This is a genomic window from Ruegeria sp. K7 (assembly GCF_056531785.1).
Window position 1 is genome coordinate 1 of record NZ_JBQFMJ010000016.1, and the last position, 56,357, is coordinate 56,357.

Genomic DNA, 56,357 nt, shown 5'->3' on the forward strand with positions numbered 1-56,357 from the left:
AACGCATCTTCATCCGAATACCGCTTCCGAGCCATCCATCATCCCTTCCGTGACACCAAAATAGTGGCACAGTTTTACGGGGCTAAGACACGCGTGCCTGTTCGCGGGTTCCGATGTGTGGCGAGGATTACCTGGGGCGCATTTCCGGTCCTTTGATGGATCGTTTTGACCTGCGAATCGAAGTTCCTCCGGTCGGGTTTACCGATCTGGATCTGCCGCCGTCAGGTGACAGTTCGGCTGTGGTTGCAGCGCGCGTGGAACGGGCGCGTGGCATTCAGGCAGCGCGATTTCAGGGAAACCCGTCGGTGCGTCAAAACGCTGATATCGAGGGGGCGCTGCTGGAGGAAGTTGCCGCGCCGGACGCCGAAGGCAGGGAGTTGCTGTTGAAAGCGGCCGAACGGTTTGGACTGTCAGCCGGCGCGTTCCACCGTATCCTGCGCGTTGCGCGCACGATTGCGGATCTCGACGGCGCGCCTGACATCCGCAAACCCCATGTGGCCGAAGCGCTGAGCTTTCGCATCAGCGCCCGGACGATGGCCTAGAGCTTTGCCTCAATTGCGTCCCAGATTTTGCCTGCGACGTTGACCCCGTCGAACCGTTCCAGTTCCTGAATACCGGTGGGCGAGGTGACGTTGATCTCAGTCAGGTAGTCGCCGATCACGTCGATGCCGACAAACACCTGGCCTTTTTCCTTCAGCAGCGGACCGATCTTGGCGCAGATTTCAAGATCCCGGTCGGACAAGCCGATCTTTTCTGGCCGGCCGCCAACATGCATGTTGGACCGTGTCTCGCCCTTTGCTGGAACGCGGTTGATGGCACCAACCGGTTCCCCGTCCACCAGAATCACGCGCTTGTCGCCGTTTTGGACATCGGGCAGGAATTTCTGCACGATCAGAGGTTCACGCGAAAAGCCCGTGAAAAGTTCATGCAGCGAGGTCAGGTTGCGGTCATTGGTATCCAGGCGGAACACACCGGCGCCGCCGTTGCCGTAGAGCGGCTTCAGGATGATGTCGCCATGTTTTTCCTTGAAGGTTTTGATTGTCTCCAGATCCCGCGCGATTGTGGTTGGCGGGGTTAGGTCAGGAAAATCCAGAACCAGCAGTTTTTCCGGGTAGTTGCGCACCCAGAAGGGATCATTCACTACAAGGGCGTGCCCGTTCAGGCGGTCCAGCAGGTGCGTGGACGTGATATAGTGCATGTCGAACGGAGGGTCCTGACGCAGCCAGATCACGTCGAAATCGGCCAGATCCACTTCGCGTTCTGGCCCCAGAACCGCGGGATCGCCGGGAACGCGCTGTACCGTCATGTCCCGGCCAAGCGCTGTAATGCGACCTTCCTGATAAGCAAGCTGATCGGGTCCGTAGAAAAACAACTGATGTCCGCGGGCCTGTGCCTCTTCCGCCAGCCTGAACGAACTGTCTGCATTGATGTCCACGGTCCCGATTGGGTCCATCTGAAAGGCGATTTTCATGGCGTATCCCTCGTTTTCTCGCCTGATACATGGCGCAGAGGGGCAGGGGGTTCAATGGCGATCAAACCTGACCGAAGGCGTTTTCGATGATTTGAACCGCTCCGCTCGCGTCGACCAGAGCCGCGTCAAATCGGACATTCGTCAGCTGCCCATTGGGTTCATGCTCCAGAAACTGGGCTGCGGAGGCGTAGATTCGGCTGATCTGGCGGGGGCTGATCCGCGCTGCGGCCTTTTCAAAACTGCTGCTTTTCTTGACTTCTATGAAGACGATACCGTCCGCATCGCGTGCAATCAGGTCGATCTCACCACCGGCCCCGCGCCAGCGACGGTGAGCGATGGTGAAACCACGCCGTTCATAATCAGCCGCGACGCACAGTTCCGCAGACTGACCCGCGTGGTAGGAAACTGACCCCCTGACCGAACGACTGGCCATTTCACTCCTTCCCGAGTTTCAGAGCCTTCTGATAGAGGGGGCGGCGCGGCAGTTTGAACATCTGCGAGACAAGATCAGCCGCGTCCCGAACCGAATGGGTTTCCAAGGCTCTTTTCAGAGCCTCTTCTACGTCAGAGTCCTTAATGTTTTGCGAATGGCCGCGATCAACCAGCAAGACAACTTCGCCCTTTACGGTTTCGCCGCGATAGGCTTCGGCCAGATCCCCAAGCGTGCCGCGCTGGACCTCTTCAAATTTCTTGGTCAGTTCGCGGCACAGCGCGGCCTGACGGTCGGGTCCAAGACCCTCTGCGAGATCGGACAGGCTGGCGGCGACGCGCTTTGGTGATTCGTAGAACACCAGCGTACCGGGAATGTCGCGCAGCGCCTCGATCCGGCTGCGGCGCGCGCCCGAGGCATTGGGAAGAAAGCCTGCAAAAAAGAACGCATCCGTGGGCAAACCGGCAAGCGTCAAGGCCATCAGGGCCGCAGAAGGTCCCGGGGCACAGGTCACGGAATGCCCGGCCTCGGCCGCCTGTCGTCCAAGATCGTAGCCGGGGTCAGCAATCAGCGGCATCCCGGCTTCGGATGCGTAGGCCACCGACAATCCCTGCGCAAGGGCGTCCAGGATTTTCTGGCGCGCGCCTGCACTGCTGTGGTCGTGGTAGGCCTGGATACGCCGCCCTTCCAAGGGGATTCCATGAATCTCCATCAGGCGCCGCAGGCTGCGGGTGTCTTCGGCGGCGATCATGTCAGCCGAGGCCAGTACATCCAGCGCCCTGAGCGTGATGTCGCGCGCCGTTCCGATCGGAGTGGCAACAAAATACAATCCCGCGCCTAATCTGGCCTTCTGGAAATTCAAAGCTGGACCCTCACTGCATGACGTTTATTATCGCGGCTCAATAGAATAGCAGCGTTCCAAGCCGCCGGATCAGGGAGTTTTCATTTAGATGTTTACCGTTTGCAAGCCCGTTCGCAAGTTGGCGAAATCCGCCGTAGTCCTCGCCACCGCCGCGCTTCTCGCCGCTTGTGAGCCCGGCGGTCTGGGCGGGGGTCCTTCGATCAACGCATCCAAACCGGTGCCTGTCGCCCTGCTGGTTCCACGCGGATCGGCGCAATCGGGGGATGCAGCATTGGCCCAAAGCCTTGAAAACGCCGCCCGTCTGGCCATGGCTGATCTTCAGAATGTGCAGATTGATCTTCGGGTTTATGACACTGCAGGAAACGCGGGTATCGCCGGCACGGTGGCCAAACAGGCCGTGGATGATGGTGCGAAGATCATCATCGGCCCGGTTTACGCGCAGGCAGCCAATGCCGCCGGTTTGGCCGTTCTGGACAAAAGCATCAATGTTCTGTCCTTTTCCAACAACACCAGCGTCGCCGGTGGAAACGTGTTTGTGCTGGGACCGACCTTTGAAAACACGGCTGGTCGGCTGGTGAATTACGCGGCCCAGCAGGGCAAAACCGGAATGGTCGTCGTTCACAGTAACGATGGGGCAGGTCAGCAGGGCCAAACCGCAATTATTTCAGCCCTCAGCACAAGCCGGGTCAACAATGCGGGTTCGGTTGGATTTGACCGCTCGCAGCAGGGCGTCATCGGCTCGGTTCCGACGATTAAGGCGACGGTCGATGCAACTGGGGCCGATTCGATCTTTCTGACGGCGACCACCGCCGGTGCCTTGCCGCTGTTCAGCCAGTTGCTGCCCGAGGCTGGCATTTCCCCGGCCACGACGCAATTCATCGGGCTGACACGCTGGGATATTCCACCGCAAACACTGGAATTGCCGGGTGTGCAGGGCGGCTGGTTTGCTTTGCCGGATCCGGCAAAGGCACAAGCCTATCGCCAACGGTACAATGCGACCTATGGCGAGGCACCGCACCCGATCAGCGGTTTGGCCTATGATGGCATCGCGGCCATCGGCGCATTGGTCGGGCAGGGAAAATCGGACGCGCTGACAGGTGCCGCCCTGACTCAGAATGCTGGGTTTCAGGGCGTTGGCGGCATCTTCCGTCTGCGATCGAATGGAACAAATGAACGTGGTCTGGCGGTTGCCACGATCCAGAACAAACAGGTGGTTGTGATTGACCCTGCTCCACAAAGCTTTGCAGGCGCCGGTCTCTGAGCCCGAAGGCAGCCTGATCTGCCCGGCAAACGAGATTTTTGACAGTGAGGGCGTCAGTGCCCGTTTGTCTGAAGCCTTCGATAACTGCAATGACAATGCTGAAATGCGCGCGGAAACCGTGCGCGTTTTGCGTGATGCGCAGAAGGCCGGACGCATGGCCATCGCCAATGCGTTTGCGGAGCAACCCTTTGCGGCGCGACCATTGACGCGATCGTACACCTACCTGACGGACCAGTTGGTCGGAACCGCGATGCTGGTCTCCGGCCGATATCTTCACCCGTTGGCCAATCCGACCCAGGGTGAAAAGATCGCGGTTCTGGCGGTCGGAGGGTATGGCCGAGGCGAGATGGCCCCTTCATCCGATGTCGATCTGCTGTTTCTGACCCCCTACAAGATCACCGCGTGGGCCGAGAGCGTGATCGAATCCATGCTCTACATCCTTTGGGATCTGCGATTGAAGGTCGGGCATTCATCGCGCACGATCCGGGATTGCCTGCGTTTGGGCGCGGATGATTTCACGATCCGCACTTCGATGCTCGAGCAGCGGTACCTTGCCGGGGACAGGGAATTGGCGACGGGTCTGGAAGAGCGCCTGAAAGCGGATCTGTTCAAGGGCAGCGAGCGTGAATTCATCGAAGCCAAGTTGCAGGAGCGGGACGCACGACACCTCAAGCAAGGCCAGCGATATATGGTCGAGCCCAATGTGAAAGAGGGTAAAGGGGGTCTGCGCGATTTGCAGTCATTGTACTGGATCGCCAAGTACATATATGGCGTTCACGACGTGGCCGAGCTTGTTCCGCTTGGCTTGTTTACACCTGATGAATTCAAGGGCTTTGTCGAGGCCGAGGAGTTCCTGTGGGCTGTCCGGTCGCATCTGCATCTGATCACGGGGCGCGCGACCGAGCAGCTGGCCTTTGATCTGCAGGTCGAGGTTGCCGACCGCATGGGCTATCAGGACCGCGCCGGTCGGCGAGCGGTCGAGGTGTTCATGCAGCGATATTTCCGCGAAGCAACACGTGTCGGAGAACTGACGCGGATCTTTCTGACCAAGCTGGAGGCCGCGCATGTAAAAGGTGCGCCGCTGCTGGAACGCATCTTTCGCCGCCGCCGCCGTGTCAAATCAGGCTACACAGTGGTGCATGGCCGTCTGGATGTTGGTGACCCGGACAAGTTTCTGTCCGACAAACTGAACCTGCTGCGTCTGTTTGAGGAAGGGTTGCGGACCGGGATGCTGATCCACCCGGATGCAATGCGCCTGGTCACGGCCAACCTGCATCTGATCGACGATGAAATGCGCAATGACAAAGAGGCGCAGCGCATCTTCCTCGACCTGATGCTGAAACACGGCAACCCGGAACGCGCCCTGCGCCGGATGAACGAACTTGGCGTGTTGTCGGCCTTCCTGCCCGAGTTCGAGCCCATCGTGGCGATGATGCAGTTCAATATGTATCACAGCTATACGGTGGACGAGCACACCATACAGTGCATCGTCAACCTGGCGCAGATCGAACGCGGAGAGTTGGTTGAATCGCTGCCGCTCGCCTCGTCGATCCTGAAAGGGGGCGTCAATCGCAAGGTTCTGTATGTGGCGCTGCTGTTGCATGACATTGCCAAGGGGCGGCCTGAAGATCACTCGATTCTCGGCGCCCAGATGGCCCGCAAGATCGCGCCGCGTCTCGGGTTGAACAAGTCAGACACCGAAACGGTCGAATGGCTTGTGCGTTATCACCTGCTGATGTCGGACATGGCACAAAAACGCGATATCTCCGACCCGCGCACGGTGCGTGATTTTGCCAAGGCAGTGCAGACAGTCAAACGGCTGGACCTTTTGACGGTGCTGACGGTTTGTGACATTCGCGGCGTCGGCCCAGATACATGGAACAACTGGAAGGCTACCCTGTTGCGCGCGCTGCATGCCGAAACAAAACGCGCGCTGGAAACAGGGATGGAGGATCTGAACCGGGCCAACCGCGGGGCCGAGGCCAAGAAGGCGCTGCGTGTTGCGCTGGACGACTGGTCCAAGGCCGACCTGAAAACCGAAACCGGACGGCACTACGATCCTTACTGGCAGGGTCTCAATCTTTCCACCCACATCGAATTTGCCGAGATGCTGCAGGCTTTGGAAACCAGCGGCGACCCCGGAGCGATGGAAATCCGCCTGCACCCGGACGAAGACCGCGATGCCACCCGCGCCTGTTTCGCCATGGGCGATCACCCCGGAATTTTCGCGCGGATCGCCGGCGCGCTGGCGCTGGTCGGGGCCAACGTCGTGGATGCACGCAGTTATACGACCAAGGACGGCTATGTGACCGATGCGTTCTGGATACAGGATGCCGAAGGCCACCCATTCGAAGCCAGCCGCCTGCCACGCCTGACCCAGATGATCCACAAAACCCTCAAGGGTGAGGTGGTGGCGCGCGATGCGCTGAAATCTCGGGACAAGATCAAAAAACGCGAACGCGCCTTCAACGTTCCGACCCACATCATGTTCGACAATGACGGGTCTGAAATTTACACGATCATCGAGGTCGATACCCGCGACCGTCCCGGTTTGCTGTTTGACCTGACCCGAACCCTGGCGGCATCCAACGTGTATATCGCCAATGCTGTGATCGCGACCTACGGCGAACAGGTGGTCGACACCTTCTATGTCAAGGATATGTTCGGGTTGAAATACTATTTGGAAAGCAAGCAGCGCGGGCTGGAAGCCAAGCTGCGTAAAGCGATCACCGAAGGCGCCGAGCGCGCGGCCTCATGAAGCAGATCCGCCTGTTTTCGGGCCTGTTCACGGTCGGCTTCTGGACGCTTGCCAGCCGCATCCTGGGATTTCTGCGCGAAATCCTTCTGGCCGCCTATATTGGTCCGGGGCCGGTCATGGATGCATTTGTCGCGGCCTTCCGCCTGCCCAACATGTTCCGCCGCTTCTTCGCCGAAGGCGCGTTCAACGCAGCGTTTGTTCCGATGTTCTCAAAGCGCCTTGAGGGCGGCGAGAACGCACAAGAGTTTGCGCAGGACGCCTTCAACCTGCTGGCGTTGGCTGTGTTGGCGCTGGTCGGCCTCGCCATGGTCTTCATGCCCGCGCTGGTCTGGGTCACGGCCGAGGGCTTCTATGGCGACGAACGTTTCGATCTGGCGGTGGACTATGGGTATATCGTCTTTCCCTACATCCTGTTCATGTCGCTGGCGGCCTTGTTTTCTGGCGTCCTGAACGCGACGGGCCGGTTTGCCGCCGCTGCGGCCGCGCCGGTGTTGCTGAACATCTTTGCCTGTTCGGCCCTTATTCTTGGTGCTGTATCCGGTGGCGAAGTCATCCGCTGGCTGCTGGCGGTCATTCCGGCGGCCGGTGTCGCACAGTTGGCACTGGTCTGGGTCGCAACCGAGCGCGCAGGTATCCGTATTCGTCCCGGGCTTCCCAAGCTCAGCCCTGAGATGCGCAATCTGGTTCGTGTCGCGGTTCCTGCAGCTTTGGCGATGGGCGTGACGCAGGTCAACCTGGTGGTGGGCCAGTTGGTGGCGTCGAAAACCGAAAAAGCCGTCAGCTGGCTGTTTGCGGCAGACCGGCTTTACCAGTTGCCATTGGGTGTGGTGGGCATCGCTGTGGGCATCGTGCTGCTGCCCGATCTTTCGCGCCGCTTGCGTGCGGACGACAAGGACGGTGCGCGCAACGCCTTTTCCCGTGCGGGCGAATTCACGCTGCTTCTGACCATTCCATCGACCGTGGCGTTTGTGATCATTCCCACACCGCTGGTTTCGGTGCTGTTCGAGCGGGGCCAGTTCGGCCCCGAAGACACAGCCGCCACGGCGCTGGCCGTCGCGATTTACGGGGTCGGCCTGCCAGCCTTCATGCTGCAAAAGCTGCTGCAACCGCTATTCTTCGCCCGGGAAAACACCCGCACGCCGTTTCACTACGCGGTGGTGGCCATGATCGTGAATGCTGCCCTGGCCTTTGGCCTGTATCCGGTGGTGGGTTGGATCGCGCCCGCCATTGCGGCTTCGGCTGCCGGGTGGGCGATGGTGGCGCTACTGGCCATCGGCGCACGCCGGATGGGGGAAGAGGCCCGCTTTGACGCCCGCTTCAAGCGCCGTGCATGGCGGATCGTCGCGGCCTCGGTTGGAATGGGCGTTGTGTTGTTTGTAGCGCTGCACCTGTTCGGCTGGGTCTTTGCCCTGCCCGGATGGCGTTATCCGGCCCTGTTCCTGCTGATTGCGATTGCCGCGATCACCTATTTCGCTCTGGGCCACCTGTTGCGGGCATTTGAAGTATCGGAATTCAGGCGCGCCTTGCGCCGGTCCTGATCCGTCAGTCGCGCCGGATGCGCCCGACAATCCGGGCCCATCCGCCCGGGGCCAAAAAGAATGACAGGCCAAAGCCGGTGGCAAACCCGCCCAGATCGGCGACCCAGTCGGACGTGCCGCCAAACAGCAGGCCGAACAGCAGTTGGATGCCCATCAGCACGGCAATCAGGCTGAAAGCGCGTGACTGGTTTTCGCCGACCAGCGACAGTTTGCGCCACAACAGCCAGGTGAACGCGCCGATCAGACCGTAGACCGGTGGGAACCCGCCGACCAGCGGGTAGCGGGGATCCAGGATCAGCGCATAGGCCAGTGCACCGCCGACACCTGACAGCACAAAGATCAACAGCATGGGAAAGCCGCCAAACACCTCGGCCACCATTTTGCCCATGGCCAGCACGAACACGCAGACAAAAATGGCCTGCGTGAAATTGGCCGAGACAAAGGGATAGGTCACGAACCGGATCAAATGTTCGAAGGGCCACCGCCCGTTTTGAACCATCCAGTCGAAGATGTCCGGCGAGAAGGCATAGCTTTGCAGCGCGTCCAGCCGCCATCCGACAGCCGAAGGTCCGCCGACGATCCCGCGCGTACCAAGGGAAAACGCCAGTTCGATACCCATGATGAACAACACCAGCGCCACAACGACAGGCGGCAGAGGGTTCACGGCAGGTGTATATTGTTCGCTGCTCATTGGGCGGGCCTTTCGCGGCTGTTGACGTCCCTTGACCTCATGGGTAAGCGACGGGGGCTGATTTTTCCAGACGGGAGTTCCCTTCGATGACCGAAACTCAATTCACGCCGCGCGTGTTTTCCGGCATCCAGCCTTCGGGAAACCTGCACCTTGGCAACTACCTGGGTGCGCTCAAGCGTTTTGTGGATATGCAGGGCCCTGAATTCGAGACCATCTATTGCATGGTCGACCTGCACGCGATCACCGTCTGGCAAGACCCGGAGCGTCTGCGCGAAAAGACCCGCGAAGTCTGCGCTGGTTTTATCGCCGCCGGTCTTGATCCGGAAAAGTCGATCCTTTTCAACCAGAGCCAGGTGGCCGAACACACGCAGCTTGCGTGGATCTTCAACTGTATCGCCCGGATGGGCTGGATGCAGCGGATGACGCAGTTCAAGGACAAGGCGGGCAAGAATGCGCAAAACGCCTCGTTGGGTCTTTTTGCCTATCCTGCGCTGATGGCGGCGGACATTCTGACCTATCACGCAACCCATGTGCCTGTGGGAGAGGATCAGAAACAGCATCTGGAACTGACCCGTGACATCGCGATCAAGTTCAATCACGACTATGGGGTAGATTTCTTCCCTGTGACCGAACCGGTCATCGGTGGTGCTGCGCCGCGCGTGATGAACCTGCGCGACGGAACGCGCAAGATGTCGTCTTCGGATCCGTCCGACATGACCCGGATCAACATGACCGATGACGCCGACGCGATCGCCAAGAAGATTCGCAAGGCCAAGACAGACCCGGATGCGCTGCCGTCCGAGATCGACGGGCTGGCAGAACGCCCGGAGGCGCGCAATCTGGTAAACATCTATGCCGCCCTCAGCGACCAGACTGCCGAGCAGGTTCTGGCCGAAGCAGGCGGCAAGCAGTTTGGCGAGTTCAAACCGATGCTGGCCGAACTGGCGGTGTCGAAGCTGGCGCCGATCTCGTCCGAGATGGCCCGACTGATGGGCGAAGAGGCCGAGATCGACCAGATTTTGGCACGGGGCGCCGAGAAGGCCCGCGCGATTGCATCTCCGATCCTGCAGCAGACCTACGAAATCGTGGGCATGGTCGGCGCCAAACAGGGCTGATTACGCTGGACGTTGCCTCAACGCCTTCCTAGGTTTGCCAAAAGCTAGGGAGGGCGCCATGGCAGTCGGCAAGAATATCCGTACCTATTTCGAGGGTCAGTGGCATGACGGGGATGCCCCGATCATGCGCGCGGCCGATCACGGTGCATGGCTGGGATCGTCCGTCTTTGATGGGGCGCGGTATTTTGATGGCATGGCCCCGGATCTTGAGGCGCATTGTGCCCGCGTGAATCGCTCGGCCGAGGCGCTTATGCTGACGCCATTCGTAACCACTGATCAAATGATCGGGATCGTCCTCGAGGGGTTGGAAGGCTATAGCCCCGATGCCGCTGTCTATATCCGTCCGATGTACTGGGGTATCGATGGCGACGCGACCGCGATCGTACCGCAGGAAAACAGCACAGGTTTTGCGGTCTGTCTGGAAGAAATTCCGATGGCGCCCGAGACCGCCTCGGCAACGCTGGGCACCACGCGATTCCGTCGCCCGGTATTGGAATCCGCAGTCGTGAATGCCAAGGCCGGCTGTCTTTACCCCAACAACGCCCGGATGTTGCAGGAGGTGCGCGGAAAAGGGTTTTCAAATGCGCTTGTCACCGACGCCCTTGGACATGTGGCGGAAACCGCAACGGCCAACATTTTCATGGTTCGCGACGGCGAGGTGTTCACACCCACCCCGAACGGAACCTTTTTGGCCGGGATCACGCGCGCCCGTCATATCAAGAACCTGAGGGCGGACGGCGTCACTGTGCACGAAGCCATCCTGAGCTTTGATGACTTCCACAACGCTGACGAAGTGTTCATGACCGGGAACATGAACAAGGTCACACCGGTAACGGCACTGGAAGATACCCGGTATCAGGTCGGCCCGATTTCCCGCCGCGCCCGTGAGTTGTATTGGGACTGGGCCGCCAGCAACCGCTAACACGTCAATGCGGCGCGCTTCCGAGTTGCCAGTATCCCCACTGTCGGGCATGATCCCGGAAACAAAAGAGGATACAAATGCGTAAGTTCCTGGTCATACTTGACGACAGCCGCGAATGCCTGAATGCCATGCGTTTCGCGGCAATGCGTGCGGCGCATACCGGCGGAGGGGTAACGGTTCTGTCGGTCATCCCTCCGGATGAGTTCAACCACTGGATCGGTGTGGCGGAAGTAATGCGGGAAGAAGCGCGCGAGCGCATTCACGCACATTTCGAGGTGTTTGCGAAATGGATGCGCGACAAGCAGGGTATCGAACCCGAACTGGCCATCCGCGAAGGCGATCCGGTGCCGCAGATCATTGAACATGTCCAGTCGGACCCTGAAATCGGGGTACTTGTTCTGGGTGCGGGCGTCGAAAAGAAAGGGCCCGGTCCGCTGGTGACGCAACTGACACGCAATTCCGGCAGTCTTCCGATCCCGATCACCATCGTGCCCGGGGATCTGAGCAAGGAAAAGCTGGAAGCTATTACCTGAGGCCCCAACATGACCCGCCGTATCCAATTCTGGTTCGAATTTGCTTCGACCTATTCCTATCTCAGTGCGATGCGGGTTGAACAGGTGGCGGCGCAAAAAGGGGTTGCCGTGGATTGGCAGCCCTTTCTTCTGGGCCCGATTTTCGCCGCGCAGGGATGGGACAATTCTCCGTTCAATATCTATCCCGCCAAAGGGCGCTATATGTGGCGTGACATGGAGCGTCTGTGCAAAAAGCGCGGGTTGGCTTTCGTGCATCCGAACCCTTTTCCCCAAAACGGAGTTCTGGCCGCCCGGCTGGTTCTGGCCATCGAGGATCAGGACCAAAAAGCGGCATTTGTGCGCGCTGTGTACCAAGCAGAATTTGCCGACGGGCGCACAATCTCGGACGAAAGCGTGCTGGCTGATTGTCTTGTCGTTGCCGGGTTGCGCAGCGATATGATTGCGCGATCAAAGGATCCGGCTATCAAGGAAGCTTTGTTCGAGCAGTCCAAGCGCGCTCAGGCCCTGGACCTGTTCGGGGCGCCCAGTTTTGTAGCAGGCGACGAGCTGTTCTGGGGGGATGACCGGCTGGAGGATGCGGTCGATTTTGCCAGTACGATTTAGAATCGTTCCAAATCTTGACTTCCACGGCGCCTGCCCGCATATCAGGTACAACCCAACCGGAGCCGCGCCATGTTCATTCAAACCGAATCGACGCCCAACCCTGCAACATTGAAATTCCTGCCCGGCCAAACCGTTCTGGAAGCGGGTACGGCAGACTTCCCGACGGCCGAAGCTGCCGAGAAGTCACCCTTGGCCAAGCGGATCTTTGAGGTGAACGGCGTTACCGGAGTTTTCTTCGGCAATGATTTTGTAACAGTCACGAAGTCTGACGACGTGCAGTGGGATCACATCAAGCCCGCAATTCTGGGCGCGGTGATGGAGCATTACCAGTCCGGTCAGCCGGTTATGGGCGCGGACGCCGCAACCGCCTCGGGGCACGCCGAACATACCGGCGAGGACGCGGAAATCGTCAATCAGATCAAAGACCTGCTGGACAGCCGCGTGCGTCCGGCCGTGGCGCAGGATGGTGGGGACATCACCTTTCACGGCTTTGACCGTGGGGTCGTATATCTGCATATGCAAGGCGCCTGTGCGGGCTGCCCATCGTCGACACTTACCCTGAAAATGGGGATCGAGAACCTGCTGCGTCACTACATCCCCGAAGTGACCGAGGTGCGCCCGGTTGCCGTCTGATCCGACCATACTGGCATTCGACACATCGGCCGCGCATTGCGCGGCCGCTTTGTTGCGGGACGGCGAAATCGTGACCTCCTGCGCTGAACCCATGACGCGCGGCCAGGCGGAACGCCTGATGCCGCTGCTGCACGAGGTTCTGGCCCTGGGCGGGTGTACTTGGGCGGATTTGGATGCGATCGGCGTTGGCATAGGTCCGGGCAATTTCACCGGAATCCGAATCTCGGTTTCTGCCGCGCGCGGTTTGGCGCTGGGCCTGGGAATTCCGGCTGTCGGCGTGACGGGATTCGATGCTCTGGCCGAATTTGCGCCTCAGGGCAGCATCCCTGCGATTCGCGCGCCGCGAGAGCAGGTTTATGTTTCCTTGCATGATTCTGACCCGGAACTGATTGGCCAAGAGACGGCAGAGACGTTTGGAGCCCTGGTTCTGAACGACAACGCGGATTTGCAAGCCCGCGCGATTGCCCGGATTACGTCACGTCGCTGGCAGTCTGTATCAGAGGCACCAGCGCCGCTCTATATCCGTGCGGCCGATGCGGCCCCGTCGAAAGATCTGCCTCCGGTGTTGCTGGACGAATGAAACCGCAGGATCTTGCAAAGACGCATGCCGCGGCCTTTACCCGGGCCCGCCCGTGGAGCGCCCAGGAGTTTTGCGATCTTCTGGAAAACAGATTCACGCATGTTGTTGGAAATGAACGATCATTTGCCGTCATTCAGGTTATTGCTGATCAGGCGGAGCTTTTGACGATTGCAACTCACCCGGCCTGTCAAAGGCAGGGGCTTGCAAGGCAATGCATGAAAGACTGGCACAACAAGGCAAAAAAACTGGGTGCCACTCATACTTTTCTGGACGTAGCGGCCGACAATTTGCCGGCAATTTCCCTTTATCAGAGCTGTGGTTACAAGGTCTGCGGCCTGCGTAAGGGGTATTACCTTCATGAAAACAATCAGAAGCTCGATGCAATCCAAATGGAATGCAGTCTGATCTGAAGGCAGGCAAGTTTTTTACCGATTGGTCAAAATAGTGGTTGACCATGGCTGTTGCAAACGGCCTTAATTCCCGCCATCACAACAGTTATGCTCGCTCTGAGTGGGTAAAGGGGGCTATCTTGGCTCCAGCCGACAAAAAAACAAAACGGGAGTAACCAATGACCCTGATGAAATCCTTGATGGGTGCCGCAGCCGCAGTCGCGATGACAGCGGGTGCCGCAATTGCAGAACCGGCCCTGATCTTTGACCTGGGTGGCAAGTTCGACAAATCGTTCAACGAAGCGGCCCATAACGGCGCGTCACGTTGGGCCAATCAGACCGGCGGTACCTACCGCGAGATCGAGCTTCAGTCCGAAGCCCAGCGCGAGCAGGCCCTGCGCCGCTTTGCGGAAGCCGGCGCCAACCCGATCATCACCATGGGTTTTGCAATGGCCGATCCGCTGTCTGCTGTTGCAGGCGACTATCCGGACACCAAGTTCGTCGCGGTTGACGTAACCTGGCTGGACGCGCCGAACATCCGTCAGATCGGCTTTGCCGAGCATGAAGGCTCGTATCTGGTCGGCATGATGGCCGCGATGGCGTCCAAGTCCGGCACCGTCGGCTTTATCGGCGGCATGGACATTCCGCTGATCCGCCACTTCGGTTGCGGCTATGCACAGGGCGCCAAGGCTGTGAACCCGGACATCAACGTGGTAGCCAACATGACCGGCACCACCCCGGCCGCCTGGAACGACCCTGTAAAGGGTTCGGAACTGACCAAAGCCCAGATCAGCCAGGGCGCTGATGTGATCTATGCGGCTGCCGGCGGCACCGGTGTTGGCGTTCTGCAAACTGCGGCAGACGAAGGTATCCTGTCGATCGGTGTGGACAGCAATCAGAACCACCTGCACCCGGGCAAGGTCCTGACATCGATGCTGAAACGTGTGGACGTTGCTGTTTATGAAGCGATGAAAGCGGGTGAAGACCTTGAAACCGGCGTATTCGCCATGGGTCTGGCCGAAGACGGAGTTGGTGTCGCAATCGACGATAACAACCGCGAACTGGTACACCCCCAGATGGCTGATGCCGTAGAAGCTGCACGTCGTGGCATCATCGACGGGGACATCTCTGTTGTCAGCTACTACGAGAACGACAGCTGCCCGGCACTGCAGTTCTGATATCGCATGGGACGGGGGATTTTATCTCCCGTCCCAACTCACTCTGCCGCTGTTTGACTACGCGGCCCTTCGGCAATTGAGGGCAAGACATGACCGTCCCCGCCATTGAGCTCAAAGGGATTTCCAAAGCCTTTGGGCCGGTTCAGGCCAACAAAGACATTTCCATCAGCGTCGCCCCCGGCACGATCCACGGGATAATCGGTGAAAACGGTGCGGGCAAATCCACGCTGATGAGCATACTATACGGGTTTTACAAAGCCGACAAAGGCGAGATCTGGATCAACGGGACAAAGACCGAAATCCCTGACAGCCAGGCCGCGATTGCCTCGGGGATCGGGATGGTGTTCCAGCACTTCAAACTGGTCGAGAATTTCACCGTTCTGGAGAACATTGTTCTGGGCGCTGAAGACGGCGGGCTGCTGGCCCCGTCTTTGTCCAAGGCGCGCAAGGAACTGAAGGCGCTGGAAGAAGAATACGAACTGTTCGTGGATCCGGACAAACGCATCGACGAGATCGGCGTGGGCATGCAACAGCGTGTCGAAATCCTGAAAGCCCTGTATCGCAAGGCCGAGATTTTGATTCTGGACGAGCCGACCGGCGTTCTGACCCCGGCCGAGGCTGATCAGCTGTTCCGCATCCTTGACCGTCTGCGGGCCGAGGGGAAGACCATCATCGTGATCACGCACAAGCTGCGTGAGATCATGGAGAACACCGATACGGTCTCGGTCATGCGCCGCGGGCAGATGACTGCGACGGTCAAGACTGCCGACACCAGCCCCGAGGAACTGGCCGAGCTGATGGTTGGACGGAAGGTCCTGCTGCAAGTCGATAAAGTGCCCGCCCAGCCAGGCAAACCGGTGCTGGAGATCGAGAATCTGCGGGTGAGCGATCAGGCGGGTGTCGAGCGCGTAAAAGGTATTGATCTGACGATCCGTGCCGGTGAGATCGTCGGCATCGCTGGTGTTGCTGGCAATGGTCAGTCCGAATTGCTGGAGGTTCTGGGCGGAATGCGACCGGGGCAGGGGTCCATCAAACTTAACGGCACCCCACTGGCGCTGAGCGGGCCGGGTTCGGACGGGCGCGCGCGCCGCGATCAGCACATCGCGCATGTCCCCGAAGATCGGCAGCGCGAAGGTCTGATCATGAATTTCCACGCTTGGGAAAACGTCGCCTTCGGCTATCACCGTGACCCTGCCTACAAGCGCGGCATTTTCATGGACAACGCTGCCCTTCGGGCCGATACCGAGGCCAAGATCGAGAAATTCGACGTCCGCCCGCCCAACCCGTGGCTGACAGCCAAAAGCTTCTCGGGCGGAAACCAGCAGAAAATCGTCGTTGCCCGCGAGATCGAGCGCAACCCCGACCTGCTGCTGGTCGGCCAGCCCACACGCGGTGTGGACATTGGTGCGATCGAGTTCATTCACAAACAGATCGTCGCACTGCGTGATCAGGGCAAGGCAATCCTGCTGGTCTCGGTCGAGCTGGAAGAGATCTTCTCTTTGTCCGACCGGATTGCGGTGATGTTTGACGGACATATCATGGGCGAGCGTCTGCCCCATGAGACAGATGAAAAAGAACTGGGCCTGTTGATGGCCGGTGTGGCGGGAGAGGCCGCGTAGTATGGAAAAAATGCCCAAATGGGCCGATGTCGTCCTGATCCCGCTGATCAGTCTGATATTGGCCGCAATCCTCTCGGCACTGGTCATCCTGGCCATCGGTGAAAACCCAGTCGAGGCCGTGAAGCTCATGGTTTCCGGCGCGCTTGGGTCGACCTATGGCTGGGGGTACACCCTGTATTACGCGACGAACTTCATGTTCACGGGGCTGGCGGTGGCCGTCGCCTTTCATGCGCGCATGTTCAACATCGGTGGCGAAGGACAGGCCATGCTGGGCGGCCTTGGTGTCGCCATCGTCTGCCTCTATGTCCCCTGGCCACACTGGAGCATTGCCCTTCTGGCCGCCTGCGCCGCGTCAATGGTTTTCGGTGCGGCATGGGCTGCGATTCCGGCCTATCTGCAGGCCAAGCGCGGCAGCCATATCGTGATCACCACGATCATGTTCAATTTTATCGCAGCGGCGGTTCTGAACTATGTTCTGGTCAATGTGATGCGCCCCCCGGGGGCACAGGATCCTGCGACCGCCCGGTTCCCCGAAGCCGTTCATCTGCCTACGTTCCAGTCCATGTTCTCGACGGCCGAAAACGTTCTGTTCAAAGGTGCCCCGGCCAACATCACATTCTTTGTCGCCGTTCTGGCCTGTTTCGTGGTTTGGGCGCTGATCTGGCGCACCCGGCTTGGCTATGAAATCCGGGCCTATGGTCATTCGGAAACCGGGGCTGTCTACGCAGGCATCTCACCCGTGCGCATAACCATCATCGCCATGCTGATCTCGGGCGCGCTGGCGGGTCTGATGGCCATCAACAACGTCATGGGCGAGGCAGAGCGGCTGGTTCTGAACTCGACCGAGGGCGCGGGTTTCATCGGTATCGCGGTGGCTCTGATGGGACGCTCTCATCCGTTCGGGGTGTTTCTGGCGGCGATTCTTTTCGGGTTTCTATACCAGGGCGGGGCCGAGTTGGCGTTCTGGACCAGTATTCCGCGCGAGCTGATCGTGGTGATACAGGCGCTGGTGATCCTGTTCACCGGCGCGCTGGACAACATGGTTCGTATGCCGCTTGAAAAACTGTTCCTGGGTATGCGGAAAGGAGCTGAGTGATGGACACATTCCTGATCATCATCCAGGTCCTGGACTCAACCATCCGCCTTGCAACCCCGCTGCTGCTGGCCTGTCTGGCCGGGCTCTATTCCGAACGGGCGGGCGTCTTTGACATCGGACTAGAAGGCAAAATGCTGATGGCGGCTTTCTTTTCCGCCGCCGTGGCAGCAGTGACCGGGTCGGTCTGGCTGGGCTTGCTGGCAGGTATTGCTGCTTCCTTGGTTTTGTCGGCTCTGCACGGCGTTGCGTCGATCACATTCCGGGGCAATCAGTTGATCTCGGGCGTGGCGATCAATTTTCTGGCGGCGGGGATGACCGTTCTTGTGGCGCAAAGCTGGTTCCAGCAAGGGGGGCGAACACCTTCACTGATCGGCGGCGGACGGTTTGGACCGATCGAATTTCCCTTTGCGGAAGCATTAAGCGGTGTTCCGTTCATTGGCCCGATTTATTCCGAGTTGCTGTCTGGCCATTCGATTCTCGTCTACGTCGCCTTTCTGATGGTGCCTGCCACTTGGTGGATCCTGTTCCGCACCCGGTTCGGCCTGCGACTGCGCGCCGTGGGTGAAAACCCTGCCGCGGTGGATACGGCCGGTGTTTCCGTTGTGGGGCTTCGCTATGCCGCTGTTGCCATCTGCGGCCTGCTTTGCGGGATCGCCGGTGCCTATCTGGCCACCGCGCTTCAGGCGGGGTTCGTCAAGGACATGACGGCCGGGCGTGGCTTTATCGCGCTGGCGGCCCTGATCTTTGCGAAATGGAGACCCTGGCACGCGATGGGGGCCTGCCTTCTGTTCGGTCTGCTTCAGGCCATCGCCCTGCGATTCCAGAACATCGATCTGGGTGGGGTTGTCATACCGGTGCAAGTCATGGACGCGTTGCCCTATATCCTGACCGTGGTGATCCTTGCCGGGTTCGTGGGCAAGGCCGTGCCGCCACGCGCCGGGGGCGAACCCTATGTGAAGGAACGCTGATAGGTCCAGTTCGGACTAGTATCTCAGTCCTGTTCGCTGCAGAGCGGCATGCAGAGTTGATTTTGCATGTCGCACCCGCTCTAAAGGGGTATGCAAACGCCCCCTTTCATAACCCGGTCTGCAGACAGGCTTTTTTCGCTTTCCGATTCCTCGGACTCTGGCTCCGGGATTGTTGTGCGGGTCGGTCTGTCTTTGCCGCTGGTGGGTCATAAACAGAGATTGTTCGCCCAGAACACTGCCAAGACCGTGCCGGTGCGTCGCACTTGCGGCCAGACCCATTGCAATAAGACGGGCTTTGTCACATTACACGAACACACCCAGCCCGTTTAGAGAACATCATGCAGATTTACCTTCCAATCGCCGAAGTATCCGTGAACGCCTTTCTGCTGTTGGGTCTGGGCGGAATGGTGGGCATTCTTTCCGGCATGTTCGGAGTTGGCGGCGGGTTCCTTATGACCCCGCTGCTGTTCTTCATCGGCATCCCTCCCGCTGTGGCGGTTGCGACCGAGGCCAACCAGATCGTGGCGTCGTCGTTCTCTGGCGTGTTGGCGCATTTCCGGCGAAGGACCGTGGACTTTCGAATGGGCACCGTGTTGCTGACCGGAGGTCTGATCGGCGCGGCGCTGGGCGTTGTGGTGTTCAACTACCTCAAAAGCCTGGGTCAGGTCGATTTGCTGGTTACCCTGTGTTACGTCGTGTTTCTGGGTGTCGTCGGTAGCCTGATGTTCATCGAAAGCCTCAACGCGCTGCGCAAGTCAAAAAAGGCCGGAGGTTCGCCCCCCAAGCGACGTCAGCGCGGCTGGGTTCACGCCATGCCGCTCAAGATGCGCTTTCGGACTTCGGGCCTGTATATTTCGGTCATTCCACCAGCGTTGGTCGGGCTGTGCGTCGGCGTGCTGTCCGCCATCATGGGCGTGGGCGGCGGGTTCATCATGGTGCCTGCGATGATCTACCTGCTGGGCATGCCGACCAAGGTCGTTGTGGGAACATCGCTGTTTCAGATCATTTTCGTGACGGCGTTTACAACAATGCTGCATGCCACCACGAACTACACTGTTGATGTGGTCCTGGCGGTGCTTCTTCTGGTTGGTGGAGTTATCGGGGCGCAGATCGGCACGGTCATCGGATCGCGCATGCCGGCCGAGCAGTTGCGTGTTCTGCTGGCGGCCCTGGTGCTTGCCGTATGTGGAAAACTTGCGCTGGACCTGTTGCTTCAACCCTCCGAGTTGTACTCGTTGGGCGATGCGGGAGGGCACTGATCATGATGCGTTATCTGATCGCCGTTCTGAGCCTTATCTACCTGCCTGCGTATGCAGAGGATGAGCAGGTCGTTCTTGGCCTCAGCCAGGACCGGGTTGCAATCACAGCAAACTTTGACGGTTCCGAAATTCTGATTTTCGGGGCGGTCAAGCGCGAAGCGCCGATCCCGCCGGGCCCGCCGCTGGAAGTGATTGTTGCGGTTGCCGGGCCATCCAGCCCTGTAACGGTGCGAAGAAAAGAAAAGCGGCTGGGTATCTGGGTGAACACCGACAGCGTGTTGGTCGATCTGGCACCCAGCTTTTATGCCGTTGCAACCAGTTCACCGCTGAATTCCATCCTGTCGGACGTAGAAGATCTGCGCCACCGGGTTTCGATCGAACGTGCCATCCGGTCGGTGGGTGCCGCGATGCATATTCGCGGCGCGCAGGACTTTGCGGATGCTGTTGTTCGAATTCGCGAGCATGAGGGACTTTACTCGATCCGAGAAAACACCGTGGCTGTGGATGAGCAGACCTTGTTCAGAACCTCGATCGACATGCCTGCAGACTTGACCGAGGGCGACTATGTCGCGCGCATTCTGCTGACACGCGGCGGAGAGGTTGTTTCCCAATTCGAGACGGTGATCGACGTGCGCAAGGTTGGACTTGAACGGTTTCTGTTCAACATGTCCCGCCAACAGCCGGTCTGGTACGGACTGATGTCGCTTGTCATCGCGATCTCGGCCGGGTGGGGCGCCTCGACCGCGTTCAGATTGCTGCGCGAGAAGTAAACCTTTAGCCCCGGCCGATGTAAGGCATCGTGGTGGCCATCACCGTCATGAACTGAACATTCGCCTCGGGCGGCAGCGAAGCCATATGCAATACAGAGCGTGCCGCATCCTCGACAGACATAGTCGGGTCCGGGGTCGTGCCTTCTGCCATCGCCGCGTCGACCAGGCCCTGCACTATTTGCGTGCGCGCGTTGCCGATGTCGATCTGGCCGCAGGCAATTCCAAAGCTCCGCCCGTCCAATGACAGGCTGCGGGTCAATCCGGTGATCGCGTGTTTCGTCGCCGAGTAGCGGACCGAGTTGGGACGCGGGACATGGGCCGCTATCGAACCGTTGTTGATGATACGCCCGCCTTGCGGCGACTGATGGCGCATGATGCCAAAGGCCGCCCGGGCACACAGGAACATCCCGTTGAGGTTCACGTTGACCGAGTTGTACCAGTCGTCCAGCGCGATCTCGTCAATGGTTCCGCCAGGCGCGAAGATGCCCGCGTTGTTGAACAGCACGTCCAGACGGCCAGCCTGTTTGGTGAAAGCATCGAAGGCGGCGGCGACTGCGTCCGGGTTCGTTACATCGGCAACCAAGGGGACGGCGTTTTCGTGAGACTCTGACATTGCCGTCAGAACATCGGCACTGCGCGCCAGAAGGCCGGCGCGCCAGCCTTCTTCCAGAAACAACTCGGCGGTTGCCCGGCCGATACCGGAACTTGCGCCGGTTACGATGATGGTCTTCATGTGTCTTCAGCCTCCAGAACCAGAGAAGCCACGGGCGCTGTGCGCAGGTCATCAACGCGCAGTGGATGAGTTGGCTTGGACAGGCGGTTGCGCACGACCCAGATCAGCCGTTCCTGCGCGCGGGTTATGGCCACATAAGCTAGGCGTTTCCACAGGGGTTGTCCCGCCTCGGTACGACCCATTCTGGCGGCAGCGTAGATATCTGGCGCAAAAACCTGCACCGTGTCCCATTGCGATCCCTGCGCCTTGTGAATCGTCACGGCAGCACCATGCAGGAAAGTCGCCCCCATGCGGGCGGCATAGGGGATAAACGGCTCTTCCTCGTCCGGTTTCTCGATCTTAACGATTGAGGCGGCGCTGACCTGCGGGTCTTCAGCCCCCATCACATGCAGACGCGAAAAACCTGGTTTGCGCCCGGGGCCCAGATAGATGACCTGTGCGCCCTTGATCAGGCCGCGCGCTTCCAGATCCAGCCGCTTCTTGCGGTGTTTCAGCGGCAGTTCCAGACCGTCGCAGATCAGGGGTTCACCCTCCAGCAACTCGGTGTCGGGGGCGCCGTGAACATGCCGGAAGGCGTTGATCAGGCGAATGCGCGTGGCGTTGCGCCAGACCAGAACCGGGCTGCGCGCCATCAGGTCAACCTCGACCCGCTGCCCCCAGACGACGCGGTCATCCTGCCGGGCGGTCTGCTCGACCAGCCTTTCGAAATCCTCGAACCCCATTGCCGGGTCCGCCAAGGCATGGGCAAGATCCAGAATCGGGTTATCCGCATCCTGCCGGTGGACCCGGTGCAGTGTCAGCTTCCGAGGCTCGGGCAGAGCTTCGAATACCATGCTGCCGGACTGGTTCACAGGCGCAAGCTGGGCCGGATCTCCGAACAGCAGCAAGGTTGGAAAAATCTCTTTCAGGTCCTCGAACTGCCGGTCATCCAGCATCGAGGCTTCGTCCACAAACCCGATATCGAGCGGTTCGTCCCGGCGTTTCCACCCGGTAATGAAATCCGAACCCCGGAGCCCGGCAGCGGCTAGCGCCCCGGGGATGGATTTGTTGTTGGCATAGAATGCCGCTGCCCGATCCAGCGCCTCATCCGTCAGCCCCTCGATTTCAGGGCGTTCGTCATTGCCTGCGAGCCATTCGGCAATACGCTCATATTCCGGGTCGTATACAGGCGTGTAAAGGATGCGGTGGATGGTTGTTGCGGGAACCCCGCGCAGGCGCAGAACGCTGGCCGCCTTGTTGGTCGGGGCCAGAATGGCAAGGCTGCGCTTGTCCTTTGACTTACGGCTTTCAAAATCGCCGGACACGATCTGAACACCGGTTTCGGCCAGCGCCTTGAACAATTCAGCCAACAGCAAGGTTTTGCCTGACCCGGCCTTGCCGATCACGGCCATCGTTTCTGTCTTTCCACCTCCGGGCGGCCTGAGCAGCGCGTCATCGTCAAGGTCGACGCCCGCCGATTTCAGCATCTCGGAAATGCTGTCATAGGCGGCGGCCTGATCATCGGAAAAGGTGACAAGAGGCAAGGACATGGCGCGACCCTACAGGGCCGCGTCAGTCATCACCAGACGCGGAGTCCGCTTTTCCCGAATTCAGGCCGAAAGCGCGAACCGATGTTGCGCACTGCCCCCGAACGCTGCACGAAACCACAGCCGGGACAGGTCTCGGGAAACCCCCGCCCGTTCAGCCACCCGGCTGCAGTCCTCGGCTGAATAGGGCCAGAGCCCGACCGAGATCTGATCCCGGCCCTTGCCCTGCGACCCCAGCACCACCGGCGAAGACCCTATCAGACGGTAGATCCGGATCATCCTTGCGTCGAAGACACCGGCAATATGGGTCAGGCCAAATCCTTCCATCACTTCGCCACCGCTCAGCATTATGGCACCTGCCGTGTGCGGGCTGGCATTGCGCGACAGGCAGAACCGCGTAACCTACCAGATCAGCGGGCTGCGGATAGGACTGCCGCCCGTCAGATGACCAAAGACATCGTTTACCATGACCGGGCCGGTTGTCGGCAGTATCCGCATCGAACCGCCATGGCTGCCATCGGGTTCTTCCCAGATGACATAAAGCGGGTTCAGATCGTCATACCGATCCCGTTCTTCGCCGTTTTCGTCGACATCAACATCCCACCCCAGCCGGGTCTTGAACTGATCGGCGCGGTCCAGAAACATCCCCTTGGCAAGTTTTGGAAATTTATGCAGTTCGTCAGCATATACATAACGCAACATGACTTGCTCCCCTCGTCGTCCTGTGCAGGAACGAATGGGGTACAAATCCGTGGTTAATTTCCCGTTTGGTGACCGCGCGTTGCTTAAGTGGCTGTTAGGACTCGCCGTTCTGGTTTTCCCGGCTATGCGCCTCGCGATCTTCTCGGATTCGGGCCAGTGCTTTCCGCAGCAAGGGAACGCGATTGGGGCGAAAGCTTTCATCCGAAATCGTCATGTCCTGCATCCGGTCCAGACGGAAAAACCGGAAATCCCGGCGCAGGTGGCACCAGCTCAGCAGAATACTGGCCCGATCCATATAGACGATGCTCAGCGGATTGACGCGCCGCGTGGTGGCATCGCCTTTTGCATCGGTATAGGCGAACTCGACCGTGCGTTCATCCCACGTGGCCTGCCGCAGATCAGGGACATGAATCGTGGGCGTGGCCGGGCGGTCAAAACGTGTTGCCGTCAGCACCGCATGGCTTAGCCTGTGGGACTGGCGCTGTGGCAGGCGGCCCTGCAATTTGCGCAGCGCCGCGCTGGCTGCGTCGGACAGGGCAGGGTCCCCGATCTGCTGCACTTCGCGCAGGCCAAGAACAAGGGCTTCAAGTTCATCATCGGTAAAACCAAGCGGGGGCAAGGTCGCGTCTTCGATCAGGGTGAACCCAAAACCGGCCTCTCCGTCGATGACTGCGCCAAGGCCGCGCAATGTGTCTATGTCGCGGTGAACCGTGCGGGCCGAGACACCAAGATCCTGCGCCAGTTGTGAGGACGTTCTGGGAGACGGGCCCGAGCGCAGGGCCTGCATCAGTTGGAACAGTCGGGTGGTTCGGGTCATGATGCAACTTAGCCTAAACCTGATGCCAGTTTCTGTCATCAGTCGGAGTTATGCATCGACCATCCCACTTAGGAGCGATTTTGATGCTGACCCTTCTGACCTTCCCATCCGCCTTTGGCCAATACAGTGCCAGCCCCTTTTGCGTGAAAACGGCTCTCATGCTGCAGCACTCCGGCCAGTCGTGGCAGCGGTCGGATCTGCTGGATCCCCGAAAGATGCCGCACCACAAGCTTCCGGTGTTGCGCACACCCGACCGACTGGTGCCGGACAGTGACCTGATCCGAGACTGGCTGGAGGCGCAGGGCGCCGAATTCGACCGGGGCCTGAGCGACATTCAAAAGGCGCAATCGCGTGCTTTGGTGCGAATGGCTGAAGAGCACTTGTATTTTCAGATCGTTCTGGATCGCTGGGGCAATGACGAGGTCTGGCCGATCCTACGAAACACGTTCTTTACCTCTGTACCGGCTTTGATCCGAAAGCCGGTTTCCAATGCCATCCGAAAATCCGTTCTGAAAGGATTGCAGGCGCAGGGGGTTGGCCGATTTTCGGTTGCTGAACGGATGGAACGGATCGAGCGGGATCTGGAATCCATCGCCGCATTTCTTTGGCAATCTCCGTTCCTGCTGGCGGAACACCCGACATCGGCGGATATGAGTGTTGGTCCAATTCTCGCGGCGATGCGGGCGACACCGGCGGACACTCCGCTGACGCGGCGGATAAAACAGGATAAACTGCTGAACAGCTATATTGACCGCATGGATCAGGCGATCCCACTGGCATGAGACCTTTTGACAACCCGGCAGTGGCAAAGGCTTTTGAGGAACTGCCCCAGGGCACTCGAAAGGGTGCCCTGATCCTGCGAGAGCTGGTCTTTGAGACCGCAAGCGATCTGGAAGCCGCGCAGCCGTTGGCTGAGGCGTTGCGCTGGGGCCAGCCTGCCTACCTGGCGCCCAAGGGATCAACGGTCCGGCTTGGTAGCCACAAGTCCGCCAGCTTCGCCCTGTTCGTGCATTGCCAGAGCCGGTTGATGGGCGATTTCACCTCGGCCTTTCCCGGTGAAGACCGGATCGATGGCAATCGGGCCGTGTTGTTCGATGACATTGACCAGATCGACGAAACCCGTCACGGTTGGCTGATCGCGCGGGCGCTGACTTATCACCTCTGACGGCGTTTGCGTTCGACCTTGCGCTTGATCTTGTCCTTCTTGCGCTTGGTACTGACCGCCTTGCGCCGGGTTGCCCGCTTTGCCGGCCCCCGTCCGCGCGGCAGGGCCTGATCGTCAATCGACAACAACTCCAGCTCCAGCCCGCCGGTCACAGGCGTCGCTTCAGTCAGACGAACAGTGACACGCTGACCTATGGCGATGATCAGGCCGGTGTCCGACCCCATCAGGGTTCCGGCCTCGCGGTCGAAATGGAAGAACTCCCGACCCAGTGAGCGCACCGGCACCAGCCCGTCCGCGCCGGTTTCATCCATCTTCACGAAGGCACCGAACCGGGCGATGCCGCTGATGCGACCGGTGAACTCACTGCCCACCCGCTCGCTGAGATAGGCGGCAAGATAGCGGTCGGTTGTGTCCCGTTCCGCCATCATCGAACGACGTTCGGTGTCCGAGATGTGGGTCGCGGTCTCTTCCAGGCGATCGATGTCATCCTCGGTCAACCCATCCTTGCCCCAGCCATGGGCCGAGATCAGCCCGCGATGCACGATCAGGTCGGAATAGCGACGGATGGGCGAAGTGAAATGCGCATAGTTCCGCAACGCCAAACCGAAGTGGCCGAAATTCTCAGGGTTATAATACGCCTGCGCCATAGACCTGAGGGTGGTGAGGTTGATCAGCTCCGCATCCTCGGTTCCGGCAGCGGCGTTTAGCAGCGCGTTCAGGTGGCGTGTCTGCAGCACCTGCCCCTTTGCCAGGTTGAGGCCCGCGGCCTGAGCCGTTTCGCGCAGGCTTTCCAGCTTTTCGGGGGCAGGTTCTTCATGCACCCGGAACAATAGCGGCTGGCGCTTGGCGATCAGCGTCTCGGCGGCGGCGACATTGGCGAGGATCATGAACTCCTCGATCAGTTTGTGTGCGTCCAGACGTTCGCGGAAGGCCACGCTCAGCACCTCGCCGGTGTCGCTGAGGACGATCTTGCGTTCGGGCAGGTCAAGTTCCAGTGGTTGCCGTACCGAGCGCGCCTTTTTCAGCGCGGTATACGCAGCATAGAGCGGTTTCAGAACCGGTTCCAACAGGGGGCCGGTACGGTCATTGGGATTACCGTCGATGGCCTCCTGCACTTCGGTGTAATTCAGCGAAGCAGCCGAGCGCATCAGCGCCCGAACGAAGCGGTGGCCGATCTTGTTGCCATCCGCGTCGATCTGCATTCGAACGGCGATACAGGCGCGCGGGACGCCTTCGTGCAGCGAACACAGATCACCCGACAAACGATCCGGCAGCATCGGCACCACACGGTCGGGGAAGTAACTGGAATTGCCGCGTTTGCGTGCCTCGCGATCCAATGCCGTACCTGGCTGCACATAAGCTGCCACGTCTGCAATCGCGACCCAGATGACATGGCCGCCAGGGTTCTTGGGATCGTCGTCGGCATGCGCATAGCAGGCGTCGTCATGGTCCCGTGCGTCCGACGGGTCGATGGTCAGCAACGGCATGTCCCGCAGGTCTTCGCGCCCTTTCAGGCCAACGGGTTTGGTCTTGTCAGCCTCATCAATCACCTTGTCCGGAAAATCATCAGGGATGCCGTGCTGATGGATGGCGATCAGCGACACGGCCTTGGGCGCAGACGGATCACCCAGCCGTTCCACGATCCGCGCACGGGGCAGGCCCATGCGGTTCTTTGGCCCGGCCTGCTCGGCCTCGACCAGTTCGCCGTCTTTGGCGCCCAGCACCGCGCCATCGTGAACCAGCCATTCGGTCTGGCCGGTCTTGTCGATGGGAACGATCCGCCCGCCCTCGGCCCCTTTGCGGAAGATGCCGACGATTTTGCGCGGGTTGGTTCCGATACGGCGGATCAGTCGCGCCTCGTAATTGTGGTCTTCCTCATGCACCACCGTCAGGCGGGCCAGGATGCGGTCCCCTTCGCCCAGCGCCGGATCGCTGGCGCGGGCAATGATCAGGACAATGGGTTCAACGCCTTCGCCATGCCATTCCAGCGGACGGGCAAACAGATCGCCATCCGCGTTCGGAGCCTTCACCTGCAACACACTGACCGGCGGCAACCGGTCTGGATCGCGATAGCTGCGCTTGCGCTTTTCCAGATGACCCTCGGCCTCTAGCTCCTTGAGGATACGCTTGAGGTCAATTCGGTCCGCGCCCTTGATGCCAAAGGCCTTGGCGATATCGCGTTTCGAGGTCAGGGTGGGGTTCGCCGAGATCCAGTCCAGGACCTCCTGCTTGGTGGGGATGCGAGTCATGAATTCGGCCTAGCACGGGGATGCGACCGCGTCATGACCAAAAAAGCAGTTGTGTGGATCAGGTTTGCAGATCTGCGACGGTATCCACGTCGTTCAGATAATCCAGCAGCGCGAAGCTGCGATCGGGGATCGAGGCGAGCGTGTCCGCCAGCGCGTGTTCCGTCGACCAACGCACGTTATTGAACAATCCGGGTGGCAGCGCCGCTACGCCTTGCGCACCAACCAGCCAGTACCCGCCATCTGTCGCAGGCCCAAATACCATTTGCGTCGCCCCCAGGGCGCGAAAGGCGCTTGCGATGTGGTTTCGGGTAATGCCCGGTATGTCGGCACCGATCAGGCAGACGGGCCCGTCCGGAGCGCTGCGTAACATCCGGGCCATGCGGACGCCCAGATCGCCTTGCCCTTGCGCGACGCGCGGCAAATCGGCGGGCCAGATCCGGCTGGCCAAACCCTCCCGATCGGGTGAAACGGCCAGCATGATCTGCCACCGAGGATCGCGCAGCCGCCGGATCAGAGCCCTTGCCTGATGCCGAAACCACCACGCTGCACCAACCATGCCGATATCCCGACCCAGTCGCGTCTTGACCCGACCCGGGCGTGGTTCCTTGATCATGATAATCAAAGTGCGTTGCATGGATCAGGCGAAGTAATCCCCGAGAATGCGCGTATAAATCGCCTTGAGCTGTTCGATTTGCGCGACTTCGACGCATTCGTCGACCTGATGCATGGTGCGCCCAACAAGCCCGAATTCGACCACCGGGCAATGGTTCTTGACGAAGCGCGCATCCGATGTACCGCCGGTTGTGGACAGCTCGGGAATGATTCCGGTTTCGGCTTCGATCGCGCGCGAAACCAGATCCGACAGGGGGCCCGGCGGTGTCAGAAAGCTTTCGCCGGAGATTTTGATGCGGGTATCGATTGTGACGCCAAACTCTTCGGCAACCCGGTCCGCTTCGGCGTGCAGCCAGTCGCTCAGGCTTTGCCCGGAATGAAGGTCGTTGAAGCGGATGTTCACTGCCCCACGACATTGCGCGGGGATCACGTTCGTGGCCGGATTTCCGGTATCGATTGTGACGACCGCAAGGGTCGACGCATCGAAATGGTCCGAGCCCTGATCCAGCTGGTGGCTGGCCAGCCGGTCCATCAGCCGAGCGATGGCGGGCACCGGGTTCTTCGCGCGATGAGGATAGGCCGAATGGCCTTGTACCCCACTGACAGTGAACCATGCGGTCATCGAGCCGCGCCGCCCGATCTTGATCATATCACCCATGCGGTTCGGGCAGGTGGGTTCGCCAACCAGACAGACCGACATACGTTCGTCCGCAGCGTCCATGTAATCCAGCAATGCGGTTGTGCCGTCCAGCGCATCGGCTTCCTCATCCCCGGTGATGGTCAGGATGATGGCTCCGTCCGGCGGAGTGTCCCGTACAAAATCAATGGCTGCGGCTGCAAACGCAGCGACGCCCGACTTCATGTCCGTGGCGCCCCGGCCATACATGACCCCGTCGCGTATTTCGGCCCCAAAGGGCGGCATGGTCCATGCTGCCTCATCACCTACAGGAACGACGTCGGTATGCCCGTTGAAGCCGAAGCTGCGCGCATGGCCCTTGCTGCCCCAGCGCGCAAACAGATTGCTGATCCCGCCGCGATCCGCGCGGGTGCATTCAAAGCCCGCGTCCGACAGGACTTTCTGCAAAAGAACCAGCGCGCCGCCTTCCTCGGGTGTGACCGATGGGCAACGGATCAGGTCTGCCGTCAATTGTACCGGGTCTGTCATCGCGGGCCTCTTGTCTGTATTGCTGGGCAGGTTCGTGCACAGATTCAACGAATTGGCCCGATTGCCAACCCCAGGGCGCAAATTTTCCACCTGTTTTGCCCACGCATGTCTGGTTGAGACGTCCGGAAAACATGGCGCTTTACCCCGCTATCACCTTGCCGCCCGGTCCAAAACTAAGCTAGAGGGCCGCGAAACAGGTATCTTGTCGATGAAACGCCTATTCTTCGCAGTGGTCTGCCTGACTTTCGCCGTTCTTGCACAGCAAAGCCAGGCGCAATCGCTTACGGTCTCGACCGTAACACGCCCCCCGTTTTCCTATGTCGAGGACGGGGACCAGAGCGGTTTTTCCATGGACTTGCTGGAAGCCCTGTCCAGCGCGCTGGGCTGGGAGTATTCGGTCAACCGGCTGGATGCCTTTGGGGACATGCTGAATTCGGTGCAGGACGGGACAGCCGATCTTGCGATCGCCAATATCTCGATCACCGCGTCACGCGAAACGAGTATGGATTTCAGCCAGCCGATTTTCGAATCCGGTTTGCAGATCATGGTTCCGTCCGAAGCAATGCGCCGGCCATCCCTGCTGCAGGCGCTGTTGTCGCGCGAACTGTTCATAGCGATCGGGCTGGCTTTTGCGATCCTGCTGGGCGGCGGGATGCTGATGTGGAGTTTCGAACGACGTGCGCAACCCTATTTTGACCGCAAGCTGAACGAGGCATGGTTCCCGTCTTTCTGGTGGGCATTGAACCTGGTGGTCAATGGCGGCTTCGAAGAACGCATGCCCCGGACGCCTTTTGGCCGTTTGCTGGGGGTCATTCTGGTTGTTTCTTCGCTGTTCATCGTGTCCGTTTTCACGGCCCGGATTACATCGGTCATGACAGTGGACGCGATCACCGGCAGCGTAAACTCGGTCAACGACCTCTATGGCAAGCAGGTGGGCACGATCTCGGGCTCGACCGCCGCCAACTTTCTGAACCGTCGCGAAATTGAGTTTACCGGCTATCCCGGACTGGAAGAGATGCTGACATCCTTCGAGAAAGAGGAACTGGACGCGGTCGTCTTCGATGCACCGATCCTGTCCTATTACGCTGCGCATGAAGGCCGGAAAATCGCCTCGGTGACAGGCGGAATTTTCCTGCGCGAAACCTATGGGATCGCCTTTCCGACCGGCTCGCCTTTGGTCGAGGAAGTCAACCAGGCGCTGCTGTCCCTGCGTGAAGACGGCACGTATTCCGAAATCTACCGTAAATGGTTCGGGGCGCGGAACTAGGACTGTTCCGGATCCCCGAAAAACGGCGTTATCTGCGCGACGATGACCGCGTTTTCATCCAGCGCCCGTTGCATCAGAGCACGTTCGTCGGAATCGATGTCATGGCCCTGCGCCTCACGCTCGGCCAGTGTGCCATAGCCGGTAACATCCAGCGGAGCGGTATCGGCCTGTTTCAGAATCGCCACGGTTTCCCGTACCGCTTCCGCCTCGTCCACGCCGCTGGCAAAACACATCAGTGCGGCACCGGTCGCGCCCTCGGGCAGACCGTCACCTTCTTTCCGTCCGATCTGAACCAGCAGCGTATAGACCTGCTGGCGAGAGGGTTTCTTTTGCTTGTCCATATCCGGGCCTTAGCGCCGCACCCGGACATGGTCAAGTTCACGGTTGCCCGGATCAGCCAGCAACGACGTTCTGTTTCTGCACGCCCAGACCTTCGATGCCCAGTTCGATTTTGTCACCGGGCTTCAGATAGGTCTGCGGTGTCTGACCCATCCCGACACCCGGCGGTGTTCCGGTGGCGATCACATCGCCCGGCTGCAGGGACATGAACTGGGAAAGGTACGAAACTACTGTCGCAACGGCGAAATGCATCGTCCGGGTCGATCCGTGCTGATGACGATGCCCGTTCACCTCAAGAAACATTGCCATGTTTTGCGGGTCCGAAACCTCGTCCCGCGTCACCAACCACGGGCCAATCGGACCAAACGTATCCGCCGACTTGCCCTTGACCCACTGGCCCGAGCGATGAAGTTGGAAATCGCGTTCAGACAGGTCGTTGATCACGCAATAGCCCGCCACATGGTCTAACGCTTCGGCTTCTGACACGTATTTTGCGGCTTTGCCGATAACCACGCCCAGTTCGACCTCCCAATCGGTTTTGACCGATCCGCGCGGGATTTCCACGGTGTCATTCGGCCCCATGATGGCCGAGGTTGCCTTGAAAAAGACGACTGGCTCCTGCGGCAGTTCCATACCGCTTTCGTCAGCATGGTCGGCATAGTTCAGGCCAATGCAGATAAACTTTCCGACCTGCCCGACACATGCACCGATCCGGGTATTCGCATCGGCTTGCGGCAATTGAGCGGGGTCCAGCGCGCGGAGTTTTTGCAGGCTCTCATCGCCCAGCGTTTCGCCGGCAATGTCATCCACAACCCCCGACAGGTCCCGAATTACTCCGGTATCATCCAGAAGGCCCGGTTTTTCCTGACCGACAGGCCCAAAGCGCAGAAGTTTCATCCTGTTTCCCTCATTCGTTCAGATCGTCCAGCCGCCATCGATGGCAAAGGGCTGTCCGGTGGTGTATTTGCTGGCGTCGCTGGCCAGGTAGAGTGCGAGTTCCGCGATCTCTTCGGCGGTTCCGATGCGCCCCATGGGCTGGCGCGCGATGAAATCCGTCATCGCCTTCTGATAGTCGCCGGTTTCGCGCAGCCGGTCATGCAGAGAGGGGCTGTCCACAGTCCCCGGACAGATCGCGTTGCAGCGAACCCCTTGCGTGACGAAATCCGCCGCGACCGATTTGGTCAGACCAATGACGGCCGCTTTCGAGGCGCAATAGGCAAAGCGGTTCGGCACGCCCTTGATCGACGAGGCAACCGACGACATGTTGATGATCGAGCCGCCGCCGTTTTCCAGCATGTTCGGCAAGATCAGCCGGGTCAGCCGATACATGGCCTTGACGTTCAGGTCGAAACTGAAATCCCAGTCGCGGTCCTCGCATTCCAGAATGGACCCGTTTGCAACATAGCCCGCGCAATTGAACAGCACGCCCAGTGCCGGCAAGTCCGCGACAGCGGCCTGCACAGCATTGGCATCCGTCACATCCAGTTGCAGCGTGGTCACGCCCGCTGTTCCATCAAGCGAGGCCAACGCGTCAGAGTTGATGTCGCATGCAATGACCTGCGCCCCTTCGGCGGCAAAAAGTTCGACTGACGCTCGGCCGATGCCTTGGCCTGCCGCTGTGACCAGGGCGGTTTTCCCGGCCAGTCGCGCTGGTGTTCCTTCGTTCGGCATACCGGACCTCATCCCTGTTCCGGCAGCAATTCGGCCGGGATATTCTGATAGCAAACGGGACGCAGGAAGCGCCGGATCGAAAGAGTTCCCACAGAAGTTGCACCGAAGTTGGTCGAGGCCGGGTAGGGCCCGCCATGCACCATCGCGTCGCAAACTTCGACCCCGGTGGGGAACCCGTTGGCCAGAATGCGCCCGGCTTTTCGCTCCAGCAGAGGCAGGAGCGAACCGGCATCCTGCGCGTCGCCCGCATCCATGTGAACGGTGCAGGTCAACTGGCCTTCGATCGTACGGGCGATATCGCGCATTTCGCTGATATCCTGAACGCGCACGATGATGCCGAGCGGGCCAAACACCTCTTCCTGCAATCGATGGTCCGATTGCCAGTCTTTGCCGGAAACACTGAACAGCCAGGGTCTGGCCGAGCGTGTCTCACAGCTTTTGCCCAGGATCCGGGTAACACCGTTGCAGGCCGCCACGCGATCTGACCCTTGCCGGTATGCGTTCGCGATTCCGTCGGTCAGCATAGTTTGGGCAGCAACCTCCTGCAGCGCAGCTGCTGTGGCCGCTTCCAGTGCGTCGGCATCCGGGCCATCGATCACCACGGCGATGCCGGGATTTGTGCAAAACTGACCTGCACCCATGGTGAGCGAACCGGCCCAGCCCACACCGATCTCCGCGGCGCGGGCAGCTGCCGCCTGAGGCAGGATAAACATCGGGTTGACCGACCCGAGTTCTCCGAAGAACGGAATAGGCTCGTCCCGTTGCGCGCACAGATCGAACAGCGCCCGCCCCCCGGCCAGGCTGCCGGTGAAGCCAACTGCGCGGATCAATGGGTGCCGAACCAGCCGTTCACCGACTTCACGTGTGTCACCCTGAACCAGCGAGAAGACACCCGGGTGGACCCCGCAAGCCTTGACGGCGGCGTCGATGGCCTGTGCGACGATCTCGCCAGTGCCCGGATGTGCCGGGTGCCCCTTGACGACAACCGGGCATCCGGCGGCCAGCGCCGCGGCGGTGTCACCGCCCGCAACCGAAAACGCCAGCGGGAAATTGGAGGCCCCGAATACGGCAACCGGACCCAGAGGGCGCTGTATCATCCACAGGTCCGGGCGCGGCAGGGGCGCGCGGTCGGGCATAGCTGGGTCATGGCGCATGTCCAGATAGTCACCCTGAAGGATGTAATCGGCGAACAGGCGCAACTGTCCCACTGTCCGCCCGCGCTCTCCTTGCAGGCGGGCTGCGGGAAGGCCGGTTTCCTGGCTGCCAATTTCGGTGATTGCATCCCCCCGGGCATCGATTTCGTCGGCGACCCGGCGTAACAGCTCTGCCCGTTCGGCGCGCGAGGACCAGCCGTAGGTTGCAAACGCCTCTTCGGCGGCGTCGACGGCGGCGTCGACGTGAGATGCCGTTCCCGCCGCAAAGTCATGGGCGGGGCCTTCTGCAGGCTGCGAAGCAAAGACAGTGTCCGCGCCAATCCATTCGCCAGCGATCAGGTGTTTTCCGGTGAGCATATTGTGGTTCTTTCTTACAGCAGGCCGCGCCGGGCCAGGTTTCGCATCAGATGGGACGCCCCGAAACGCCATTCGGGGCACTCAGTCGCCAGACGCACTGTGTTGGTCAGTGTGCCCAGCTTTTCACTGGCGATGGTTACAACGTCTCCCAGCTTGTGTGTAAACCCTCCTCCGGGTGTTTCCCGATCCTGCGTCGGGGCGAACAGGGTCCCGAGGAACAGCATCAGGCCGTCCGGATACTGGTGATGCCGCCCGATCGTCTGGCAAACAAGATCTGCAGGATCGCGGCTGATCTGGGACATGGAGGAGCTTCCGTTCAGGTTGAAACCGTCCGGACCGTTTACAGTCAGTGTCAGTTCGGCCTGTCGCACATCGTCCAGCGAATAATGGTCATCGAACAGCCGGATCAGCGGACCGATCGCGCAGGACGCATTGTTGTCCTTGGCCTTGCTCAGCAACAAGGCCGAGCGCCCCTCGACGTCGCGCAGATTGACGTCATTGCCCAATGTCGCACCCATGATCACGCCTTGCGAATTCACGGCAAGCACGATTTCGGGTTCTGGGTTGTTCCATTCCGAAACCGGGTGCAGGCCAATCTCGGCCCCGTACCCAACCGACGACAGGACCTGTGCCTTGGAAAAGACCTCGGCGTCGGGTCCGATGCCCACCTCAAGGTACTGGCTCCACAAACCTTCTTCGATCAGGGCTTGTTTTGCCTTTGCAGCTGCGTCCGATCCGGGGACGATATCGCCTAGTTTCTTGCCGATGCGGACACCGATCCGGTTGCGAATGCTGTCGGCACGGGCCGGGTCGCCACCGGCCTTTTCTTCGATCACGCGTTCGACCATTGAGCCGGCAAAGGTGACGCCGCAGGCTTTGACGGCCTGCAGATCACAAGGGGCAAGCCAGGCAAATGTATCGCGGGCAGGGTCCAGCACCTCACCGTCGGCAGTGCGGACATATTCCGCCGCATCTTCGCGTTCGAGGACATCCCGGACCGTGGGCGCGGTTCTTGATGTGATGTCCATCAGGCTTTCGCCGCGCAAGGTGACAACGCACGGTCCAATGCCGGCCCGTTCGACACGACCCAGCCACACTCCGTCGCGGTCAAATTCAGACAGGTTCATTTCAATCCCTCAGGCTGTAGGCGCGCAGCGCATTGCCGCCCAGAATTGCCGAACGTTCTTCAGGGGTCAGACCCGAAAGCAGTATGTCGGTAACCTCGACCCAACGTTCATAGCTGCTGGCAAGAGTGCAAACCGGCCAGTCGCTGCCCCAGATCAGGCGTTCGGGTCCGAACACGTTCAGCAGATGATCCACGACAGGGCGCAGGTCGCCGATGTCCCAGTCGGGCTGCGCTTCGGTCACAAGTCCGGACAGCTTGCAAAACGCATGGCTGTTGCTGGCGATTGCGGTAATGTCATCGGCCCAGTCAGATAGCTGACCGTCCCGGATTGCCGGTTTTGATGCGTGATCCACAATAACCCGCATCTGCGGGTATCTGGCCAGCAAACGGCGCAACGGCCCAAGATGCTTGGGCAAGGTCAGCGCATCAAAGGTCAGTTCGTGAGCGATGAGCGCCGCAAAGGCCGGGTGCAGAGATTCTCGCAGCATCCATTCAGGATCTTCGATGTCCTGAATCATCGGGCGCAAACCGACGAGGATTAGGTTCTCTGCCAGCGCTGCGATCTGCTGCGAGGCGTCTGGTGCTTCGAAGTCAACCCAGCCCACGACGCCTTTGACAAAGGAAGTTTTGTCCGCCAACGACAACATGAACTCAGTTTCGGCAACTGTCGGGGCAGCCTGAACCAGAACAGTGCCATCGATTCCGGCTCGCTCAATCAGGGGCAGCAGATCGGCGGGCAGAAAATCCCTGTAGATCGGCCCGATCTCGGCTGTCAGCCAGCCGTAATCACCCCGATCCAGAGACCAGAAATGCTGATGAGCATCAATTCTCATCCAATCACGCCTTTTTTCAGGATGATGTTGCCATAAAGCCTGCGTTCGCCGGTCTGGACGATGGCGAAAGCTTGGGATGCGCGTTCATAGAATGCAAAGCGCTCAAGGCTTTGTATTTCGACGGGGTTGTCGGCTGTCTGGTGAATGATGGATTGAAAGTCGGCCACCGCTTCGGGGATCGCCTCGGGGTTTCCCACCACCTGCATGGTCAGGGCGGGGTCGGGGACAAAATTATCCAGCGGCATGACCGAGAGAACGGCCCGAAGTATATCACCGGCCGAGGATCCATCCGCCCTCAGGCATTCGGGGCCTACGCTGGAGCCGGGAAAATTGGCGTCAGCGATAACGATGTCATCCCCGTGACCCATGGATCGCAAGGCATGTAGTAGGTCAGGGGAAAGCAGTGGATCGATGTTACGCAGCATGGGCCGTCTCCGATGGCAGGGGGGCATCCGCGCGGATCAGGCCTTCGGATTTCAGGTCCGACCACAGCGAAGCGGGAATATTGCGCTCCAGCAAGGCGACATTCGCATTCACCTCGGCCGCACTGACCGCCCCGGGTACAACAGTTTTGACACATGGATGCCCAAGAACGAACTGCAGGGCGGCCGCAATCAACGGAGTGCCGTGAGCGTCACACACGGCCTCGATTTTGCGCACTTTGTCCATGATGTCCGGTGGCGCATCCACGTAATTGTACTTTGCTCCGGGAACCGCGCCGGTCGCCAGAATGCCCGAGTTGTAGGGACCGCCCAGAATGATGCCGACATCGCGCTTTTCGCAAAGCGGCAGAAAGCTGTCCAGCGCCTCCTGTTCCAGCAGCGTGTATCGTCCTGCCAGAAGGAAGCCGTCGAAATCCCCCAGACCCAGCAATTTCTCGCACACCTGCCATTCATTGACCCCGGCGCCGATCGCGGCGATTTCGCCCACCTCACGCAATTCAGTCAGTGCGCGGTAGCCGCCGCCGTCAAAAAGCTCTCGGACCTTCGCGTCGGATGCTTCCTGACTGCCCTGGCTGAAAACGCAAACATCATGCACCAGGAGAATGTCGGCATTGGCGACACCGATCCGTTCGCGGCTGGCTTCGTAGGATCGCATGACACCGTCATAGGTGTAGTCGAATACGATTCGTTTCCGGGGAACATCCACGAAAGCTTCGGGTGTGACCTCGTGCGGTTCGCAGTCCACAAGAAGGCGCCCGATCTTTGTGGAAAGCTGAATGTTGTCACGTCCAAAGACCGGGATGGCCTCTCCGAAGCGCTGTTCAGACCGGCCCAGCCCGTATTGCGGGGCGGTGTCAAAGAAGCGGATCCCGGCATCGAAGGCCGCATGCAACGCGGCCTGTGCGTCGGCATCGGACACCTTGCGATAGAGGTTTCCCAATGGTGCGCCTCCGAAACCCATGCGGGTCAAAGGAACAGGGCGTGAAGTTCGGTTGTTGAGGAGTTCGGTCTGAGAAACGGTCATCCTGCCTCTCGCTCTGGGTGGGAGCTGATGTTGAACAGGTGCGGCTTTTCGCGTTCCAGAACCTCGATGCGCGGCATCAACTGTCCCAGGTGATGGCGCATCGCCTCCTGTGCGGCTTGTTCGTTGCGGTCCTGGACCGCGTCGAATATCGCGCGGTGTTCCTGCAGCGTTTCCGCAACGCGGCCCGGGGTGGGCAACAGCAGCATGCGTGCACGGCTGACCTGCAGCGAAACCGTTTGCGCCACATCCGGCAGCCGGACAAAGCCGGTAAAGGCCATCAGCAGGGCGTGAAATTCCTCGTCGGCCTGGTAGAACCCGGGGATGTCCTCATCCTCGATCAGCAGTTCCTGCAGCCGCATGTTGCGACTCAGGCGCTTGCGCTGGTCTTCGGTAAAATCGCGGGCGACCTTGGCGACGGTAGCCAGTTCAAGGGCTTCGCGCAGAAAGACGCCCTCGCGGATTTCCGACATCGAGAAATAGGATACCCGCGTCCCCGATTGCGGAACCACATCCACCAGCCCTTCGGCCGCCAGCCGGGCAATCGCCTCGGCCACGGGCGCACGCGAGACACCAAGCCGCTCACAGATCGGCGCCTTTTTCAGATTTGCGCCCGGCAGGAAATCCAAGGACAGGATAGCCTGCTTGATCGCAAGATAAACACGGTGTGCCAGCGAGCCTTCTGTCACGGCAATTTCAGGCAGCAAGGTTGCGTCGATGTCTTGAGGTCGGTTCATGATTTTCGATCTAGCATACTAACATGTTAGTTGACAAGTGTGGGTTCGCTCATTAGCAATTTGTGCAGGCAAGTGGGAAAACAATGCAAGCACAGCAGAAAAACAAGGGCCTTCAGGGCAAGACGCAGGACACCGTCAGGCTGAACCCGGATGACAATGTGGTCATTGCGCTGCGGGATCTTTCGGCTGGCGACTGCCCGACAGGAGTGCCTGCGCCTTTGCCGGGTTCAATCGGGCGCGGTCACAAGATTGCCGTGGTGCATATCCCCGCAGGAGCGAATGTCATCCGGTATGGCCAGATCATCGGGCAGGCCAAGTCAGATATTGCGCCGGGCGCGCATGTCCATGTCCACAACCTTGGGATGGGAGAGCATCAGCAGGACTATGCGCATGCGTCTGCCTGCGTGCCATTGCCCGAAATACATCGCACCCGGACCTTTCAGGGGTTTCACCGGGCGGACGGTAAAGTGGGCACGCGTAATTACATCGGCATTTTGACCACCGTAAACTGTTCCGGCTCGGTCGCGCGTTTCATTTCCGAGGCGGCCGAGAAATCGGGCCTTCTGGATGCTTACCCCAACGTCGACGGCATTGTGCCGATTGTTCATGGCACCGGTTGCGGAATGTCCGGCAAGAACGAAGGCTATGCCGCCCTGTTCCGCACATTGGCAGGCTATGCGCAGCACCCGAATTTTGGTGGCATTCTTCTGATCGGTCTGGGCTGCGAAGTCATGCAGGTGTCCGATCTTGTCGGGGGGCGTCCGATCCGGCCCGATGGCGCGCTCCGCTACATGACGATCCAGAACGAAGGCGGCACGCGCCGAACCATCGAGCGGGGCCTGGAAGAGCTGCGCGGAATTGCCGAACTGGCCAATCAGGCGACCCGGCAACCCGCGCCCGTCAGTGCAATCACCGTCGGAATGCAATGCGGCGGTTCAGACGGGTATTCCGGCATCACGGCAAACCCGGCGCTTGGCTACGCCTCGGACCTGCTGGTTCGGCACGGTGGCACGACCATTCTGTCGGAGACGTCCGAAATCTACGGTGCGGAACATCTTTTGACCCGTCGTGCCGAAACCGTCGAAGTTGGAGAAAAGCTGATCGCCCGCATCCGCTGGTGGGAGGACTACACCGAACGAAACGGCGGCGAGATGGACAACAACCCCAGCCCCGGCAACAAGCGCGGCGGGCTGACGACGATTCTGGAAAAATCGCTGGGTGCGGTCGCCAAGGGCGGTACGGCGCCTCTGCGCGATGTGTACGAGTTTGGCCAGATCGTCGACAAACACGGGTTTGTTTTCATGGACAGTCCGGGGTTTGATCCCTGCTCGGTCACAGGTCAGGTGGCGTCAGGGTCGAACCTGATTGTGTTCACCACCGGGCGCGGCTCGGTTTCCGGCTATCAGCCGACACCCTGCATCAAGCTGGCCACCAATTCCGAAATGTATGCCCGCATGTCCGACGACATGGACCTGAACTGCGGCGACATCGTCACCGAGGGCGTCAGCATCGAAGCCAAGGGCGAGGAACTGTTCGAGATTCTGATCCGCGTCGCATCGGGCGAACAGACGAAAAGCGAGCAGCTTGGCTTCGGAGGGGTCGAGTTTGTTCCGTGGCAGATCGGAGCGGTGATGTGAACCGGATGCGACACGGGGACTGAGGGACAAATGGGAGGAGAAATGACGAAACTGGTCGAAATGACGGGGATTGAAAAACACTTCCCCGGCGTGCACGCGCTGAAATCCGTGCAGTTCGATCTGGTGCCCGGCGAGGTTCACGCGCTGATGGGCGAGAACGGCGCCGGGAAAAGCACGCTGATGAAAATCCTTTCAGGCATTTATCAGCGCGATGGTGGGTTATTGTCGGTCGAAGGCCGGGTCGTCAGTCCGCAATCCCCGCGTCAGGCGCAGGATCTGGGGATCGGCATTATTCATCAGGAGCTGAGCCTGATGAACGACCTGACTGTGGCGCAGAACATCTTTATCGGCCGCGAGCCGCGCAAAAGCTTTGGTCGACTGGACGATGCGGCGCTGAATGCACAGACAGCCGACATCTTTGCTTCGATGAACCTGGGGCTCGACCCAAGGGCGCTGGTCGGCGGCCTGACCATCGCCAAGCAACAGATGGTCGAGATTGCCAAGGCTCTGTCCTACCGCTCGAAAGTGCTGATCATGGATGAACCAACGGCGGCGTTGAACGATGCAGAGATTGCCGAACTCTTTGTAATCATTCGGCGCCTCAAGGCCGAAGGCGTGGGCATCGTCTATATCAGCCACAAAATGGACGAACTGAAACAGATCGCCGACAGGGTAACGGTGATGCGTGACGGCGAATATGTCGGTACGGTCGGTGCTGCCGAAACCCCGATCAGCCAGATCATCGCGATGATGGTGGGTCGCGAGGTCAAGGAAGAACCGCTGGAAGTACCCGATCTGGCCGGGGCCGAAGTTTCGCTTGAGATCAGCAACCTGTCACGGGGCGTTGAAATTCAGGGTGTCAGCTTCTCGGTCCAGAAGGGTGAGATACTGGGATTTGCGGGTCTGATGGGGGCGGGCCGGACCGAGGTGGCGCGAGCCATATTTGGAGCGGACCCGAAAGACAGTGGTGAAATCCGGGTGCACGGACAATCCGTCTCGATCAGATCCCCCAGGGATGCGGTGCGGGCCGGGATCGGATACCTTTCCGAGGATCGCAAGCACTTCGGCCTCGCTACCGGCATGAACGTACGGGACAATATCGCGCTGGCTTCGATGGATCTTTTCACCGGGACAGGCGGCGTTCTGAACGACAGTGAAATCGGCACCGCCGCCAAAAGCTACATCAATCAACTGGGCATCCGGACGCCATCCGACGTTCAGGAAGTGCGGCTGTTGTCAGGGGGCAACCAGCAAAAGGTTGTCATTGCCAAATGGTTGCTGCGGGATTGCGATATTCTGATCTTTGACGAGCCGACGCGCGGCATCGATGTCGGCGCAAAATCGGAAATCTACAAGCTGCTGGAAGAGCTGGCAGAACAAGGCAAAACCATCATCGTGATCTCATCCGAACTGCCCGAGATCATGCGGCTGAGCCATCGCATCGCCGTGATGTGCGAGGGCCGGCTGACCGGCATCCTGCCCGGCGGAAAAGACACCACTCAGGAAGACATCATGCATCTGGCCACCCAACGCAAGGCGGCGATGCAGGTTACAGGGACAGTGCAATGACCACAGCAACGGATCTCGACAAGAAAAAGCCACTTGCGGGCCTGTCAGAAGGCGGCGCGTACCAGAAGCTGCTGGCCTTCGCCAGTCTGATCGCCCTGCTGATCGGCTTCTCGATCGCATCGCCCAACTTCATGCAGACCTCGAACATGATTGCCATTCTGCAGGCAACGTCGGTCAACGGAGTGTTGGCGGTGGCAGCGACATTGGTGATCATTACCGGCGGTATTGACCTGTCGGTGGGCACGCTGATGACGTTTTGCGCAGTCATCGCGGGTGTGGTTTTGACTTATCTGGGCATGCCATTGCTGCTGGGTGTGGCTGCGGCCATCGCGGCCGGTGCGTTTTGCGGGCTGTGCTCGGGCACATTCGTGGCGAAGATGAAAATCCCGCCCTTCATCGCCACGCTGGGTATGATGCTGATCCTGAAGGGTCTGTCACTGGTGATTTCCGGCACGCGGCCGATCTATTTCAATGACACACCTGGTTTCGACCAGATCTCGCGCGGGTCGCTGATCGGTGAGGTCATTCCGGCGCTGCCGATCCCCAACGGCGTTCTGATCCTGTTTCTCGTGGCCATCGCCGCCTCGTACATCTTGGGGCGCACCGTTCTGGGCCGTTATACTTTTGCGCTGGGCTCGAACGAAGAGGCAGTGCGCCTGTCCGGTGTAAACACCGACATGTGGAAAATGCGCATCTATGCGCTGGCCGGTGCGATCTGCGGCATTGCGGGAATCCTGATCGCCTCGCGGCTGAATTCGGCGCAACCGGCATTGGGTCTTGGGTACGAGCTGGAGGCGATTGCAGCCGTGGTGATCGGCGGCACATCCCTGTCCGGCGGGCGCGGCACCATCCTGGGCACGCTGATCGGCGCACTGATCATGGCGGTTCTGACCAATGGTCTGCGGGTGCTGTCGGTCGCGCAGGAATGGCAGACCGTCGTGACCGGAGCAATCATCATCCTTGCCGTCTATGCCGACATGGCCCGGCGCAAGAAAACCGGCTGATCATTCCAAAAAACGAAAAAACGACCAACTGGAGGAGAAAATCATGTTTACACGTCGTTTCATTCTGGGGGCGCTCAGTGCTGCCAGCCTTTCCGTTCCGGCCTCGATGGCCGTGGCCGAGGAGGTCTATATCCCGCTGGTGTCCAAAGGGTTCCAGCACCAGTTCTGGCAGGCCGTGAAGGCCGGTGCCGAGCAAGCGGCGAACGAATACAATGTCACCATCACGTTCGAAGGGCCTGACAACGAAACCATGGTGGATCGCCAGATCGATATGCTGGCCGCTGCGCTGGCCAACAACCCCAAGGCCATCGGCTTTGCCGCGCTGGACAGCCAGGCGGCGATCCCGCTGCTGAAACAAGCCAATGACAAGGGCATTCCGATCATCGCATTCGACAGCGGGGTAGACAGTGACATTCCGGTGTCCACTGCGACCACAGACAATCTGGCTGCTGCGGGTCTGGCCGCTGACAAGATGGCTGAAATGCTGGGTGGCAAAGGAAAGGTTGCCGTCGTGGCCCATGACCAGACCAGCCGCACGGGCATCGACCGTCGCGATGGGTTCGTCAATCGCATTGCCGAGAAGTATCCCGATATCGAGGTCGTAACCGTTCAGTACGGACAGGGCGACCATCTGAAATCCACCGAGGTCACAAAGGCGATCCTGACAGCCAATCCAGATCTGAACGGCATTTTCGGAACCAACGAAGGATCGGCGATTGGCGTTGTGAACGGTGTGCAGGAACTAGGCACCGAAGGTCTGGTCATTATTGGCTATGACAGCGGCAAAGCCCAGAAGGACGCGATCAAGAGCGGCCTGATGGCAGGGGCCATTACCCAGAACCCCGTCGGTATCGGATACGAAACGGTAAAGGCGGCGGTGGCCGCGTCAAAGGGTGAAAGTGTACCAGCCCTGATTGATACCGGGTTCTACTACTATGACGCGTCCAATATGGAAGATCCGGCAATCGCCGCCGTATTGTACGACTAAGTCTAAACGCCCCAAAAAAAGCCCGCCGTTCGGTGGGCTTTTTTCTTCGATGGCAACGCACCGAATAGACACCAAGGCTCAGAAGGATCTGCGCATCGAATAATCCCAGCGCGGTGCGTTTCAATATTGAGTTTGATGTGGACTGTTTCGGCTACGTGCTATCGGGGTCAGCAGGTCTCCGGCGAAAAAGTTGGCTGACATTTTCTGCAACAAAAGGAAACCGGGCGTGGGTGCGATTGATTGATTGCCTGAAGACCTGTCTCGACGTCACCCGGATACGGTCGTCAAGCTGCCGTGGCTCAGTCCAGAAACAGATAGTCCAACTGCATAACTGACCGCGCCTTTTCTCGCGAAATCCTCAGAAACGCGGCGATCGCCGCTTCGTTTTCTTCGCGTTCGGCGGATTCGCGAAGGCGAAAATGGCCCTCAAGCCCTGCACCGCGGATCAGTTCGGATTCGTAAGCCAATGAGTTTCTGAGCGCGGGCAACAGGTGGGCGACCCGCTGCGCCGGCGTGTTTTCCCCGGCCAGTCCGACCCGGCGGGCGTGGCCGATCAGGTACTCATCCGAGTAATCGCATTCGATCTCCAGAACATGCGTCCGGGCCTGATCCGCACAAAAATCCTGAATGATCTCAAGGTTTGCCGGGTCCACGCAAAGGACCAGCCTGTCAGTTTCAAAGCATTCGAAAAGCATGCGCACCACGGCGCGCCGATGACGGCCCCGTTTGACCAGGGTGGTTTCAATACCTCCCAGGTCCGGCAATGGCGAATCCTGTTCGTTGAACAGGTATTCAACGCAGGGAATGTCTGTTTCCGACATGATCTGATCGACCAGCCGCTTGGCGACGTGCCACTTCTTGCAGGCGATCAGGTAGATTTCGCGTCCGGGATCCAGCGTGTTTCCAGCTTCCCAAAAACGCGGGGCATAACGCCGGCCAACCCGCCCGCGCCCGGCCAGAAAGTCATAAAGGCTGCGCCCTTCATTCGAAATCTGGAAGTCAATGCCGTCGCTGGCATAGAGCCTGCCCAGTCTTTCCTTGAGCTCAAGCGCTTCGGGGCTGATCTTGCGGGCGAACAGATAATCCTGACCTAGCAGCATGTCATAATGGTCGTTATAGAACGTCACCGGCATACCGTAATCCGAGAACATCAGAAAGGTCAGCGTCCGGTTTTCGATTTCCTGTCTTGGGATCAGATGGCGAACAAGCGTTTGAAAAAAGGTCTCGTCGGGAATCCAGGTTGTCGCGAAGAACCGGACAACATCGCGTCTCTGGCGCAGGAAATCCAGGATCTTTTCCACGGTCTGGCGTCGCAGGCACCACCATTGGCTACCGATCATGACCTGCAGGTCTTGCGGTATTTCACGGGTCAGGCCCATACGTTTTTGTATTTCGTATGACGCATAGAACCGCCCGCTTTGCGTACGTTCATTGAAATAGTGTCGATAGATCAGCCGGTCCTCCTTCATGCCGGTCTTGATCCAGTTGCTTTCGAAAAAGTCGTGGCTTTCGATGAAATCCAAATCGTTGCGGTTCAGGAAATCGTGAACGTATTCGGCTGTCTTGATCGCCATGCAGTCGCCTGACAGCATGTAGAAATGCGTTGCGCGCGGAAAACTTTCGACCGCTGCCGAAAGCGCGTGGAGCGTTGCCTCAACCAGCGACCAGGCACCCCAGCCGCATTTGATCCGTTTGACCGCGAATGCGACGTTCGGGTTGTCCTTCAGGGCCGTTTGTATTCTGGCGTAATCTTCAGCCTTTGCACGCGCATCGAAATGGATCGCTATGCAGTCACCGGCCGCAGTCAGTTGCCGGGCCTGCGCGATGATCGCGTCGGGGTCTTTGTGGCACAGCAAAATATAGGCAATCTTTGCCATCTGAGTTACGCGATTTCCGTTTTTGCCTGTTCGCAACCGTGATACTGAGGATGAGCGATTGAATAAACAGAATTTTTTTGCTTCTTTGGGGTCCAAAGCCGACGCGTCAATCTGAGACCCGATCGGATAAGGAGGCACAGCAGATGGGTTTTCCCGGCACCTGGATGACCGAAAGTGAAAGCATGGTTTACCGTGTTGTGCCCAAATGTGCCTGCTCGACCATCGGGCAGATCATGTATTATTCCGATCATGGCAGGTTCTTTGATGGCGACATACATGATGCCAAAGATGGCATGCATAAATGGGCTTTTGGCCCGAGTCAGGACCCGATTTCAACCAATGTCCGCTCGCACGCATCTTACTCCTTTACCTGCGTGCGCAACCCGTACACCCGCGTTCTGAGCTCGTTTTTCGACAAGATCTGCGGCATTCAGCGCAATGGGAAACGGTATCGCGGCAACCTTGTGCCGACGCTGGTGTACAATTACGGCATCGAGGTTGGCGGCGACGACGGCAAGGGAGAGTTCGACCAGATCGCCAGCTTTCGCCGGTTCCTGCTTTTTGCGCGTGATACGATTCGCTGGCGGCGCCCGATGGATCCGGACATTCACTGGTCGGCGATGTCCGGGCATGTCTCGACTTTCATCGTGAATGGCGGGCGGTATGACCGGATTTTCTGGACCGAACGTTTCAACGACGGGATGCAGGATGTTCTGGATCACATCCAGACCCCTCACGCCATAGCATTGTCGGATATTCCGCGGTTCAACGAATCCGAAGGACACGGGCCCAAGCGCGCGCATCCGGTCGAGGCTTATTTCGACGACCTGTCGATGCATCTGGTCTATGAGATCTACAAACAGGATTTCGATCTATTCAAATACGATTTCGAAAACCCGGCAAACAAGATGCCGATCGGTGAAATCGATCTGGACGAGGTTCACGCCAAACTTGGTGATTGACCAAACCGCAAACGCTCCTGCCCATCGTCAGTGCTTCTTGCGAAACACCTCCTTTGGTTGGGCCCGGCGCCGCGCAATGCACGGCGGCGCGCCCAAGTCCGAACGTGGCATCGGCAACGCCGATGGTGCGATTGGGCGCGGGAGCTTTTGTTAAGTAGGCAGACCCGCCGGTTCTTCGCGAAAAGAACCGGTCCGTTTCGGGGTCAAACCTGGCGAACGGCCCCTTTGGCTGCACTGGTGGTCAGTTTCGCGTAGGCTTTCAGCGCGGTTGAAACTTTGCGTTTGCGCGGCTGCGTGGGCACCCAGCCTTTCTCGTCCTGTTCCTCGCGACGGGCGGCAAGTTCTTCGTCCGACACGGCCAGATGGATGGAGCGGTTTGGAATGTCGATCTCGATTGTATCGCCGTTCTGCACCAGGCCGATCTCGCCGCCCTCGGCGGCTTCAGGCGAGACGTGACCGATGGACAACCCCGACGTGCCGCCCGAGAAGCGCCCGTCTGTCAGCAATGCGCAGGCTTTGCCCAGACCTTTGGATTTCAGATACGAAGTCGGGTAGAGCATTTCCTGCATCCCCGGCCCGCCCCGCGGACCTTCGTAGCGGATGACCACCACGTCACCTTCCTTGACCTTGCCGGTGAGGATATCGTTCACCGCCTGATCCTGGCTTTCGCAGACATAGGCCGACCCGGTGAACTTCAGGATGTTTGCATCCACCCCGGCAGTTTTCACGATGCAGCCGTCGCGCGCGATGTTTCCGAACAGAACCGCCAGACCGCCGTCCTGGCTGAACGCATGTTCTTTCGAGCGGATCACACCACCTTCGCGGTCGGTGTCCAGCTCCTTGTACCGGTTCGACTGGCTGAATGCCTGGGTGGTGCGCACGCCGCCGGGGGCAGCCTTGAACAGCTCCTGCGCCTTGGGGTTGTTGGCGATCTTGATGTCCCAATTGGCAATCGCTTCACCCATCGTGGCGGAATGGACCGTGCTGCATTCTTCGTGCAACAGGCCTGCACGGCTCAACTCGCCCAGGATCGAGAAGATGCCGCCAGCGCGGTGAACGTCTTCCATATGCACATTCTCGGTGTTGGGCGCGACCTTGCACAAACACGGCACCTTGCGGCTGAGGCGATCCATGTCGGACATGGTGAAATGAACCTCGCCCTCATGCGCGATAGCCAGCAAGTGCAAAACAGTGTTGGTGGACCCACCCATCGCGATATCCAGACTCATGGCATTTTCGAACGCGTCGAACGTGGCGATTTCGCGGGGAAGGAAGCCTTTTTCGTCCAGATCGTAATGCCGCTTGGTGATCTCGACGATGCGGCGGCCGGCTTCCAGGAACAAATCCTTGCGATCAGCATGCGTCGCCAGGGTCGAGCCGTTACCCGGCAACGCCAAACCCAGCGCCTCGGCCAGGCAATTCATCGAGTTCGCGGTGAACATGCCCGAACACGACCCGCAGGTCGGGCAGGCGTTTTCCTCGATGTGCTGAACCTGTTCGTCGGTGTACTTGTCGTCCGCGGCGGCAACCATCGCGTCCACGAGGTCGATTTTCTTGACGTCCAGATCCGCGATGTCGATCTTGCCGGCCTCCATCGGTCCACCTGAGACAAAGATCGCCGGGATGTTCAGGCGCATCGCAGCCATCAGCATGCCGGGGGTGATCTTGTCGCAGTTCGAGATGCAGACCATCGCATCTGCACAATGGGCGTTGACCATGTATTCAACCGAATCCGCGATCACCTCGCGCGAGGGCAGCGAATAGAGCATGCCGTCATGGCCCATGGCGATGCCGTCATCTACCGCGATGGTGTTGAACTCTTTCGCAACACCGCCTGCGGCCTCGACCTCGCGCGCAACCATCTGGCCCAGATCCTTCAGGTGCACATGCCCGGGCACGAATTGGGTGAACGAATTGACGATGGCGATGATCGGTTTGCCAAAATCGTCATCCTCCATGCCAGTGGCGCGCCACAAGCCGCGTGCGCCCGCCATGTTGCGGCCATGAGTGGAGGTTCTGGATCGGTACAATGGCATGATGCTGTTTCCCTGTTGCCTCGGGTTGCATAGATCGGGTTTCGTGCGTTATAGCGCACGTATCACATGTGCGCTATAACGCACAAGAGGATTCGCGGGACGCTGACATGAACTCTGACGATATTACACTGAAGCTGAGGGATGTGCGCGCAGCATCCGGCCTCAGCCTGTCCAAAGTGGCCGAAATGACAGGCGTCAGCAAAGCAATGTTGGGTCAGATCGAACGCGGCGAATCCAGCCCGACGATCGCTACGCTCTGGAAAATCGCCAAAGGGTTTCAAGTGCCGCTGAGTGCTCTGATCGACACGGCGATCGGCGATCCATCCGTCTTTCAGACGGTCACGTTTCCCGGCAGTATAGAGGTCAAGATCGTGTTCCCTTTCGATCCCGCATTGGGGGCTGAGACATTCCACGTCAATCTGAACCCGAACCAGAGCCACGAATCGCCTGGACATGCGGTTGGTGTTACCGAGGAAGTCTTTGTTCTGGGCGGAACACTTGAAATTCTGCGTGGTGAGGAATGGGTGCCCTTACATGCCGGACAGGGATTGCGTTTTGCAGCCGACGTGCCTCATGGGTATCGCGCGGGGGCGCAGGGTGCTGCGTTTTTGAATATGCACCATTACGGACAGCTCTCTGACAATTCTGAAAACGGCATGGCTCATTGATGACCGATATTCTGAACACCCTCACGATCGTGGATGCAATCGGTTCGTTTGGCGCCTTGATCGTGGTCGCCGCGTATTTCGCAACGCAAATGCGAATGATGAATTCCGACGATCTGGCCTTTCCGGTGATCAACCTTCTGGGCTCGGTGCTGATCGTCTATTCTCTGGTGCACAATTTCAATCTGGCTTCGATGCTGATCGAAGGGTTCTGGATTTTGATCAGTTTCATCGGAATTATTCAGCATTTTCGCCTGCGCCGCGCGGCGGAATAGCCCTATCCAGCCTTGAACCCCTATGCTGCCGGGTATAGGGAAAAATCAAGCTCGCTCAGGGGAGGCATTGATGCAGGACGATCCGAAAACCCTCGTATCTACCGAATGGCTGGCCGCACATATCAAGGACCCGGATCTGCGGATTCTGGACGGGTCGTGGTATTTGCCTTCGCAAAACCGCGATGCCCGGGCTGAATATGACGCGGGTCACATTCCCGGGGCGCGGTTCTTCGATATCGACGAGATTTCAGACCACCGTTCGGACCTGCCGCACATGGCCCCTCCGGTCGAGAAATTCATGTCGCGCCTGCGGGCGATGGGCGTGGGTGATGGTCATCAGGTCGTCGTCTACGACGGGGCCGGTCTGATGTCCGCAGCCCGGGTCTGGTGGCTGTTCCGGCTTATGGGTCAGGAAAACATCGCCATTCTGGATGGGGGATTGCCGAAATGGAACGCGGAAGGGCGCGAGCTTGAGGATCTGCCGCCAGTCATCCGCGACCGCCACATGACAGTCCGGGTGCAGAACCATTTGGTTCGGGACGTCACGCAAGTGTCTGCGGCAGCGAAACTGGCAGATCACGAGATCATTGATGCCCGTTCTGCCGCCCGTTTCGCCGGAACTGAGGTCGAGCCGCGGGAAGGCCTGCGTTCCGGTCATATTCCGGGGTCGCGCAATGTCCCGTTTGGCCAGTTGTTGAACGCCAATGGCACAATGAAATCGCCTGAGGATTGCCGTGCCGTTTTCGAGGCTGCCGGCGTTGATCTGTCGAAACCGGCGATCACGTCCTGCGGATCTGGCGTTACCGCTGCAATCCTCAGCCTTGCGCTTGAACGCATGGGCAAGAAAGATCACTCGCTTTATGACGGCTCCTGGGCTGAATGGGGCGCCTTCCCGACCCTTCCCGTCGCAACCGGAGAGAACTGATGTTCGAATTCCTCAAGCCGCAGCCTGCGGATAAAATCCTGATGCTGATGCAGATGTACCGCGAGGACCCGCGTGATCAGAAGATTGATCTGGGCGTGGGCGTCTACAAAAATGCCGAGGGTGTGACGCCGGTGATGCGCTCGGTCAAGGCCGCCGAGCAGCGCATACTGGAAGAGCAGGAATCCAAAGCCTATACAGGGCTGGCCGGCGATCCGGCCTTTGCAGATGTGATGATCGGCCTGATCTTGGGCACGTCCGTACCGCGGGGAAACATTGCAGCTGTTGCGACCCCTGGCGGGACCGGTGCCTGCCGACAGGCGTTCGAATTGATCCGCATGGCCAACCCCTCGGCGCGCGTCTTCGTGTCGAACCCGACATGGCCGAACCACCTGTCCATTCTGAATTATCTGGGCATGGAGACGGTTCAGTATCGATATTTCGACGGCGATACCCGCGGCGTTGATTTCGACGGCATGATCGAGGATCTGAAAACCGCCAATGCGGGCGACGTCGTTCTGCTGCATGGTTGCTGCCACAACCCGACCGGCGCCAATCTGAACATGGTGCAGTGGCAGGACGTCGTAAACCTGATCAACGAGCGTGGTTTGGTGGCGATGATCGACATTGCTTACCAGGGGTTTGGCGACGGTCTGGAAGAAGACGCGCAGGCGGTCCGGTTGGTGGCGTCATCGGTCAAGGAATGCCTGATCGCGGCGTCCTGTTCCAAGAACTTCGGTGTCTATCGCGAGCGTACCGGCCTGTTGATGGCCGTCAGCGCGGACGCGGGGCAGACGGCTTTGAACCAAGCCACTCTGGCCTTCCTGAATCGCCAGAACTATTCCTTCCCGCCCGATCACGGTGCGCGGGTTGTGACGACCATCCTGATGGACGAAGCGCTGCGTGCTGAATGGCAGGCCGAACTGGAAGAAACCCGTTTGTCCATGCTGGGATTGCGCAAGCAACTGGCGGACGAGCTGCAACGCCTGAGCGGATCGGACCGGTTCGGTTTCATCGCTCAGCACCGCGGCATGTTCTCGCGCCTCGGCGCCTCGCCGGAACTGGTTGAAAAACTGCGGACCGACCATGGAATCTACATGGTTGGTGACAGCCGTCTGAATATCGCAGGACTGAATGCAACAACCGTGCCGATTCTGGCCAAGGCGATTGTCGACGTTGGAGCTTGAGTTCGCTTGCTTTGAATAAGAAAAACCCGGGCAGAACTGCCCGGGTTTTTTTGTTTTTTCTTAAGGTTTAGCCCTTGGAGAATTCCGGATAGGCTTCCATACCCAGCTCGCCCATGTCGAGCCCGTTGATCTCTTCTTCTTCGCCAACCCGCAGGCCGACCGTGGCCTTGAGAACCGAGAAGAGGACATAGCTGACCACGAAGACGAAGATGCCGATGGCGGCAAAGCCGATGATCTGGGTCACAAAGCTGGCGTCACTGTTGGTCCATGCCACGATGAACGTACCCCAGAAACCTGCGATCAGGTGAACCGGGATAGCGCCGACCACGTCGTCGATCTTCATGCGGTCCAGCATCGGGACGGTCAGGACGACGATGACGCCACCGATTGCGCCGATGATCAGCGCCTGGAACAGCGACGGGGCCAGCGGTTCGGCGGTGATCGACACCAGACCAGCCAGCGCGCCGTTCAGTACCATCGTCAGATCGACCTTGCCATACATCAGTTGCGTCAGGATCAGCGTGGCGACGGCACCCGCTGCAGCAGCCATGTTGGTGTTGGCAAAGATGCGGCTGATGTCGGCCATGTCTCCAATGGTGCCCATTGCCAGCTGCGAACCACCGTTGAAGCCGAACCAACCCAGCCAAAGGATGAACGTGCCCAAAGTGGCCAGCGCCAGGTTCGAACCGGGGATCGGAACAACCTTGCCGTCCTTGTTGTACTTGCCGATACGTGGGCCCAGCACGATGGCGCCTGCCAGCGCCGCGAAGCCACCTGCGGCATGGACCAGAGTCGAGCCAGCGAAGTCACTGAAGCCCATCTCGGACAGCCAGCCGCCGCCCCACTGCCAGGATGCTTCGATCGGGTAGATGATGCCGGTCAGCACGATTACAAAGGCGAAGAACGGCCACAGTTTGACACGTTCCGCCATGGTGCCCGAGACAATCGACGCAGTGGTGGCGCAGAACATCAGCTGGAAGAAGAAGTCCGAACCGACGGAGGCATAGGACAGGTCGGTTTCCACTCCGGCAAGACCGACGGGTTCTAGCGATGTGGGTGCGATCGCGCCCAGGAAGCCAGGGATCATCCAGCCATCACCCGGATACATCAGGTTGAAGCCGACCAGCCAGTACATGATGGCGGCAAACGAAAACAGGCCCATGTTCTTGATCAGCTGCATCGCCACGTTCTTGGAGCGCACCAGACCGGCCTCGAGCATGGCAAAGCCAGCGGCCATCCAGAACACCAGGAACCCGCCAACCAGAAACAGCAGCGAGGTCAGGATGTATTGCGTGTGCTGCGCGGTCTCGCCAGCGGCGGCCTCTTGCGCAAGGCCCATCTGCGGCAGCACGACAAGCGCGGCAGCAGGGATGAGAGATTTCATCAGGTTCATGTGACTTCCTCGAATGACTATGAGTGGGGACGCCTTACAGCGCCTCTTCGTTGGTTTCCCCGGTCCGCACGCGCAGGGCCTGCTCGACATCGAGGACGAAAACCTTGCCATCGCCGATCTTGCCGGTTTTGGCTGTTTTGGTGATGGTTTCGACGATCTGGTCGGTCATCGTGGCGGGAACCACGATTTCCAGTTTGATCTTGGGCACGAAGTTCACCGCGTACTCGGCGCCGCGATAGATTTCCGTGTGGCCCGACTGCGAACCAAAGCCCTTGATCTCGGTTACCATCATGCCGCGCACGCCCGCTTCGGTCAGTGCCTCGCGCACCTCCTCCAGCTTGAACGGCTTGATTGTCGCAATGATCAGTTTCACGTCTTTCCCCTCTGCTTCCCGGGCAGGCCGGTTTGTTTGCACCTGCAGAAAAAGAGCCTGAGCGGGCGTCATAGGAAACGGTCTGACAGCCCGGACGCGAGGGAAATCAGGGCAAAGTTGCACATTTTTTGCACAAAATTTCCGACATGTTTAAATTTTAAGCGAATCTGAGAGGGAAATTACCGGAATTTCACACCTCTACATGACCGCGTTGCCAAGGTAAGGTGACGCAAAAGCACAATCGGGCAGAGTTTGAGCATGACTGAGTCCAAGCGCCGAAAGCCGCCACTGGTCGCAGAAAAAAGGTATCCGTCGAAGGGCCGCAAGCCCACGGCGACCAAGCGGGCTGCAAAACCCGCTGGCAAGAAATCAAACGCCCGAAAGACGGCGATGCGCAGGACTGGGCGAAAGAAAACGCGTCGCACCGGCGGCGGTGGCGGCGGCGTGTTCCGTCGCATGTTCCGGTGGGTTTTCCGCCTGCTCTGGGGGCTGACGTGGCGTGTCGGCGCAATCGTCGGGCTGTTGCTGATGTTGGCCGTCGGCGTGGTCTATTCTACGCTTCCGGATGTTGATGCGCTGCTGGACGGTCGTGCGCGTGGTTCGGTCACGCTGCTGGATCGCAACGGCAAAGTCTTTGCCTGGCGCGGTGATCAGTTTGGCGGGGTGATAACGGCCAGCACTGTCTCGCCCCATCTCAAAAACGCCGTTGTGGCGACCGAGGACAAGCGGTTCTATCGCCATTTCGGTGTCAGCCCACGGGGTGTGGCCAGCGCGGTTCGCATCAATCTGAGTGAAGGGCGCGGTCCCTTGTCGGGCCACGGTGGGTCGACCATCACGCAGCAGACGGCCAAGCTGTTGTGTCTGGGTGTGCCTTATGTGCCAAGCGAATGGGAATCAGAGGCCGCATATGAAGCTGATTGCCGGCAGGGGTCACTCTGGCGCAAGGCCAAGGAAGCCATCTACGCGATGGCGATGGAGGTCAAATACTCCAAGGATGAGATTCTCACGATTTATCTGAACCGCGCTTTCCTTGGCGCCGGTGCGCGCGGGTTTGAGGCCGCAAGTCAGCGGTACTTCGGGATATCGGCGGCCGAGGTCAATCCGTCCCAGGCTGCGATGCTGGCCGGGTTGCTGGTCGCCCCGACGCGGTTTGCACCCACCAACGATCTCCAACGCTCGCAGGACCGGGCACGGCTTGTGGTCGGGTTGATGGAGGCGCAGGGCTACCTGACAGCCTCTCAGGCATCAGCAGCGCGAAATAACCCGGCAGAGCTTTCCGAAGCCGCCGCCGCGCGGGCAGGCGGGTACTTCGCCGACTGGGTCATGGCCAGCGGGCCCGAGTTCTTTACGCGCAATACGACCGAGGACGTGGTAATCCGCACCACCCTGGATCAGCGCCTGCAGAAATCGGCTGAAGAGGCGCTGCAGTACATTTTTCAGGAAAAAGTGCGCGAAGGGTCCAAGGCGCAAGCCGCGATCGTTGTGATGTCCGCTGATGGCGCCGTGCGCGCGATGGTCGGTGGTCGCAAGACCCGTGTATCGGGCGCGTTCAACCGGGCGACCCAGGCGCTGCGCCAGACCGGTTCCTCGTTCAAGCCCTTCGTTTATGCTACGGCGCTGGAACTGGGGTATTCCCCGTTGGATATCGTCGTGGACGAGCCCTACTGCATCGACATTCCCGGTTCCGGGCAATGGTGCCCCAAGAACTATACCAAGAAGTATTATGGCCGGGTCACGCTGGCGGATGCGCTTAAGAACTCCTTGAATATACCAGCAGTGAAAGTCGCCGAGATTTCCGGGCTGGAAAACGTTCGCACGGTTGCCAGCGGTTTCGGTATCGCCAGCGATCTTGCGCAGGGCCCCGCACTGGCGCTGGGCGCGTCGGAAAGCACGCTGATCGAGATGACGGGAGCATATGCCGGCATCCTGAACGGTGGCTCAGCGGTTGAACCGTACGGTCTGACGGAACTCAAGCTTCTGGGTGATGAAACGCCGGTGATGGTAACGACGACAGGGATTGGTGAACGTGTGATCCGCGATGACGCGGCCCGGCAACTGACCTGGATGATGGAGCGTGTCGTTTCCGAAGGCACCGGCCAACGCGCCAAGCTGCCGGGTTGGCAGGTGGCAGGCAAGACCGGCACGACTCAGGCAGCGCGTGACGCATGGTTCATTGGCTTTACGGCGGATTATGTTGCGGGTGTCTGGATGGGTTATGACGACAACACGCCGTTGTCCGGAGTGACAGGGGGCGGTCTGCCCGCAGAGATATGGAGGGAAACCATGCTGCGCGTGACCGAGGGGATGACGCCCACGCCATTGCCGATGATGCTGCCGGAGCAACCCAAGCAGGTGGCAAAACCCAGAAATCCCAAACGCAAACCCGGTGGTTTTGCCAAAGCGGTGGATAACTTGCTGAAGGATATTTTTGGCGGGAACTGACCCGCGCCAAATTAGGGGAAGGCGGCGACCTGCGCGCCGCCTTCGGTGTTTTTCAGACGCTGGCTTCCAGCGCGACCAGAATGGCGTCGCCCATTTCGGTGGTCGAGACCGGCTCGACCCCTTCTTCGGCCAGCAGATCGGCTGTGCGCACGCCGTCGGCCAGAACTTTCTCGATCGCGGCTTCAAGGCGGTCGGCCTCGGCGCCCTGATCAAAGCTGTAGCGCAGCGCCATGGCAAAGCTGAGGATACAGGCAATCGGGTTGGCTTTTCCCTGACCGGTGATGTCCGGGGCTGACCCATGCACGGGTTCATACATCGCCTTGGGGCGGCCATTCGCCATCGGCGCACCAAGGCTAGCCGACGGCAGCATCCCCAGCGAACCGGTCAGCATCGCGGCGCAATCGGACAGCACGTCGCCGAACAGGTTGTCGGTG

The 56,357-nt window shown here is 59.5% G+C and carries 53 protein-coding genes and 2 pseudogenes (1 of these 55 running past the window's edge); 30 read left to right on the top strand and 25 right to left on the bottom strand.

The window, feature by feature from the left end; translation table 11 throughout:
- Positions 1 to 89 precede the first annotated feature (89 nt).
- Positions 90 to 542: pseudogene (locus ACR0FE_RS20140) on the top strand (magnesium chelatase subunit ChlI family protein); the annotation flags it as partial.
- On the opposite strand, the gene gshB reads toward ACR0FE_RS20140, so the two are convergent.
- From gshB to rsmI, 3 genes are all read right to left on the bottom strand, one after another.
- On the bottom strand, positions 539 to 1,471 hold the full coding sequence (gene gshB / locus ACR0FE_RS20145; RefSeq protein ID WP_170805755.1) for a glutathione synthase: 933 nt from the start codon (positions 1,469 to 1,471) through the stop codon (positions 539 to 541). The pseudogene ACR0FE_RS20140 and the gene gshB sit on opposite strands and share 4 nt — an antisense overlap.
- Before the next feature lie 61 nt (positions 1,472 to 1,532).
- Positions 1,533 to 1,904 carry a YraN family protein gene (locus ACR0FE_RS20150; RefSeq protein ID WP_170805756.1) on the bottom strand — a complete coding sequence of 124 codons (372 nt, stop codon included), beginning with the start codon at positions 1,902 to 1,904 and terminating at the stop codon, positions 1,533 to 1,535.
- 1 nt (position 1,905) lies between these two features.
- Entirely contained in the window at positions 1,906 to 2,763 is an 858-nt protein-coding gene (rsmI, locus tag ACR0FE_RS20155) for a 16S rRNA (cytidine(1402)-2'-O)-methyltransferase (protein WP_480914871.1), read from the bottom strand.
- Between the two features lie 88 nt (positions 2,764 to 2,851).
- On the opposite strand from rsmI, the gene ACR0FE_RS20160 reads away from it, so the two are divergent.
- The 3 genes from ACR0FE_RS20160 to murJ are packed head-to-tail and all read left to right on the top strand — an operon-like array spanning position 2,852 to position 8,320.
- A complete protein-coding gene (locus ACR0FE_RS20160) occupies positions 2,852 to 4,024 on the top strand; it encodes a penicillin-binding protein activator (RefSeq protein ID WP_170681842.1) in 1,173 nt (390 codons plus the stop codon).
- A complete protein-coding gene (locus ACR0FE_RS20165; protein WP_480914873.1) occupies positions 3,984 to 6,782 on the top strand; it encodes a [protein-PII] uridylyltransferase in 2,799 nt (932 codons plus the stop codon). Before ACR0FE_RS20160 ends, ACR0FE_RS20165 begins: the two co-directional genes overlap by 41 nt.
- Complete coding sequence (murJ, locus tag ACR0FE_RS20170) at positions 6,779 to 8,320, top strand: murein biosynthesis integral membrane protein MurJ (RefSeq protein WP_480914875.1); 1,542 nt, start codon at positions 6,779 to 6,781, stop codon at positions 8,318 to 8,320. The genes ACR0FE_RS20165 and murJ overlap by 4 nt, the downstream gene beginning before the upstream one ends.
- A gap of 4 nt (positions 8,321 to 8,324) precedes the next feature.
- Here murJ and ACR0FE_RS20175 read toward each other — a convergent pair whose 3' ends face one another.
- Positions 8,325 to 9,011 (bottom strand): rhomboid family intramembrane serine protease, encoded by a 687-nt coding sequence (locus ACR0FE_RS20175; RefSeq protein WP_170615688.1) that lies wholly within the window; start codon positions 9,009 to 9,011, stop codon positions 8,325 to 8,327.
- Positions 9,012 to 9,097: 86 nt separating this feature from the next.
- Here ACR0FE_RS20175 and trpS point away from each other — a divergent pair, with 86 nt between their 5' ends.
- The 13 genes from trpS (at position 9,098) to ACR0FE_RS20240 (ending at position 20,676) form a co-directional block, all read left to right on the top strand.
- Positions 9,098 to 10,126 carry a tryptophan--tRNA ligase gene (gene trpS / locus ACR0FE_RS20180; protein ID WP_170615686.1) on the top strand — a complete coding sequence of 343 codons (1,029 nt, stop codon included), beginning with the start codon at positions 9,098 to 9,100 and terminating at the stop codon, positions 10,124 to 10,126.
- Between the two features lie 58 nt (positions 10,127 to 10,184).
- Entirely contained in the window at positions 10,185 to 11,048 is an 864-nt protein-coding gene (locus ACR0FE_RS20185) for a branched-chain amino acid aminotransferase (protein ID WP_480490859.1), read from the top strand.
- A 77-nt stretch (positions 11,049 to 11,125) separates the two neighbouring features.
- Entirely contained in the window at positions 11,126 to 11,581 is a 456-nt protein-coding gene (locus ACR0FE_RS20190; RefSeq protein ID WP_170615682.1) for a universal stress protein, read from the top strand.
- Positions 11,582 to 11,590: 9 nt separating this feature from the next.
- Entirely contained in the window at positions 11,591 to 12,184 is a 594-nt protein-coding gene (locus ACR0FE_RS20195) for a 2-hydroxychromene-2-carboxylate isomerase (RefSeq protein ID WP_170805763.1), read from the top strand.
- 69 nt (positions 12,185 to 12,253) lie between these two features.
- Positions 12,254 to 12,817, top strand: a complete 564-nt coding sequence (locus ACR0FE_RS20200; RefSeq protein ID WP_170615678.1) for a NifU family protein — start codon at positions 12,254 to 12,256, stop codon at positions 12,815 to 12,817.
- Complete coding sequence (tsaB, locus tag ACR0FE_RS20205) at positions 12,807 to 13,397, top strand: tRNA (adenosine(37)-N6)-threonylcarbamoyltransferase complex dimerization subunit type 1 TsaB (RefSeq protein WP_170805765.1); 591 nt, start codon at positions 12,807 to 12,809, stop codon at positions 13,395 to 13,397. The genes ACR0FE_RS20200 and tsaB overlap by 11 nt, the downstream gene beginning before the upstream one ends.
- A complete protein-coding gene (locus tag ACR0FE_RS20210; protein WP_170805766.1) occupies positions 13,394 to 13,807 on the top strand; it encodes a GNAT family N-acetyltransferase in 414 nt (137 codons plus the stop codon). Before tsaB ends, ACR0FE_RS20210 begins: the two co-directional genes overlap by 4 nt.
- Positions 13,808 to 13,965: 158 nt before the next feature.
- Positions 13,966 to 14,964, top strand: coding sequence for a BMP family lipoprotein (locus ACR0FE_RS20215; protein WP_170615671.1), 999 nt, complete (start codon positions 13,966 to 13,968; stop codon positions 14,962 to 14,964).
- Positions 14,965 to 15,053: 89 nt separating this feature from the next.
- Positions 15,054 to 16,583, top strand: a complete 1,530-nt coding sequence (locus tag ACR0FE_RS20220; protein WP_170615669.1) for an ABC transporter ATP-binding protein — start codon at positions 15,054 to 15,056, stop codon at positions 16,581 to 16,583.
- Between the two features lies 1 nt (position 16,584).
- Positions 16,585 to 17,679 carry an ABC transporter permease gene (locus tag ACR0FE_RS20225; RefSeq protein ID WP_170615667.1) on the top strand — a complete coding sequence of 365 codons (1,095 nt, stop codon included), beginning with the start codon at positions 16,585 to 16,587 and terminating at the stop codon, positions 17,677 to 17,679.
- The gene (locus ACR0FE_RS20230) at positions 17,679 to 18,647 is read left to right on the top strand and encodes an ABC transporter permease (protein WP_170805769.1); all 969 of its coding nucleotides are present in this window, start codon (positions 17,679 to 17,681) and stop codon (positions 18,645 to 18,647) included. The genes ACR0FE_RS20225 and ACR0FE_RS20230 overlap by 1 nt, the downstream gene beginning before the upstream one ends.
- A gap of 338 nt (positions 18,648 to 18,985) precedes the next feature.
- Positions 18,986 to 19,906, top strand: a complete 921-nt coding sequence (locus ACR0FE_RS20235; protein WP_170615663.1) for a sulfite exporter TauE/SafE family protein — start codon at positions 18,986 to 18,988, stop codon at positions 19,904 to 19,906.
- A 2-nt stretch (positions 19,907 to 19,908) separates the two neighbouring features.
- Positions 19,909 to 20,676 carry a TIGR02186 family protein gene (locus ACR0FE_RS20240; RefSeq protein WP_480914880.1) on the top strand — a complete coding sequence of 256 codons (768 nt, stop codon included), beginning with the start codon at positions 19,909 to 19,911 and terminating at the stop codon, positions 20,674 to 20,676.
- A 4-nt stretch (positions 20,677 to 20,680) separates the two neighbouring features.
- Here the strand turns inward: ACR0FE_RS20240 and ACR0FE_RS20245 are convergent, their stop codons facing one another.
- The 4 genes and pseudogenes from ACR0FE_RS20245 to ACR0FE_RS20260 all read right to left on the bottom strand — a co-directional run bounded on the left by ACR0FE_RS20245 (position 20,681) and on the right by ACR0FE_RS20260 (position 24,454).
- Positions 20,681 to 21,409 (bottom strand): SDR family oxidoreductase, encoded by a 729-nt coding sequence (locus tag ACR0FE_RS20245; RefSeq protein ID WP_480914882.1) that lies wholly within the window; start codon positions 21,407 to 21,409, stop codon positions 20,681 to 20,683.
- Complete coding sequence (locus ACR0FE_RS20250; protein ID WP_480914884.1) at positions 21,406 to 22,938, bottom strand: ATP-dependent DNA helicase; 1,533 nt, start codon at positions 22,936 to 22,938, stop codon at positions 21,406 to 21,408. Before ACR0FE_RS20250 ends, ACR0FE_RS20245 begins: the two co-directional genes overlap by 4 nt.
- Before the next feature lie 60 nt (positions 22,939 to 22,998).
- Positions 22,999 to 23,637, bottom strand: a pseudogene (locus tag ACR0FE_RS20255) (acyl-homoserine-lactone synthase).
- A 94-nt stretch (positions 23,638 to 23,731) separates the two neighbouring features.
- Positions 23,732 to 24,454, bottom strand: a complete 723-nt coding sequence (locus tag ACR0FE_RS20260; protein ID WP_170615655.1) for a helix-turn-helix transcriptional regulator — start codon at positions 24,452 to 24,454, stop codon at positions 23,732 to 23,734.
- Between the two features lie 83 nt (positions 24,455 to 24,537).
- On the opposite strand from ACR0FE_RS20260, the gene ACR0FE_RS20265 reads away from it, so the two are divergent.
- Both ACR0FE_RS20265 and ACR0FE_RS20270 read left to right on the top strand, forming a co-directional pair.
- Positions 24,538 to 25,236 carry a glutathione S-transferase family protein gene (locus ACR0FE_RS20265; RefSeq protein WP_480914886.1) on the top strand — a complete coding sequence of 233 codons (699 nt, stop codon included), beginning with the start codon at positions 24,538 to 24,540 and terminating at the stop codon, positions 25,234 to 25,236.
- Positions 25,233 to 25,619: a DUF1801 domain-containing protein gene (locus ACR0FE_RS20270; RefSeq protein WP_480914888.1), complete on the top strand. Its 387-nt coding sequence runs from the start codon at positions 25,233 to 25,235 to the stop codon at positions 25,617 to 25,619. Before ACR0FE_RS20265 ends, ACR0FE_RS20270 begins: the two co-directional genes overlap by 4 nt.
- On the opposite strand, the gene rnr is transcribed toward ACR0FE_RS20270, so the two are convergent.
- The 3 genes from rnr to dapE are packed head-to-tail and all read right to left on the bottom strand — an operon-like array spanning position 25,610 to position 29,645.
- The gene (rnr, locus tag ACR0FE_RS20275; RefSeq protein WP_480914890.1) at positions 25,610 to 27,868 is read right to left on the bottom strand and encodes a ribonuclease R; all 2,259 of its coding nucleotides are present in this window, start codon (positions 27,866 to 27,868) and stop codon (positions 25,610 to 25,612) included. The genes ACR0FE_RS20270 and rnr overlap by 10 nt on opposite strands.
- A gap of 58 nt (positions 27,869 to 27,926) precedes the next feature.
- On the bottom strand, positions 27,927 to 28,502 hold the full coding sequence (locus tag ACR0FE_RS20280; protein WP_480904175.1) for a TIGR04282 family arsenosugar biosynthesis glycosyltransferase: 576 nt from the start codon (positions 28,500 to 28,502) through the stop codon (positions 27,927 to 27,929).
- 3 nt (positions 28,503 to 28,505) lie between these two features.
- Positions 28,506 to 29,645, bottom strand: a complete 1,140-nt coding sequence (gene dapE / locus ACR0FE_RS20285) for a succinyl-diaminopimelate desuccinylase (protein ID WP_480914892.1) — start codon at positions 29,643 to 29,645, stop codon at positions 28,506 to 28,508.
- A 208-nt stretch (positions 29,646 to 29,853) separates the two neighbouring features.
- On the opposite strand from dapE, the gene ACR0FE_RS20290 reads away from it, so the two are divergent.
- Positions 29,854 to 30,912 (top strand): transporter substrate-binding domain-containing protein, encoded by a 1,059-nt coding sequence (locus ACR0FE_RS20290; protein ID WP_170615643.1) that lies wholly within the window; start codon positions 29,854 to 29,856, stop codon positions 30,910 to 30,912.
- Here ACR0FE_RS20290 and ACR0FE_RS20295 read toward each other — a convergent pair.
- From ACR0FE_RS20295 to ACR0FE_RS20335, 9 genes are read right to left on the bottom strand one after another with little or no spacing between them, the layout of a single operon-like run.
- Entirely contained in the window at positions 30,909 to 31,253 is a 345-nt protein-coding gene (locus ACR0FE_RS20295) for a hypothetical protein (RefSeq protein ID WP_480914894.1), read from the bottom strand. The two genes, ACR0FE_RS20290 and ACR0FE_RS20295, sit on opposite strands and share 4 nt — an antisense overlap.
- 52 nt (positions 31,254 to 31,305) lie before the next feature.
- A complete protein-coding gene (locus ACR0FE_RS20300; RefSeq protein WP_480914896.1) occupies positions 31,306 to 32,148 on the bottom strand; it encodes a fumarylacetoacetate hydrolase family protein in 843 nt (280 codons plus the stop codon).
- A gap of 18 nt (positions 32,149 to 32,166) precedes the next feature.
- Entirely contained in the window at positions 32,167 to 32,922 is a 756-nt protein-coding gene (locus tag ACR0FE_RS20305; protein ID WP_170615637.1) for an SDR family oxidoreductase, read from the bottom strand.
- An 8-nt stretch (positions 32,923 to 32,930) separates the two neighbouring features.
- A complete protein-coding gene (locus ACR0FE_RS20310) occupies positions 32,931 to 34,433 on the bottom strand; it encodes an aldehyde dehydrogenase (NADP(+)) (protein WP_480914898.1) in 1,503 nt (500 codons plus the stop codon).
- 14 nt (positions 34,434 to 34,447) lie between these two features.
- Positions 34,448 to 35,560 (bottom strand): fumarylacetoacetate hydrolase family protein, encoded by a 1,113-nt coding sequence (locus tag ACR0FE_RS20315; RefSeq protein WP_480914900.1) that lies wholly within the window; start codon positions 35,558 to 35,560, stop codon positions 34,448 to 34,450.
- Position 35,561: 1 nt separating this feature from the next.
- Positions 35,562 to 36,392 carry an amidohydrolase family protein gene (locus tag ACR0FE_RS20320; protein WP_321250382.1) on the bottom strand — a complete coding sequence of 277 codons (831 nt, stop codon included), beginning with the start codon at positions 36,390 to 36,392 and terminating at the stop codon, positions 35,562 to 35,564.
- The gene (locus tag ACR0FE_RS20325; protein WP_480914902.1) at positions 36,389 to 36,817 is read right to left on the bottom strand and encodes an RbsD/FucU family protein; all 429 of its coding nucleotides are present in this window, start codon (positions 36,815 to 36,817) and stop codon (positions 36,389 to 36,391) included. The genes ACR0FE_RS20320 and ACR0FE_RS20325 overlap by 4 nt, the downstream gene beginning before the upstream one ends.
- Positions 36,807 to 37,859, bottom strand: a complete 1,053-nt coding sequence (locus tag ACR0FE_RS20330) for an aldo/keto reductase (protein ID WP_480914904.1) — start codon at positions 37,857 to 37,859, stop codon at positions 36,807 to 36,809. Before ACR0FE_RS20330 ends, ACR0FE_RS20325 begins: the two co-directional genes overlap by 11 nt.
- Positions 37,856 to 38,593 (bottom strand): GntR family transcriptional regulator, encoded by a 738-nt coding sequence (locus tag ACR0FE_RS20335; RefSeq protein ID WP_170615625.1) that lies wholly within the window; start codon positions 38,591 to 38,593, stop codon positions 37,856 to 37,858. Before ACR0FE_RS20335 ends, ACR0FE_RS20330 begins: the two co-directional genes overlap by 4 nt.
- Before the next feature lie 83 nt (positions 38,594 to 38,676).
- On the opposite strand from ACR0FE_RS20335, the gene ACR0FE_RS20340 reads away from it, so the two are divergent.
- The 4 genes from ACR0FE_RS20340 to ACR0FE_RS20355 are packed head-to-tail and all read left to right on the top strand — an operon-like array spanning position 38,677 to position 43,791.
- Entirely contained in the window at positions 38,677 to 40,230 is a 1,554-nt protein-coding gene (locus ACR0FE_RS20340) for an altronate dehydratase family protein (RefSeq protein ID WP_170615623.1), read from the top strand.
- 42 nt (positions 40,231 to 40,272) lie between these two features.
- Positions 40,273 to 41,799 (top strand): sugar ABC transporter ATP-binding protein, encoded by a 1,527-nt coding sequence (locus tag ACR0FE_RS20345; protein ID WP_170619583.1) that lies wholly within the window; start codon positions 40,273 to 40,275, stop codon positions 41,797 to 41,799.
- Positions 41,796 to 42,803 (top strand): ABC transporter permease, encoded by a 1,008-nt coding sequence (locus tag ACR0FE_RS20350; RefSeq protein ID WP_480914907.1) that lies wholly within the window; start codon positions 41,796 to 41,798, stop codon positions 42,801 to 42,803. Before ACR0FE_RS20345 ends, ACR0FE_RS20350 begins: the two co-directional genes overlap by 4 nt.
- 43 nt (positions 42,804 to 42,846) lie before the next feature.
- Complete coding sequence (locus ACR0FE_RS20355) at positions 42,847 to 43,791, top strand: ABC transporter substrate-binding protein (RefSeq protein WP_170681871.1); 945 nt, start codon at positions 42,847 to 42,849, stop codon at positions 43,789 to 43,791.
- A 299-nt stretch (positions 43,792 to 44,090) separates the two neighbouring features.
- Here the strand turns inward: ACR0FE_RS20355 and ACR0FE_RS20360 are convergent, their stop codons facing one another.
- Entirely contained in the window at positions 44,091 to 45,668 is a 1,578-nt protein-coding gene (locus ACR0FE_RS20360) for a DUF5928 domain-containing protein (RefSeq protein ID WP_480914909.1), read from the bottom strand.
- Between the two features lie 143 nt (positions 45,669 to 45,811).
- On the opposite strand from ACR0FE_RS20360, the gene ACR0FE_RS20365 reads away from it, so the two are divergent.
- Positions 45,812 to 46,630, top strand: a complete 819-nt coding sequence (locus ACR0FE_RS20365) for a sulfotransferase family protein (RefSeq protein ID WP_170805790.1) — start codon at positions 45,812 to 45,814, stop codon at positions 46,628 to 46,630.
- Between the two features lie 203 nt (positions 46,631 to 46,833).
- Here ACR0FE_RS20365 and ilvD read toward each other — a convergent pair whose 3' ends face one another.
- Entirely contained in the window at positions 46,834 to 48,666 is a 1,833-nt protein-coding gene (ilvD, locus tag ACR0FE_RS20370) for a dihydroxy-acid dehydratase (protein WP_170681874.1), read from the bottom strand.
- Positions 48,667 to 48,773: 107 nt separating this feature from the next.
- Here ilvD and ACR0FE_RS20375 point away from each other — a divergent pair, with 107 nt between their 5' ends.
- From ACR0FE_RS20375 to ACR0FE_RS20390, 4 genes are all read left to right on the top strand, one after another.
- Entirely contained in the window at positions 48,774 to 49,334 is a 561-nt protein-coding gene (locus ACR0FE_RS20375) for an XRE family transcriptional regulator (protein ID WP_170681875.1), read from the top strand.
- Positions 49,334 to 49,606, top strand: coding sequence for a CBU_0592 family membrane protein (locus ACR0FE_RS20380; protein WP_170681876.1), 273 nt, complete (start codon positions 49,334 to 49,336; stop codon positions 49,604 to 49,606). Before ACR0FE_RS20375 ends, ACR0FE_RS20380 begins: the two co-directional genes overlap by 1 nt.
- Before the next feature lie 70 nt (positions 49,607 to 49,676).
- A complete protein-coding gene (gene sseA / locus ACR0FE_RS20385; RefSeq protein ID WP_170805792.1) occupies positions 49,677 to 50,531 on the top strand; it encodes a 3-mercaptopyruvate sulfurtransferase in 855 nt (284 codons plus the stop codon).
- On the top strand, positions 50,531 to 51,715 hold the full coding sequence (locus ACR0FE_RS20390) for an amino acid aminotransferase (protein WP_480914912.1): 1,185 nt from the start codon (positions 50,531 to 50,533) through the stop codon (positions 51,713 to 51,715). The genes sseA and ACR0FE_RS20390 overlap by 1 nt, the downstream gene beginning before the upstream one ends.
- 67 nt (positions 51,716 to 51,782) lie before the next feature.
- Here the strand turns inward: ACR0FE_RS20390 and ACR0FE_RS20395 are convergent, their stop codons facing one another.
- Together ACR0FE_RS20395 and ACR0FE_RS20400 are read right to left on the bottom strand one after the other, a co-directional pair.
- Entirely contained in the window at positions 51,783 to 53,108 is a 1,326-nt protein-coding gene (locus tag ACR0FE_RS20395; RefSeq protein ID WP_170615601.1) for an ammonium transporter, read from the bottom strand.
- A gap of 34 nt (positions 53,109 to 53,142) precedes the next feature.
- On the bottom strand, positions 53,143 to 53,481 hold the full coding sequence (locus ACR0FE_RS20400; RefSeq protein ID WP_170615599.1) for a P-II family nitrogen regulator: 339 nt from the start codon (positions 53,479 to 53,481) through the stop codon (positions 53,143 to 53,145).
- Between the two features lie 258 nt (positions 53,482 to 53,739).
- Between ACR0FE_RS20400 and ACR0FE_RS20405 the strand changes: the two genes are divergently transcribed.
- Positions 53,740 to 55,923, top strand: coding sequence for a transglycosylase domain-containing protein (locus tag ACR0FE_RS20405; protein WP_480914914.1), 2,184 nt, complete (start codon positions 53,740 to 53,742; stop codon positions 55,921 to 55,923).
- Positions 55,924 to 55,975: 52 nt separating this feature from the next.
- Here ACR0FE_RS20405 and leuB read toward each other — a convergent pair whose 3' ends face one another.
- On the bottom strand, positions 55,976 to 56,357 hold the 3' end of the coding sequence (leuB, locus tag ACR0FE_RS20410) for a 3-isopropylmalate dehydrogenase (RefSeq protein ID WP_480914916.1). Its footprint extends 722 nt past the window's final position; the window shows 382 of its 1,104 coding nt (coding positions 723-1,104); its start codon lies beyond the right edge, outside the window; its stop codon occupies positions 55,976 to 55,978.

Bases quoted from the DNA above. Each gene is read 5' to 3' on its own strand.
- gshB (WP_170805755.1), bottom strand. From the start codon at position 1,471: ATGAAAATCGCCTTTCAGATGGACCCAATCGGGACCGTGGACATCAAT.
- ACR0FE_RS20150 (WP_170805756.1), bottom strand. From the start codon at position 1,904: ATGGCCAGTCGTTCGGTCAGGGGGTCAGTTTCCTACCACGCGGGTCAG.
- ACR0FE_RS20160 (WP_170681842.1), top strand. From the start codon at position 2,852: ATGTTTACCGTTTGCAAGCCCGTTCGCAAGTTGGCGAAATCCGCCGTA.
- murJ (WP_480914875.1), top strand. From the start codon at position 6,779: ATGAAGCAGATCCGCCTGTTTTCGGGCCTGTTCACGGTCGGCTTCTGG.
- ACR0FE_RS20175 (WP_170615688.1), bottom strand. From the start codon at position 9,011: ATGAGCAGCGAACAATATACACCTGCCGTGAACCCTCTGCCGCCTGTC.
- trpS (WP_170615686.1), top strand. From the start codon at position 9,098: ATGACCGAAACTCAATTCACGCCGCGCGTGTTTTCCGGCATCCAGCCT.
- ACR0FE_RS20185 (WP_480490859.1), top strand. From the start codon at position 10,185: ATGGCAGTCGGCAAGAATATCCGTACCTATTTCGAGGGTCAGTGGCAT.
- ACR0FE_RS20190 (WP_170615682.1), top strand. From the start codon at position 11,126: ATGCGTAAGTTCCTGGTCATACTTGACGACAGCCGCGAATGCCTGAAT.
- ACR0FE_RS20195 (WP_170805763.1), top strand. From the start codon at position 11,591: ATGACCCGCCGTATCCAATTCTGGTTCGAATTTGCTTCGACCTATTCC.
- ACR0FE_RS20200 (WP_170615678.1), top strand. From the start codon at position 12,254: ATGTTCATTCAAACCGAATCGACGCCCAACCCTGCAACATTGAAATTC.
- ACR0FE_RS20210 (WP_170805766.1), top strand. From the start codon at position 13,394: ATGAAACCGCAGGATCTTGCAAAGACGCATGCCGCGGCCTTTACCCGG.
- ACR0FE_RS20215 (WP_170615671.1), top strand. From the start codon at position 13,966: ATGACCCTGATGAAATCCTTGATGGGTGCCGCAGCCGCAGTCGCGATG.
- ACR0FE_RS20220 (WP_170615669.1), top strand. From the start codon at position 15,054: ATGACCGTCCCCGCCATTGAGCTCAAAGGGATTTCCAAAGCCTTTGGG.
- ACR0FE_RS20225 (WP_170615667.1), top strand. From the start codon at position 16,585: ATGGAAAAAATGCCCAAATGGGCCGATGTCGTCCTGATCCCGCTGATC.
- ACR0FE_RS20230 (WP_170805769.1), top strand. From the start codon at position 17,679: ATGGACACATTCCTGATCATCATCCAGGTCCTGGACTCAACCATCCGC.
- ACR0FE_RS20235 (WP_170615663.1), top strand. From the start codon at position 18,986: ATGCAGATTTACCTTCCAATCGCCGAAGTATCCGTGAACGCCTTTCTG.
- ACR0FE_RS20240 (WP_480914880.1), top strand. From the start codon at position 19,909: ATGATGCGTTATCTGATCGCCGTTCTGAGCCTTATCTACCTGCCTGCG.
- ACR0FE_RS20245 (WP_480914882.1), bottom strand. From the start codon at position 21,409: ATGAAGACCATCATCGTAACCGGCGCAAGTTCCGGTATCGGCCGGGCA.
- ACR0FE_RS20250 (WP_480914884.1), bottom strand. From the start codon at position 22,938: ATGTCCTTGCCTCTTGTCACCTTTTCCGATGATCAGGCCGCCGCCTAT.
- ACR0FE_RS20260 (WP_170615655.1), bottom strand. From the start codon at position 24,454: ATGACCCGAACCACCCGACTGTTCCAACTGATGCAGGCCCTGCGCTCG.
- ACR0FE_RS20265 (WP_480914886.1), top strand. From the start codon at position 24,538: ATGCTGACCCTTCTGACCTTCCCATCCGCCTTTGGCCAATACAGTGCC.
- ACR0FE_RS20270 (WP_480914888.1), top strand. From the start codon at position 25,233: ATGAGACCTTTTGACAACCCGGCAGTGGCAAAGGCTTTTGAGGAACTG.
- rnr (WP_480914890.1), bottom strand. From the start codon at position 27,868: ATGACTCGCATCCCCACCAAGCAGGAGGTCCTGGACTGGATCTCGGCG.
- ACR0FE_RS20280 (WP_480904175.1), bottom strand. From the start codon at position 28,502: ATGCAACGCACTTTGATTATCATGATCAAGGAACCACGCCCGGGTCGG.
- dapE (WP_480914892.1), bottom strand. From the start codon at position 29,645: ATGACAGACCCGGTACAATTGACGGCAGACCTGATCCGTTGCCCATCG.
- ACR0FE_RS20290 (WP_170615643.1), top strand. From the start codon at position 29,854: ATGAAACGCCTATTCTTCGCAGTGGTCTGCCTGACTTTCGCCGTTCTT.
- ACR0FE_RS20295 (WP_480914894.1), bottom strand. From the start codon at position 31,253: ATGGACAAGCAAAAGAAACCCTCTCGCCAGCAGGTCTATACGCTGCTG.
- ACR0FE_RS20300 (WP_480914896.1), bottom strand. From the start codon at position 32,148: ATGAAACTTCTGCGCTTTGGGCCTGTCGGTCAGGAAAAACCGGGCCTT.
- ACR0FE_RS20305 (WP_170615637.1), bottom strand. From the start codon at position 32,922: ATGCCGAACGAAGGAACACCAGCGCGACTGGCCGGGAAAACCGCCCTG.
- ACR0FE_RS20310 (WP_480914898.1), bottom strand. From the start codon at position 34,433: ATGCTCACCGGAAAACACCTGATCGCTGGCGAATGGATTGGCGCGGAC.
- ACR0FE_RS20315 (WP_480914900.1), bottom strand. From the start codon at position 35,560: ATGAACCTGTCTGAATTTGACCGCGACGGAGTGTGGCTGGGTCGTGTC.
- ACR0FE_RS20320 (WP_321250382.1), bottom strand. From the start codon at position 36,392: ATGAGAATTGATGCTCATCAGCATTTCTGGTCTCTGGATCGGGGTGAT.
- ACR0FE_RS20325 (WP_480914902.1), bottom strand. From the start codon at position 36,817: ATGCTGCGTAACATCGATCCACTGCTTTCCCCTGACCTACTACATGCC.
- ACR0FE_RS20330 (WP_480914904.1), bottom strand. From the start codon at position 37,859: ATGACCGTTTCTCAGACCGAACTCCTCAACAACCGAACTTCACGCCCT.
- ACR0FE_RS20335 (WP_170615625.1), bottom strand. From the start codon at position 38,593: ATGAACCGACCTCAAGACATCGACGCAACCTTGCTGCCTGAAATTGCC.
- ACR0FE_RS20340 (WP_170615623.1), top strand. From the start codon at position 38,677: ATGCAAGCACAGCAGAAAAACAAGGGCCTTCAGGGCAAGACGCAGGAC.
- ACR0FE_RS20345 (WP_170619583.1), top strand. From the start codon at position 40,273: ATGACGAAACTGGTCGAAATGACGGGGATTGAAAAACACTTCCCCGGC.
- ACR0FE_RS20350 (WP_480914907.1), top strand. From the start codon at position 41,796: ATGACCACAGCAACGGATCTCGACAAGAAAAAGCCACTTGCGGGCCTG.
- ACR0FE_RS20355 (WP_170681871.1), top strand. From the start codon at position 42,847: ATGTTTACACGTCGTTTCATTCTGGGGGCGCTCAGTGCTGCCAGCCTT.
- ACR0FE_RS20360 (WP_480914909.1), bottom strand. From the start codon at position 45,668: ATGGCAAAGATTGCCTATATTTTGCTGTGCCACAAAGACCCCGACGCG.
- ACR0FE_RS20365 (WP_170805790.1), top strand. From the start codon at position 45,812: ATGGGTTTTCCCGGCACCTGGATGACCGAAAGTGAAAGCATGGTTTAC.
- ilvD (WP_170681874.1), bottom strand. From the start codon at position 48,666: ATGCCATTGTACCGATCCAGAACCTCCACTCATGGCCGCAACATGGCG.
- ACR0FE_RS20375 (WP_170681875.1), top strand. From the start codon at position 48,774: ATGAACTCTGACGATATTACACTGAAGCTGAGGGATGTGCGCGCAGCA.
- ACR0FE_RS20380 (WP_170681876.1), top strand. From the start codon at position 49,334: ATGACCGATATTCTGAACACCCTCACGATCGTGGATGCAATCGGTTCG.
- sseA (WP_170805792.1), top strand. From the start codon at position 49,677: ATGCAGGACGATCCGAAAACCCTCGTATCTACCGAATGGCTGGCCGCA.
- ACR0FE_RS20390 (WP_480914912.1), top strand. From the start codon at position 50,531: ATGTTCGAATTCCTCAAGCCGCAGCCTGCGGATAAAATCCTGATGCTG.
- ACR0FE_RS20395 (WP_170615601.1), bottom strand. From the start codon at position 53,108: ATGAACCTGATGAAATCTCTCATCCCTGCTGCCGCGCTTGTCGTGCTG.
- ACR0FE_RS20405 (WP_480914914.1), top strand. From the start codon at position 53,740: ATGACTGAGTCCAAGCGCCGAAAGCCGCCACTGGTCGCAGAAAAAAGG.